The following is a 56,680-nucleotide window of genomic DNA, read 5'->3' as shown; positions in this document are numbered from 1 at the left end:
CGCCACAGGTAATGAGCAGCCATACCGGCCGGTCGGCGAGCAGCCCGGCCTTGCCAGCCGGCGTGCTACGAAACGTGCGGTTGATCCGCACCACATGATCGATCCACGCCTTGAGCGCGGATGGCACGGTGAAGTTGTGCATCGGCGTGGAGATCAACACGAACTCGGCGGCCTCCAGTTCCGCGATCAGCGTCTCCGAGTGCGCGAGCGCCGCAAGCTCGGCGGCGCCGCGGTCCTCCGCCGGCATCAGGCTGGCCTCGACGAGCGCCGCCGGCGGATGCGGCGGCGGTTCGCTGCCAAGGTCGCGCTCGCTTACCGTCAGCGCGGGATGGCACTGCCTGATTTGCGCCAGCACCCGCGAGGCGGCCTGCCGGCTCAGCGAGGACTCGCCGCGTGCGCTGGCGCTGATATGCAGGAGCTTGGTCATGGTTCTCCGGTCACCGGGATTGGCCGTGTCAGGCAAGCGCGATATTGAAGCGCAACGCGGAGGCCAGCAGGCCGTTGCGGTAATAGAAGCGGTGACCGAGCACATTGGTCAGCGGCGTATCCAGCACCAGCTTGGCGCAGCCCAGCGCGCGCGCCTCGTCCTTGAGCCGGTTCATCAGCAGGTGGCCGTACCCGCCGCTGCGCGCGGACTCGTCGGTGACGAGGTCGTCCACGTAGAAATGCACGCCGTGCACGAGGTTGTCCTGCAAGCGGAAGCCGGCCAAGGCCACCGGCCGCCCGCCCTGCCACAGCGCTAGCAGGCGATAGCCTGCCGCCACCTGGCGGCGCCAGCGTGCCACAAATTCTTCGGGCGACGCAAGGTGCGGGCGGAGTTGATGCATCAGCGGGAAACACGCCAGCACCCCGGCTTCATTGTCCACGTAGCGGATCGGCTCGCGATCGCCAGCCTGCGTGGCGTCTTGCGCGGGGGCGTTCATGCGGCGCTCCGGGGCTGCGCCGGTGCCGGCGGCGAGAAGCGCAAGCCCACCGCGATCCGGTTCCAGGCGTTGATGTTGGCGATGGCCGCGCTCAGGTGAGCGAGTTCGCCCGCGGGGAATTGCCCGGCCACCTGGACGTAGACAGCGTCGGAAGCACTTTCCGCGCTCAGCTTCGTCAACGCTTCCGTCCAGGCCAGCGCGGCCTGCTCGCGGGCGCTGAAGATCCCGGCATCGCGCCATGCCGCCACCAGGTCCAGCTTGCGCTGGTCAGCGCCCAGCCCCCGCGCCGCATTGAGGTGGAATTGCACGCAGAACGCACAGCCGTTGATCTGCGAGGCGCGCAGCTTGATGAGTTCGGTCAGGGACTTGTCCAGGCCGGCGTCGTCCACGGCCTTGGACAAGGCGCGCAGGGCGGCGGCTACGGCAGGGGCGGTGTTGGTGAAATCGGTGTACTCCATGCGGGCGTGGGTCGGCATGCGCATCTCTCCTTGGGACGTTGCGAGGATTCAATGTATATCAGAGCACGAACATAATATAAGAGCACTGATATCAAGCGCAAGTGGTCGGCACGGCGGGTGATGCGGAGGTTTTGCTGGGGAATGCGGAGGCGTTACCGGCTCAAGCGGATGGCAGGAGCGGAGGGAGAAGAAAGTCGCGGCCGATCTTCTGAATTAGCAATGCCGCTAATGAATTTAAAATTGATTGTACAGGGCAAAGTTATTCTTCTTGAGAATAATTTGCCTGCAAAGGGTTGCGGGGATGCGGCATGGCAAGCGCCTGCCCGCATCCCCGACCCCTCCCGCGGGCGGGAGGGGAAGCCAGCCATCAGCCAATCAGGTCCGACAGCGCCAGCGCCACCACCTTGGTGGCACGGTTCAGGTCGTTCAGCCGCAGGTTCTCATCCGAGTTGTGGCCGCGCGCTTCCATCAGCGTGCGCGGGCCGGCGCCGTACAGCACGGTGGGGATACCGTACTTGGTGTAGTGGCGCGCATCGGTGTAAAGCGGCACGCCCTGCACCGGGATCTCCACGCCGAACACTTCCTCGGCACGGCCCTTGAGGGCGCCGATCAGTTTCTCCACGCCCGGCAGTTCCGACAGCGGCTCGGCCAGGATGATGCGCTCGACCTTGACCTCGATGCCCGGACGGTCCCTGGCGGCCTTCTCGACCACGGCGCGGAGTTCGCCTTCGGCGTCAAAGCCGATTTCCTCGGGGATCATGCGGCGGTCGACGCGGAAGGTCACCAGGTCGGGCACCACGTTGGTGTTGATGCCGCCCTTGATCAGGCCGACGTTCAGCGTGGCGGTGTCGATACCCAGCGTCTTCGACTTGCGCGTGGCGAGTTCGGCGCGCAGGCCATAGATGGCTTGCAGGATGTGGGTGGCAGCCTCGATGGCGTCCACGCCGGTGTGCGGCATTGCAGCGTGGCCCTGCTTGCCCTTCACCGTGACTTCCACGTGCAGGCAGCCGTTGTGGGCCGAGGTGATGCCGTAGGAGAAGCCCGCCGAGATGGCGTAGTCGGGCTTGCTCAGGCCCTGGTCGAGCAGGAACTTGGGACCGATGTCGCCGCCGGTTTCCTCGTCGTAGGTGAACTGCAGTTCCAGCGTGCCGTTGAGCTTGGCGCCTTGCTTCTCGGCTTCCATCAGCGCCAGCACGGCGTAGGTGTAAGTGGCGAAGTCCGACTTGGACACGGCCACGCCACGGCCGTACATGACCGGGCCGTGCTCGCTGTCGGCGATCTCGCCGCCGTACGGGTCTTTGGTCCAGCCCAGGCCGGGGGGCACCACGTCGCCGTGCGCGTTCATGGCGATGGTGGGACCGCCCTTGCCGAAGGTCTTGCGCACCAGCAGGTTGGTGGCGCTGATCATGCCGGCGGCCTTGACCAGTTCGTCAGGCACCTTGTGCGCTTCCACCTTGAAGCCCAGGCCTTCGAGCAGCACCTTGGCGCGCTTGCCGTGCGCATCGCAGTCGCCCGGCGGGTTGTCGGACGGCACCTTGACCAGTTCGGCCAGGAAGGCTTCCTGCGCGGGGCGCTGGGCGTCGATGAAGTTGGTGAGCGTGGTCTGCAGCGGGTTCACGTTGTCTCGTGCGGTCATGTTTTATCTCTGAATCAAAATCTGAAGGTTTCTCAGGATCGGGGACGCTGGCGCCTGGCCGCGCCGCTTATTGCTGCCGTGCGGAAGACTTGTCGAAATGCTCGACAAAATCGCTGAACACGGCGGCAGCACTGGCGGCGTCTTCAGCAGTCATGATCTCGGTGGGGTGGTGGCTGATGCCGCCGTTGCCGCAGCGCACAAACAGCATCGCCACGTCGGCGATGGCGGCGATGGCCATGGCGTCATGCCCGGCGCCCGAGGGCAGGTGCCGCACCGGCAGTCCCTGGCGGGCAATGGCATCCGCCCATTGCGTCTGCAGCCAGGGCGCGCACGGCACGCTCACGGCTTCATGGGTCTTGCGGACCGTCACACGCACATTGCGGCGGGCGCACACGCGTTCGATCTCCGCCAGCACGTCGTTGACGGCAGCCTGGCGCACGGCGTCTTCGCCGGCGCGGATGTCGATGGAGATCACCGCGCGGCCTGGCACCACATTGGCGGCGCCGTTGGGCACGTTGAACTGGCCGATGGTGCCCACCAGGCCCGGCAGGCCACCGCAGCGGCGCTCGATATACAGGCCGATCTCCGCGCCGGCCATGGCCGCATCGCGGCGCATGTCCATCGGCACGGTGCCGGCGTGGCCGGCCAGCCCTTCGAATTCGACGATGAAACGGGTGGCGCCGGAGATCGCGGTCACCACGCCCAGCGGCAACCCTTCATTAAGCAGTACCGGGCCTTGCTCGATATGGACTTCCACGAAGGCCAGCACCTGCTCGCGCCGATGCGCGGCGGCAGGCAGGCCGGCAGGGTCGAAACCGGCCGCGCGCATCACTTCGCGCATGGTCTTGCCGGAGTCGTCCACATTGTCGAGCACGTTGGTGTCGAAGGTGCCGGCGATGGCGCGGCTGCCCAGCAGCGTGGCCTTGAAGCGCACGCCCTCCTCCTCGGCAAAGCCAACCACTTCGATGGCGAACGGAAAACGCTTGCCCTGGCGGTTCCACTCGGCCACGCAGGCGACCGGCAGGATCACGCCGAGGTTGCCGTCGTAGCGGCCGCCGTCGCGCACGGTGTCGAAGTGCGAACCGGTAAGCAGCGCCGGTGCGCCGGGCGCCGTGCCTTCATAGCGGCCGATCACGTTGCCGGCGGCATCGCGGCGCACCGTCATGCCGGCTTCGCGCATCCACTCGGCCAGCTGCGCGGCGGCGCCGTGGTGGGCCTCGGTGAGATAAGTGCGGGTGAGCATGCCGGGCTGCTCGGTATGGACGGCCAGGGTATCTGCCCAGGCCATGATGCGCGCCGCGGTTTCGGTAGCGGGCGTGAGGGTTGCTGCCATGCGTGTCTCCTGCTGGAAGTGCGCGAATGCGATGGCGCCGGATCATGCAAGCGCCGCGCCAGCGGTGCCTTGGTTGCCGGGCCGGCGTCGCCGGACCGTCCCGGTGCGCCTTGACTCTCGTCCGAGAGCTCTATTCTGTGCGATTCATGGTAGCACAGTGAATTCAAAAATTGCATACAAAAATGATATGCACTATATTGGCTTCCACGTTCCGACAATTCGCTGCGGACAATCCGATCCGGACAGCGAGTTGCGTGGATTCCGCTCCAACAGGAGGGCCAATCCACGAAGCGCCGCAGCCCTCACCCGGCCACGCGCCCGGCACGTCAGACCGGCCGTCCCGCCACGCGGGCAACCGGCAATTCCTGCAGCAATGACAGGACGCGCCAGCCAAAGTCTAGGACGCGTCCGCATGGAGACAACGATGCACCCAGCAGTCCAGCCGCGGTCCGCTTCCGCCCGCCCGCAGTCCGCTATTACCCGTTTCACCCGCTCCCTGTTTGGCCAGGTGCTGATCGCCCTGGTGCTGGGCACTGCACTCGGCCTGTTCTTCCCCGAGTTCGCCGCCAAGCTCAAGCCGCTTGGCGACGCCTTTATCAAGCTGATCAAGATGCTGATCGGGCCAATCGTCTTCTGCGTGGTGGTGGCCGGCATCTGCGGCGCCGGCGAACTGAAGAAGGTGGGCCGGGTCGGCATCAAGGCGGTGCTGTATTTCGAGGTGGTCACCACCATCGCGCTGGCGCTGGGCATCGCGCTGGCTTATATCTTCCATCCCGGCACCGGTATGAACGTGAACCCGGCCTCGCTCGACGCATCGGCGATGTCGGCCTACGTGGACTCCGCCGAAAAGGTCAAGAGCGCCGGCATGGTGGACTTCCTGCTCAAGCTGATTCCGAGCACGGTGATGGGCGCGTTCGCCAGCGGCGACGTGCTGCAGGTGCTGCTGGTGTCGATCCTGTTCGGCTGCGCGCTGTCGCTGGTGGGCGAGCGCGGCCGGCCGCTGGTGTCGATGATCGACACCTTCTCGCACACCTTGTTCAAGATGATGGGCTTCATCATCAAGCTGGCGCCGCTGGGCGTGCTGGGCGCGGTGGCCTTTACCGTGGGCAAGTATGGCATCGGCTCGCTCAAGCAACTCGGCTACCTGGTAGTGGTGTTCTACGGCGCGGTGATGTTGTTCGTGCTGGTGGTGCTGGGCACGGTGATGCGCCTGTGCGGCTTCTCGGTGATCAAGCTGATCCGCTACCTGCGCGCCGAACTGCTGGTGGTGCTGGGCACCGCGTCGTCGGACAGCGTGCTGCCGCAGATCATGAAGAAGCTCGAATTCATGGGCATCAAGAAATCGGTGGTGGGGCTGGTGATCCCCACCGGATACTCCTTTAACCTCGACGCCTTCTCCATCTACCTGACGCTGGCCGCGGTCTTCATCGCCCAGGCCACCAATACGCCGCTGGCGCTGGGCGACCTGCTGGGCATTCTGGCGGTGGCGCTGGTCACGTCCAAGGGCGCGCACGGCATTCCCGGCTCGGCCATCGTGATCCTGGCGGCCACGCTGTCGGCGCACCCGGCGATTCCCGCCATCGGCCTGGTGCTGGTGTTGTCGGTGGACTGGTTCATCGGCATCGCCCGCGCCGTGGGCAACCTGATCGGCAACTGCGTGGCGACCGTGGTGGTAGCCGCCTGGGAGAAGGACATCGACCGGGCTCGCGCCCACGACGTGCTCAACGGCAAGATCGACGCCACCGACCTCGACGCGGGCCTTGCGCCGGCGCCGCACGAAGGCGCCCTGGCCACCCCCGGGGCATCCCCGCTGCCCGGCGCGGCCGCGGGGCGCTAGAATCTCGGCATTCCTCACTGAGACGCAGCGCAAGTGCGCAACCATGCCCGAGCATATCGATCCTGCCATGACCGCCGAAGCGATCGCCGAAGACATTGTCGCGGCCATCGTTTCGCACCGCCTGCCGCCCGGCACCAAGCTGCGCGAGGAGGCCCTGGCGAGCGTCTACCGCGTCAGCCGCACCAAGGTGCGCGCCGCGCTGCTGATGCTGTCCAAGGACAAGCTCATCCAGATCGTGCCGGACAAAGGCGCCTTCGTGGCCAAGCCCAGCGCCGAGGAGGCGCGCGAAGTGTTCGCGGTGCGCCGCATCCTGGAGGCCGCGCTGGCGCGTGAATTCGTGGCGCGCGCCAGCGCGGCCGACTATAAGCGCATCGACCGGCACCTCGCCGCCGAGAAAAAGGCGCTGGGCGGCGTCGATGCCCAGTTGCGCACCCGCCTGCTGAGCGATTTCCACATCATGCTGGCGGAAGTGGTTGGCAATGGCGTACTGACCGGCATGCTGCAGGAACTGTCGATGCGCAGTGCCGTGATCACCATGCTCTACCAGTCCCGCCGCGATGCCGCCTGCTCTTCCGATGAACATCGCGAGTTTATCGAGGCGGCTCGCGCCGGCGACACCGAACGCGCCGTGACGCTGATGGTGGAGCACCTGGGCCACGTCGAGGCAGCACTGCATTTCGACCAGGTGCCGGCCGCCCACGGCAAGGACCTGGTGACGGCGCTGCTGGCCTGAGGCCATCCCGAGGCCATCGTTTGCCGCGCCCGTGGCAAGCGCTTGACCTGGGTCAAGGCGGGCACCGCGCCTTTGCACCATCATGGACCCCGTCATGAAGATGCGGGGGCGCGCTTCATGACATATGGCCCGTCCCTTGCGACGGCAGCCCGCACGCCGGCCTGGGTGCGGGCTTTTTCTTTTGCGCGGCGCTTTTCCGCGCGCCTGCCCGCCTGCCGCCCCCGCCCTGCTCCCACCCACCTTGTTGCGTGCCACGCGCGCCTTCATTGCCACATCCGTACGTGATCGAATCGCGGCATCGGAGTAGGATGTCGGAGGCCCAAGTCAGAGGCCGCTTAAAAGACAGGAAGACAGGAGACAGACATGACCCGTTCCATGCCGCTTTCCGCAGTCCCGGCCCGGCCGCTCCACGCCGCCGGGCGCACTTCGCCCTCGTCCGGCCCGCGCGGCCGCGACTGACCTTCCAGCCCGACTCGCTTGCCGGGCCATCCGCTTTCATCATCCAACCCAACCCAGGGAGGGAAACCCATGTCCAACGCGTTCCGAGACGACGTCCTGGCCGGCAAGGTCGTGTTTATCGCCGGCGCCTCGTCCGGCATCAACCTGGGCATCGCCCAGCACTTCGCGAAAGCCGGCGCGCGGCTGGCGCTGGTCAGCCGCGACCCCGAGCGCATCGCGGCGGCGGCGGCCACCATCAACGATGCCGGCGGCAGCGCGCTCGGCATGGCGGCCGATGTGCGCGACTACGCCGCGGTGGAAGCGGCGCTGGCACGCGCGCGCGATGAACTCGGGCCGATCGATATCGTGATTTCGGGCGCGGCCGGCAACTTTGTCGCGCCGGCGCTGGGCATGTCGGCCAACGGCTTCAAGACCGTGGTGGATATCGACCTGATCGGCACCTTCAATGTCTTCCGCGCCTGCTTTGCCTTCCTCAACGCCCCCGGCGCTTCGCTGATCGCCATCACCGCGCCGCAGGCGGTCAACGCCATGATGTTCCAGGCCCATGTGTGCGCCGCCAAGGCCGGCATCAATATGCTGGTGAAATGCCTGGCGATGGAATGGGGCCCGGCGGGCGTGCGCGTCAACGGCATCTCGCCCGGCCCCATCGCCGGGACCGAAGGCATGGCGCGGCTCGCGCCCACGCCGGAGATGGAGGCGCGCTTCAAGGCGCGCCTGGCGCTGCGCGACTACGGCGACAAGAGCGATATCGCCAACACCGCGCTGTTCCTGTCCACCGACAACGCGCGCTATATCACGGGCACCATCGTGGACTGCGACGGCGGCAGCAAGCTGGGCGACGCTTCGGCCGATGCGCTGCAACCGCCCAAGGCGCCCGGCAAGGCTGCCTGAACCCGCGCGCCGGTCCGCAGCGGCACCGGCGCATTAGCGCATTAGCGCATCAAGACACCTGCATCAAGACACATCAATCAAGGAGACAACCAATGACATCGCCCGTGCTCTATCACGCCGCCGAAGGCGTGGCCACCATCACCCTGAACCGCCCCGACGTGCTCAACGCGCTCAATGCGGAGCTGATGGCAGAGCTGCGCGCCGCGGTCGAGCGTGCCGCGCAGGACGAAGCTGTACGCGCGGTCGTGCTCACCGCCAATGGCCGTGGCTTTTGCGCAGGCGCGGATCTCGCCGGGCGCCAGGCCGAACTCAAGGACTCCGGCACGCTGCTGCGCGAGCGCTATCACCCGATCATCCTGGCGCTGCGCAATATGCCCAAGCCTGTCATCACCTCGGTCAACGGCGTGGCGGCCGGCGCCGGCATGAGCCTGGCGCTGGCCGGCGACGTGGTACTGGCCGGCCGCTCCGCGTCGTTCCTGCAGGCGTTCTCGAAGATCGGCCTGGTGCCCGATGCGGGAAGCACCTACTTCCTGCCGCGCTACGCGGGCGAGATGCGCGCGCGCGCGCTGGCCATCCTGGCCGAGAAGATCGACGCCGAGGAAGCCCACCGCATCGGCCTGGTGTGGAAGGTGCATGAAGACGAAGCCCTGCCCGCCGAGACCGCGAAGCTGGCGGCCCACCTCGCGCAGATGCCTACCTTTGCCTATGGCCTGATCAAGGAAGCACTTAACGCCAGCCTGGAGAGCGACCTGCCCACGCAGCTCGAACGCGAAGCCACGATGCAATCGCGCGCGTCGAAGAGCGAGGACTTCAAGGAGGGCGTGGCGGCGTTCCTGGAGAAGCGCAAGCCGGCATTCAAGGGGCGCTGAAACTCTCGCACGCCGGACGGTGATGCCACCGCCGTTATGTTGACTACGCATCGCACCACAATGCCGAAACCAGGAGACGCGCATCATGCTAGGCCTCATGCAAGACCGTCCGTTGCTGATTTCTTCCCTGATCGAGTACGCCGCGCTGTACCACCCGCTGCAGGAGATCGTGTCGCGCACGATCGAGGGCGGCACGGTGCGCACCGACTATGCCGAGGTACACAACCGCGCCAGGCGCATCGCCAGCTCGCTCGCCGGACTCGGCGTCGCACAGGGCGATCGCGTCGGCACGTTGGCGTGGAATACGCACCGTCACCTGGAGCTGTACTTTGGGGTATCCGGCGCGGGCGTGGTGCTGCATACCGTCAACCCGCGCCTGTTCCCCGAGCAGATCGACTACATCATCAACCACGCTGAAGACCGCGTGCTCTTCTTCGATCCGTGCTTCGCGCCGCTGGTGATGCAGCTTGCGCCGCGCCTGACGTCGGTCACGCACTACGTGGCGATGACCGACCGCGCCGGCACCGACGCGCTCGGCCTTGCCGGCAGACTGCCGAGCCTGCTGTGCTATGAAGACCTGATCGACGCCGGCAACGAGAATTACGCATGGCCGCAGTTCGACGAGCGCACCGCGTCGTCCCTTTGCTATACCTCGGGCACCACCGGCAACCCCAAGGGCGTGCTGTATTCGCACCGCTCCACCGTGCTGCACAGCCTCAAGGCCTGTGCTTCCGACACCTTCGGCGTAGGCGTGGACAGCGCCATCCTGCTGGTTGTGCCGCTGTTCCATGCCAACGCCTGGGGCATGCCCTACGCCTGTGCCATGACCGGGGCCAAGATGGTGCTGCCTGCCCAGCATCTGGACGGCGAAAGCGTCTACCGCATGCTGCGCGACGAGCGCGTGACCTTCTCCACCGCGGTGCCCACCGTGTGGCTGATGCTGTTCCAGTATCTCGACGCGCACCCGGAGATCGACCCGCGCTCGCTCGGGCTGAAGCTCGCCGGCGTGGGCGGCTCGGCCGCGCCCGCAGCGATGATCGAGCGCTTCGAGCAGCAGTTCGGCGCGCGCTTCATCCAGGGCTGGGGCATGACGGAAACCAGCCCGATCGGCGTGATCAGCACCCTGCTGCCCAAGCACCGGGAACTCGGCGCGCAGGAGCAGTTGAAGGTCAAGCTCAAGCAGGGCCGCGCGCTGTGGGGCGTGGACCTGCGCATCGAGGACGACCAGGGCAACGCACTGCCGCACGACGGCCACGCTTTCGGCCGGCTGAAGGTGCGCGGGCCGTGGATCGCCTCGGCCTACTTCAAGGCCGAAAATGACGCGCTCGATGCCGATGGCTGGTTCGACACCGGCGACGTTGCCAATATCGATGCCGACGGCTATGTGCAACTGGTGGACCGCGCCAAGGACGTGATCAAGTCCGGCGGCGAATGGATTTCTTCCATCGATCTGGAGAACGCCACCATGGGTCATCCCGCCGTGGCCGAGGCGGCGGTGGTTGGCGTGCCGCATCCCAAGTGGCAGGAGCGGCCGCTGCTGGTGGTGGTGCGCCGCCCCGGCACCGAAGTCAGTGCCGCCGAACTGCTCGATTTCCTCGCCGCCAGGGTAGCGAAGTGGTGGGTGCCCGACGATGTCGCCTTTGTCGATTCCCTGCCCCACACGGCCACCGGCAAGCTGCTCAAGGTGAAGCTGCGGGAGCAATTCAAAGACTATGTCCTGCCCACGGCGCAGGAACCCATTCAAGCAAGGAGTAACGCAACATGAGCACCAGCAGCGAACGCATCATCCTGACCATCGAAGACGGCGTGGCCGAGGTCAGGCTCAACCGCCCCGACAAGATGAACGCGCTCGATCCCGCCATGTTCGACGCGCTGATCGAAACCGGCCAGCGGCTCGCGCGCGAGCCCGGCCTGCGCGCGGTGGTGCTGTCCGGCGAAGGCCGTGCCTTTTGCGCGGGTCTCGATATGCAAAGCATGGCCGGACTGGGTGGCGGCAGCGACGCCGTCGCCGCCGGCCGTCTTGCGGCGCGCACCCATGGCATCTCCAACCGGCCGCAGTTCGCGTGCATGGTGTGGCGCGAATTGCCGGTACCCGTGATTGCCGCGGTCCACGGCGTCGCGTTCGGCGGCGGCCTGCAGGTGGCGCTCGGCGCTGACTTGCGTTACGTCGGCGCGGACACGCGCATGTCGGTGATGGAAATCAAGTGGGGCCTGGTGCCCGACATGGCCGGCATGCTGCTGATGCGCGGACTGGTACGCCCGGACCGCCTGCGCGAACTGATCTATAGCGGACGCATCGTCAACGCAGAAGAAGCCTGCGCGCTGGGCCTTGCCACGGCCGTGGTGGACGATCCGCGCGCGACGGCGCTGGCCACGGCGCGCGACATCGCCAACCGCAGCCCGGACGCGATCCGCGCCGCCAAGCGCCTGATGCAGGTGAGCGAAGACGGCGATGGCGCCGCCATCCTGCTGGCCGAATCGGTGGAACAGGACCGCCTCATCGGCGGCGCCAACCAGCGGGAGGCGGTGAGCGCCAATATGGAGAAGCGGGCGCCGGTGTTCAAGACCGCGCCGTAGTCGCCGCGCGGGCTCACGCGCGAGCGTTGGCGCGCCGGCGCCGCACGCGGCGGTAGAGCGCGAAGTAGACAGCCATGTTCAGCGCAAGCACCAGGGCGCCGAGCACGATCTGGATTTCGCGCGTGAGACCGTCGGGGTAGATCAGTTGCAGAACGTAGTGCTGGATGAAGTCGCCCCCGTAGGCTTGCAGGCCGGCGCGCTGGCGCAGCGCGTTTTCCAGCGGCGTGAGCGGGCAGATCCACCCGCTCCACTCCACCACCACGCCCCATGCCGCCGCCGGCAAGTGCAGCCATGCCAGGCGCGGCCAGCGCAGCACCAGCACGCCGCCCAGCATCGCGAAGACGATAAAGGCAAGGTGCAGCAGGACGACCGCGTCCGCCAGCCACGCCGCCATCATCGCCCCTGCCGCCCCGTCCAGTAGCCCGGCACCGCGAACGCCGCCTTCAGGTGCTCGATAAAGAAACGGATCTTGGCCGGCACCGGACGCTGCTGCGGGTACACCGCAAGGATGTCGTAGTCGGGCAGCGCGTACTCGTCCAACACGGTGATCAGTTCGCCGCTCTCCAGTTGCGAGAGGATTTCCCACGTGGAACGCCAGCCCAGTCCCAGTCCCTCTCCGGTCCAGCGGTGCAGCAGTTCGCCGTCGTTGCAATCGAGGTTCCCGTTCACGCGCACCGTCACGGTCTTGCCGTCCTGCTGGAAATACCAGCCGCGCTGCTGGCCGCCCTGCAGGTTGAACGCCAGGCAGTTGTGCTGGGCCAGGTCGTCCAGCGTCTGCGGCACGCCGTAGCGCGCGAAGTAGGCGGGCGTGCCGCACACCACGCGCTTGTTGGTGGCCAGCTTGATGGCGACGAAATTCGGATCGATGGCGCCGCCGATGCGGATGCCCACGTCGTAACCCTCGCGCACCAGGTCCACCACGCGATCGGTCAGGTTGAAGGAGATCTGCACCTCCGGATTCGCCGCCAGGAACGCCGGCGCGTGCGGCGCCACGTGCTTGCGACCGAACGCCGCCGGGGCCGACACGATCAGGTGCCCGGTTGCCTTGTGCTTGCCTTCCGCGATCAGCATCTCGGCACGGTCGAGATCGGCCAGCGCCTTTTTGCACTGCTCCATGAAGGCCGCGCCCTGCTCCGTCACCACGATGCGCCGCGTCGAGCGGTGCAGCAGCTTCACGCCGATGCGCGCCTCCAGCGCATTGATGCGGCGCCCGATCATCACCGGCGTCACGCCCTGCGTCAGGGCGGCGGCGGCCATGCTGCCGTGCTCGACGACCGCGATAAAGGCTTCGATTTGCTTTAGCTTGTCCATGCTGTGTGTCTCCTGAGCGTCATTGTGGCGCATGGGAGGCCGCCACGCATGCGCGCGGTGCTATGGGCGCAATTCGCCGGGGCGCATGGGACCTGCGGCAACCGCGCTCAGGGGCGCCCGCGCACCGCCGGCCGCCCCCGCGGCATCCCTTGCGCCCGATGCCGTACCTCCTTGCTGAACTCCGCGCACGCATGCGTCATCAGGTCTTCGGACCGGTACACCAGGAACACCCGGAACTCCGGCAGTTCGTCGCTGATCGGCAGGCGCACCAGCGACGCGGGATCCAGCCGCAGCGGCCCGGTGCCGTCGAACACGAAGTCCGACCACATGCTGATCAGGTCGGTGCGCGTGGCGAGTTGCAGGCCGAGCAGGTTGGAAGCGCTCTGCACGATGCGCTTGGGCATGTCCAGCCGATGCAGGCGCATCAGGCTGGCCAGCGGGCTGCCGGGGTCGTCGAGCGGGTCGAGGACGAGCCAGTCGGCGTCGAGCAGCGGCCGCAGCCGGCGTACCCGCCGCAGCGGATGGCCGGCACGCACCGCCAGCGACATGCCGGTGGAGAACAGCGGCTCCCACTGGAAGGCGCCGGTGCCGGGGCCGCTGTTGGTGGAGATCAGGCCAAGGTCGAGCCGGCCTTCGCGCAGGCCTTCGAGGATCTGCTGCGGGCGCAGCTCGAAGCCGCGCAGCGCGACATTGGGAAAGCGTTTGCGGAAGGCGGCCATGGCATCGGGCAGCGGCCCGCTGGAGGCCACGGCGGTCAGGCCGATATTGAGCTGCGCGTCGGCGTGGCCGCGGATCGCTTCGATGTCTTCCAGCGCGTGGCGCAGCTCCTGCTCGACCAGGCTGGCGCGCTTGACCAGCGCCACGCCGTAGGCGGTCAGGCTGACGCCGCGCACGGAACGCGACATCAGCGTGACGCCGAGTTCGCGTTCCAGTTCGGCGATGGCCTTGGACAGCGCCGGCTGCGACACATGCAGGCTGCGCGAGGCTTCGTGGATGCTGCCGTGCTGGGCTACCGCCAGCAGGATGCGCAGTTGCTGCAGCTTCATCTTTCCCTTTCCCTGTTTTCCTGTTTTTTTTCGGTGCCCCGCGCCGGTGCGCCACGCCCCGCGGCCGTGCGCGTGGGGCGCTCCAGGCACGCGCGCGCGTACCCGGCGCTGCGCCGCGATGCCGCGTGGCACAAGGCTTCTCCGTACTTCTACCGATAGCGGCGCAACCCTGGTTATGACGGCGATGCCATTTGGTTATCAGGATGAAAATATATGATTTTTGGCTTGCCGTGTTTGCCTGAATACTTCATCGCCAGGGATTCCACATTCCCTACGCTGGACGCAGGCAACCGCCGGCCTCCACGGCCCGATCCCCCAACCCAGTTCGTGGAGACACCGACATGAACGATGCCACCCTGCCTGGCGCGCCTTCTCTGGCGCCTGCCCAGGCAATATCCGCCAGCCCGGCCCGCCAGAGCCAGTTCCGCCTGATCGCCGCCTGCTCGATCGGCAATGCGCTGGAAATGTACGACTTCACCGTCTACAGCTTCTTCGCCCTGCTGATCGGCAAGCTGTTCTTTCCGTCCGGCAGCGCCTACGGCTCGCTGCTGCTGGCGGTGGCGACGTTCGGCATCGGCTTCGTGATGCGGCCGCTGGGCGGCTTCGTGATCGGCAACTACGCGGACCGCCACGGACGCAAGGCCGCCATGACGCTGACCATCGGCCTGATGGTACTCGGCACGCTGTGCCTTGCCTTCGCCCCGACCTACGCTTTCGCCGGGCTGTTCGGCCCGCTGATGATCGTGGCCGGCCGCCTGCTGCAGGGCTTTTCGCTGGGCGGCGAGATCGGCGCTTCCACCGCCATGCTGATGGAATCCGGCGGCGTCAAGGGCCGCGGCTTTCGCGTCAGCTGGCAACTTGGCAGCCAGGGCATCGCGGCGACGCTGGGCGCGCTCACGGCCGCCATTCTTTATGGCGTGCTGCCGCAGGCGTCGCTGGAGAGCTGGGGCTGGCGCGTGCCCTTCGTGCTGGGCCTGCTGATCGCGCCGGTGGGGCTGTATATCCGTGCGCACCTGGACGAGACGCACACGGCCCAGCCGCACGCCCCAAGCCCGCTCGGCACGCTGTTCCGCGAGCATGGCGGCACCGTGGTCAAGGGCATCCTGACCATCATCGGCGGCACGGTCGCCACCTATCTGGTGGTGTATTTCATGCCCACCTACATGATCCGGGAACTGCATCTGCCGCCGTCGCTGTCGCTGCTCTCGGGCTGCGTGACGGGTGTGGTGTGCCTGGTGATGTCGCTGCTGGCCGGCACCCTGGCCGACCGCCTGCCGCGCCGCAAGCCGCTGGTGCTGGGCTCGATGGTCTTTACGCTGGTGTGCCTCTATCCGGCGTTCTGGCTGATGACCCATTACCCGAGCGTGCCGCTGGTGCTGTCGCTGTCCGCGCTGCTGACCGCCAGCGTCTACCTGGGCTCCACGCCGATGCTGCTGATGATGATGGAACTCCTGCCGGCCAAGGTGCGCGCCAGCGGCCTGTCGGTGATCTATGCGGTGGGCGTGACGGTGTTTGGCGGCTCCTGCCAGTTCATCGTCACCTGGATGCTGGCCAAGACTGGCAACCCGATGGCGCCGGCCTTCTACATGATGGCCTGCGGCGCGGTGACCATCCTCGCGGTGCTGACGATCCGCGAAACCCGAGAAGACTAAAGCCTTTCCTCCCCTGCCGCTTCGTAGCCAAGGAATACAGAATGACCCGCGAACCCACCCTGACTCCCTTCCAGTTGCTGCCGCACCTGCTGCCGCAGATCCAGATCGACGCCGACACCTTTATCGGCATCCGCCGCCAGATCCACGCCCGGCCCGAACTCGGCTTCGAGGTGGGCGCCACCAGCAAGCTCGTTGCCACCTTGCTGGAAAGCTGGGGCTACGAGGTGCATACCGGCATCGGCAAGAGCGGCGTTGTCGGGCAGCTCAAGGTGGGCAACGGCAAGCGCCGCCTGGGCATCCGCGCCGACATGGACGCGCTGCCGATCGTCGAGGCCACGGGCCTGCCTTATGCCAGCAAGAACCAGGGCAAGATGCACGCCTGCGGCCACGACGGCCACACCGCCATCCTGCTGGCCGCCGCCAAGGCGCTGGCCGACAGCCGCGACTTCGATGGCACGCTCAACCTGATCTTCCAGCCCGACGAGGAAAACCTGTGCGGCGCGCGCGCCATGATCGAGGACGGCTTGTTCGAGCGCTTCCCGTGCGATGCGGTCTTCGCCCTGCACAATATGCCCGGCGTGCCGGCCGGCAGCTTCCGGGTGCTGCCGGGCCCGGTGAGCCTGTCGTCCGACGTGGCGGACGTGACCATCAAGGGCGTGGGCGGGCACGGCGCCATGCCCCACCGCGCGCGGGATCCGATCGCCGCGTCGGCGGCCATTGTCACCGCGCTGCAGACCGTGGTGGCGCGCAACGTGGCGCCGGACGATACCGCGGTGCTGTCGGTGGGCTTTATCCGCGGCGGCGCGACCCATAACGTGATTCCGGAATCGGTCACGCTGGGCCTGAACGTGCGCGCCGCGCGCCCGGAAACGCGCGCGCTGGTGGAGCAGCGCATCCGCGAGATCGTCAGCCTCACCGCGCAGGCGCATGGCGTGGAAGCGCTCATCGACTACCGCCAGCTGACGCCGCCGATGGTCAACACGGAGAGCGAAACCAAGCTGGCGCAGCAGGTTTGCAGCGACCTTGTCGGCGCCGACAAGGTCGTGACGCAAGCGCCCAAGGGCCTGAATGGCAGCGAGGACTTCGCGTGGATGCTGAACGAGGTGCCGGGCTGCTACCTGATCCTCGGCAACGGCGAAGGCGAGTTCGGCGGTTGCATGGTGCATAACCCCGGCTACGACTTCAACGACCAGGTGCTGCCGCTGGGCGCGGCCTGCTGGGTCCGCCTGGCGCAGACTTACCTGACCGCGTGAGATAGCGTGGGCGGACCCGCTGCTGCGCTGTCCGCCTCCGCCTCCACCGCCTCCACCGCCTCGATCGCCTCCCGCTGTTCCGCGGACGAAGCCGAGCCTGGATCCCCTGGTGTCCACGCGTCGCGGACCTCCGGTGGAACAGGCGCCGGCGACGGTACCGCGGGGGCTGGCGCTGTAACGGGTACGGTTGCCGCCGTGGCAGCCGCCGGCGCACCGGCGCCCTGCACGGGCGCCCGCCCCAGCTGCGAACTGATCTCGGCCGCTTCGGCCAGCACGTAGGCAAGCCGCCGCAGCGGCCGGCTGACCTGCAGTTGCAGGAAAAGCGTCAGCGCCGCGCCGGGCACGAAGGCTATGCCGTACAGCGACAGCAGCGGCAACAGGCTGCCGCCCTTGTGCGGCAGTTCGACCAGCCCGGTGACCAGCGCCAGCGCGAACGGGCTCACCGCCAGCAGCAGCCCGATCGTCTTCGTTATCCCTTCCCACATCCGCAATTGCGCATGCACGCGCCGGGCCCGCGCGCGCAGCCCCTGGGCCGGTATCCGCGCCAGTGCGCGCAGCAGCGCGCTCTCCGCCTCATCGTGCCGGTCGACCTGGTCGGCCAGCTGGCCCAGCGGATCGCGCAACCTGCGCGCGAGCGCGGGCAGGTGCGTCAGCAGCAGCGCCGCCAGTCCCGCCACGCTGCCCCCCAGCAGGCAATAGACCAGCCGCGCCTGCCACGGCGCCGGCGTCTGCCTGATCTGATACCTGGTGTACAGCACCGCGCCGGTCGCCAGCAGCGCGGCCAGCGAACAAGCCCAGAACAGCCCCAGCAGGCCGCGCTGCAGCCGCTCCAGGTTCATGGCGGCCGCGGGCGAACCGGCGGTATCGGATACGGCGGGCGGCTTCCGCTTGAGCGCGTCGAGCAGCTCTCGGGTGGGAGGGAGCCTGGTCAGCATGGCGATTCGGTTGGCAATGGAGGGTTCCACGCGGTGCGAGAGCACTGGCGCGATACCCGCACATTGTCGCCATTTGGCGTGCCAAACGGGGGGGCGCCGGGGGCGTGGGCAGGCCTTTTACCGCAAATTCCCACGTATCGTTGCCGTCACACAACGTATGGCAATGGCGCGGGCCCGGCACCGTCCGGCAATGGTGGTTTCAGTGCCCCGCGGCCGCATTCGATATCACAGGTATCGAATCAACTGATCTCCCTTCCCTTTATCCCAACCCGCTTGCGGGAATAGCATGGGCTCCAACAGTGATTCGCAGCAATTCACAGCTTTTCACAAAACATCGCATCAACGATTGGAGACAGACATGCCGAAGATGAGAGCAGTCGACGCGGCCATTGCCGTGCTGGAAAAAGAAGGTATCACCACCGCGTTCGGCGTGCCCGGCGCCGCCATCAACCCGTTCTACTCGGCCATGCGCCGTGCCGGCACCATCGACCATTTCCTGGCCCGCCACGTGGAAGGCGCCTCGCATATGGCCGAGGGCTACACCCGCGCGGAGGCCGGCAATATCGGCGTGTGTATCGGCACCTCGGGTCCCGCCGGCACCGACATGATCACCGGCCTGTACTCGGCCTGGGCTGACTCCATTCCCATTCTCTGCATCACCGGCCAGGCGCCGCGCGCCCGCTTGTACAAGGAGGACTTCCAGGCCGTCGATATCGAATCGATCGCCAAGCCGGTGACCAAGTGGGCCGTGACCGTGCGCGAGCCGGCGCTGGTGCCGCAAGTGTTCCAGCAAGCCTTCCACCTGATGCGCTCGGGCCGTCCGGGTCCGGTGCTGATCGACCTGCCCTTCGACGTGCAGGTCGCCGAAATCGAGTTCGATCCGGAAACCTACCAGCCGCTCGCCCCGTACAAGCCGGTTGCCTCGCGCCCGCAGATCGAGAAGGCCATCGCCATGCTCAACGCGGCCGAGCGCCCGCTGATCGTGTGCGGCGGCGGCGTGATCAACGCCGATGCGGCCGAGCTGCTGGTGGAATTCGCCGAGCTGGTCAACGTGCCGGTGGTCCCGACGCTGATGGGCTGGGGCGTGCTGGCCGACGACCACCCGCTGCAAGCCGGCATGGTCGGGCTGCAGACTTCGCACCGCTACGGCAACGCCACGATGCTGGCCTCGGACTTCGTGCTCGGCATCGGCAACCGCTGGGCCAACCGCCACACGGGCAGCGTCGAGGTCTACACCAAGGGCCGCAAGTTCGTGCACGTGGATATCGAGCCCACCCAGATCGGCCGCGTGTTCGGCCCGGACCTGGGCATCGTCTCCGACGCCAAGGCCGCGCTGGAACAGTTCGTGGAAGTGGCGCGTGAAATGAAGATGGCCGGCCGCCTGCCGTGCCGCAAGAGCTGGGTGGCGGATGTGCAGAAGCGCCGCCGCACCATGCAGCGCAAGAGCGACTTCGACAACGTGCCGGTCAAGCCGCAGCGCGTGTACCGCGAGATGAACCAGTACTTCCCGCGCGATGTGCGTTACGTGTCCACCATCGGCCTGTCGCAGATCGCCGCCGCGCAGTTCCTCTCCGTCAACGAGCCGCGCCACTGGATCAACTGCGGCCAGGCCGGCCCGCTGGGCTGGACCATTCCCGCCGCGATCGGCGTGAAGGTGGCCTCGCCGCAATCGGATGTGGTGGCCATCTCGGGCGACTACGACTTCCAGTTCATGATCGAAGAGCTGGCTGTGGCCGCGCAGTTCAAGGTGCCGTACATCCACCTGGTGGTGAACAATTCCTACCTCGGGCTGATCCGCCAGGCGCAGCGCAATTTCGAGATGGACTACTGCGTGCAGCTCGCCTTCGACAACGTCAACTCGCCCGAACTCAACGGCTACGGCGTGGACCACGTGAAGGTTGTGGAAGGCCTGGGTTGCAAGGCGATCCGCGTGTTCAAGCCGGAGGACATCGCACCGGCCTTTGCCGAAGCCCGCGACCTGATGGCCGAGTTCTCGGTGCCGGTGGTGGTAGAGGTGATCCTGGAACGCGTGACCAATATCGCGATGGGCACCGAGATCGACAACATCAACGAGTTCGAGCCGATCGAAGACATCGAGGAAGCCATCCTCCGCGAAGAAGTGGAAACGGCGTAAGCATCGCAGGCTGACAAGCGCGGGCCATGAGCCCGCGCGCTTTCTGCAAATCAGTACCGCTGCATCAGCGCGCCCCCAATCACCGCATCCGCGCGAGCGGAACCACAAGACAAGTCACCCGGAGACATCTATGCCAAAACTTGCCGCCAACCTGACCATGCTGTTCAACGAAGTGGCCTTCCTCGACCGCTTCGAAGCCGCCGCGCGCGCGGGCTTCCGCGGCGTGGAGTTCCTCTTTCCGTACGCCTTCCACGCTGACCAGATCGCGGACCGGCTCAACCGCTTCCAGCTCGACCTGGTGCTGCACAACCTGCCGGCCGGCAAGTGGGAAGCGGGCGAACGCGGCATCGCCTGCCACCCGGACCGCGTGGGCGAGTTCCAGGACGGCGTGGGCGAAGCGATCAAGTACGCCAAGGTGCTGGGTGTGCGCCAGCTGAACTGCCTGGTCGGCATCCAGCCGCAGAACATCAAGCGCGAGCAGGCGCAGGAAACGCTGGTGGAAAACCTGCGCTTCGCGTCGCAGGCGCTCGCCGCCGAGCAGATCGATCTGCTGGTCGAGCCGATCAACACCTTCGATATTCCCGGCTTCTTCCTGTCGCGCACGCAGCAGGCGCTGGACCTGATCGAACAGGTCAACGCGCCCAACCTCTACGTGCAGTACGACATCTATCACATGCAGCGCATGGAGGGCGAAATCGCCGCCACGCTGAAAGCGCATCTTCCGAAGATCAAGCACGTGCAGCTGGCCGACAACCCGGGCCGCAACGAGCCGGGCACCGGCGAGCTGAATTATCACTTCCTGTTCAAGTGGCTTGACGAGATCGGCTATGGCGGCTGGGTCGGCTGCGAGTACAAGCCGCGCACGACCACCACCGAAGGCCTGGGCTGGCGCGCGGAACACGGCGTGCAGTAAGCAGAACCAGTAAACCCACAAACATTCAACGATCGCATCAAGGAGACATCACATGGCAAACCAACGCAACGTCGGATTCATCGGCCTGGGCATCATGGGCGCGCCGATGGCGGGCCACCTGCGCGCTGCCGGGCACACGCTGTTCGTGCACGACGTCAACCCGGCGCCGCAGGCACTGGTCGATGCCGGCGTCACCGTCTGCACCAGCGCCGAGGAAGTCGCCAAGCGGGCGGACATCATCGTGATCATGGTGCCGGACACCCCGCACGTGGAAGCCGTGCTGTTTGCCGAAAAGGGCGTGGCCGCCGCGCTCAAGGCTGCCGGCAAGGAAGCTGCGCACGGGAAGATCGTGGTCGACATGAGCTCGATCTCGCCGATCGCCACCAAGGACTTCGCCGCGCGCATCAACAAGCTGGGCGCCGCCTACCTGGACGCGCCGGTTTCAGGCGGCGAAGTGGGCGCCAAGGCGGCATCGCTGACCATCATGGTGGGCGGTCCGCAAGAGTCGTTCGACGAGGTCAAGCCGCTGTTCGACCTGCTGGGCAAGAACGTGACGCTGGTCGGCGGCAACGGCGACGGCCAGACCACCAAGGTGGCCAACCAGATCATCGTGGCGCTGAACATCCAGGCCGTATCCGAAGCGCTGCTGTTCGCCTCCAAGGCAGGCGCCGATCCGGCGCGCGTGCGCCAGGCGCTGATGGGCGGCTTCGCGGCTTCGCGCATCCTGGAAGTGCACGGCGAGCGCATGGTCAAGCGTACCTTCGATCCGGGCTTCCGCATCGAGCTGCACCAGAAGGACCTGAACCTTGCCCTGCAAGGCGCCAAGGCGCTGGGCGTGGCGCTGCCGAACACCGCCACCGCGCAAGAGCTGTTCAACACCTGCGCCGCCAACGGTTGGGCCAAGCAGGACCACTCGGCGCTGTGCCGCGCCATCGAGATCATGTCCAACCATGAGATCGCCAAGGGCGGCGCCAAGTAAGCCAGCAGCACCATCATGGCCTGCCCTGGCAGGCCAGCATCATTCCCCGGCCACGCACGGCCGGGGAAGCAGCACTTCCGGATTCCGTCATGCTAGCCACCGATTCCCACTCCGCCCTGCGGGTGCCCCAGCGCCCGGCCGGTCTTTCCGATCCACGCGCGTTGCTGCGTGACCTGTTCGATACCGCGGTCGCCGCCGTCAGCGCCAGCCATTGCCTGCCGCCGCAACTGCCGCCGCCGCCCAAGGGCCGCACGGTCGTAATCGGTGCGGGCAAGGCGGCCGCCGCGATGGCGCAGGCGGTCGAGACGCACTGGCAAGGTGAACTGTCGGGGCTGGTGGTGACGCGCTATGGACACGGCGCGGCGTGCCGCCGCATCGAGGTCGTGGAAGCCGCGCACCCGGTGCCCGATGAAGCCGGCCAGCGCGCCGCGCAGCGCATGGTGGAACTGGTCAGGGGCCTCACCGCCGACGACCTGGTGCTGTGCCTGATCTCCGGCGGCGGCTCCGCGCTGCTGGCCGCGCCCGCGCCCGGCATCACGCTCGCCGACAAGCAGGCCGTAAGCCGCGCGCTGCTCAAGAGCGGCGCCAACATCGGCGAGATGAATTGCGTGCGCAAGCACCTGTCGGCGCTCAAGGGCGGCCGGCTGGCGTTGCACTGTGCGCCGGCACGCGTCGAGACCCTTTTGATTTCCGATATTCCCGGTGACGATCCCACGCTGATCGCCAGCGGCCCGACGCTGCCCGACGCCACCACCTGCGCCGACGCGCTGGCGGTGATCGCCAAGTACGGCATCGAGGTACCGGCCAATGTGCGCGCGCATCTGGAGAGCGGCGCGGGCGAAACGCCCAAGCCTGGCGACGCGCGTTTCGACGGCCATCGCAGCGCCACGCTTGCCACCGCGCAGCAATCGCTGGCAGCGGCGGCGGCGCGTGCGCGCGAACTTGGCTTCGAGGCGCACATCCTGTCCGACAGCATGGAAGGCGAATCGCGCGACGTGGCGCTGGTGCATGCCGCCATCGCGCGGCAGGTCGCGCAGCACGGCCAGCCGTTCAGGAAGCCCTGCGTGATCCTGTCCGGCGGCGAAACCACGGTGACCGTGCGCGGCAGCGGCCGCGGCGGGCGCAATGCCGAATTCCTGCTGGCGCTCGCCGTCGCGCTGGACGGCCTGCCGGGTGTGCATGCCATTGCCTGCGACACCGACGGCATCGATGGCTCCGAAGACAACGCCGGTGCGTTGCTCGCGCCCGATACGCTGAACCGTGCCGCGGCACGCGGACTGTCTGCGCGCGCGCACCTGGGCAACAACGATGGCTACGGTTTCTTCGCCGGCCTGGACGACCTCATCGTCACCGGCCCGACCCGTACCAACGTGAACGATTTCCGCGCCATCCTGATTGTGTAAGCCACGTGATTGAACAAGGGCGCGCCCTGGGCGCGCCACCCGAGATTGGAAGAGGAGACAAAATGAGACGCCAGCGCAAAGCCAAGATCGTTGCCACGCTCGGACCGGCCAGCACCGATATCGAGGTGATCCGGCAGCTGTTCGAGGCAGGGGCCGATGTGTTCCGCCTCAACTTCAGCCACGGCTCCCACGACGACCACAAGCGCCGCTACGATGCCGTGCGCCAGGTCGAAGCCGAGACCGGCCGCCCCATCGCCGTGCTGGCCGACCTGCAGGGGCCCAAGCTGCGCATCGGCACCTTTGCCGCGGGCAAGGTCGCGGTCAAGGCCGGCGACGTGTTCGTGCTCGACAGCGATCCCGGCCCGGGCGATGCTACCCGCGTGCACCTGCCGCATCCCGAGCTGTTCCGCGTTGCGGCGCCGGGACAGTCGCTGCTGATCGACGACGGCAAGGTGCAGCTGAAGATCGAGTCGGTGGCCAGCGGCAGCATCGTCACGCGCGTGGTGAACCACGGGACGCTTTCCGATCGCAAGGGCGTCAACGTGCCCGACGCGGTGATCCCGATCCCCGCGCTGACCGAGAAGGATCGCAAGGACCTCGACTTCGCGCTGGAACTCGGCGCCGACTGGATCGCGCTGTCCTTCGTGCAGCGTCCGGCCGACATCGTGGAAGCGCGCGAGATCATCGGCACCCGCGCCGGTGTGCTGTCCAAGATCGAGAAGCCCGCCGCGCTGCAACAGCTGGAAGAAATCGTGCGCGTCTCCGATGCGGTGATGGTGGCGCGCGGCGACCTCGGCGTGGAGCTGCCGCCGGAGCGCGTGCCGGGCGTGCAGAAGCGCATCCTGCGCATCTGCCGTCAGCACGGCAAACCCATCGTCATCGCCACGCAGATGCTGGAATCGATGATCGATTCGCCGGTGCCCACGCGCGCCGAAGCCTCCGATGTGGCCAGCGCCATCTATGACGGCGCCGATGCGGTGATGCTGTCGGCGGAATCGGCCAACGGCCGCCACCCGGTACCGGCGGTGGCGATCATGGACCGCATCATCGCCGAGGTGGAGCGCGATCCGCTCTATCGCAACCTGCTGGACGCGCAGCACGAAGCACCGCTGTCCACCCGGCAGGACGCGATCTGCGCCGCGTTGCGCGAAGTCACGCAGATCATCGGCGCGGCCGCCACCGTGACCTACACCTCGTCGGGCTCCACTGCGCTGCGCGCGGCGCGCGAGCGGCCGCACGCGCCCATCGTCAGCATCACGCCGAACCTGGAGATCGCGCGGCGGCTGGCGCTTGCCTGGGGCGTGCATTCCACCGTCAGCCCCGATGTGCAAAGCGTCGACGAGATGGTGAACGCGGCCACCCGCGCCGCGCTGGCCGAAGGCTATGCCGCGCCGGGCGACCAGATCACCATCGCGGCTGGCATGCCGTTCGGCCAGGGCGGCACCACGAACCTGCTGCGGGTGGCCGAGATCGGCGGCACGGAGCCGGGCAAGGCGCTTGCGCTTGGCGCCGGCAGCACGGTGCCGGCGGTTACGGCCTGATACACCACACGCATGCGCCGGCGCCAACGCCGTTGCTATACTGATCGACACACTGTGGCCACTGTCCGGCCGCAGCGATCAACCAGCAATGCGGAGCCACCATGCGTCTCGATGACGAAGCCGAAAGCCAGAATGTAGAAGACCGCCGGGGAGAGGGTTCCGGCGGTTTCGGCGGCTTCGGCGTGGGGCCCAAGACGCTCGGCATCGGCACCATCCTGGTGGCGCTGGCGGCGTCGTATTTCTTCGGCATCGATCCTTCCGTGATCATGCAGGGCGCCTCGGTGCTGCAGGGTTCGCAGCAACAGGCGCCGCAGCAGCAGCATGTGCCCAGCCATCCGCCCGCCAACGACCAGATGACGGTGTTCGTGCGCAAGGTGCTGGGCAACACCGAGCGCACCTGGTCGCATATTTTCGAGACTGACCTCAACCGCCGCTACGCGCCGCCCACGCTGGTGCTGTTCTCCGGCGCCACGCCCACCGCCTGCGGCACCGGCGAGTCGGCCATGGGGCCCTTCTACTGCCCGGGCGACCAGAAGGTCTATATCGACCTGGCCTTCTACGATGAACTGCGCCGCCGCTTCGGCGCCGGCGGCGACTTTGCCCAGGCGTATGTGATCGCCCACGAAATCGGCCACCACGTGCAGAACCTGCTCGGCGTGTCCGGCAAGGTCGACGCCGCGCGCCGCCGCATGGGCGAGGCGCAGGCCAATCAGTTGTCGGTGCGCGTGGAGTTGCAGGCCGATTGCCTGGCCGGCGTGTGGGCCGCCACCGCGGAACGCATGAACCAGCAACTGCTGGAACCCGGCGATATCGAAGAAGGCCTCAAGGCCGCCGCCGCCATCGGCGACGACCGGCTGCAGAAGCAGGCCCAGGGCTATGTCGTCCCCGAAGCGTTCACCCACGGCACCAGCGAGCAGCGCACGCGCTGGCTGCGCCAGGGACTGACTACCGGCGACATCCGCAAGTGCGATACCTTCGCGGCCCGGCAACTCTGAGCCCCGCGCGTCCGCATTGACCGGCCGGAAGCCCGCCCCCCCACCAGGGCGGGGAAAGGAAAAGTGCCTGATCCGTTGTGTAAACATTGTTCACAAAGTGACTGATTGTTTATAATCGCGGCCATGCCCTCCGCCCGCCCGCCGCAACCCAGCCTGCAAGCCCAGCCCGCCGCCGTGCCGTCCGGCAGCACGCCAGCCGTGCCGCTTGCCGCGCGCGCCGGCGTGCCTGTGCGGCCGCCCGCGGCACGTGCGGCTGGTGCCGCGCAGCGCCGCGAGAGCGTGCGCGAGGCCTTCTTCAACGCCGCCCGCGCGCTGTTCGCGGAGGCTGGCTTCGCCGGGGTCACGCTGCGCCGCATCGGCGAGCGCTGCGGTTATAGCGCCGCCGCCATCTACCGGCATTTCGAAGACAAGACCGCACTCCTGTTCGAGGTGTGCGCGCAGGACTGGGTACGGCTGGCGGCCGCGCTGGCCGAGGCCCGGGCCGCCGCCCGCACGGCCGCCGAGGTCCTGCCGGCGGTGCTGGACGCTTACGTGGCGTGGGCCCTGGCCCATCGCCACAGCTATCACCTGATGATGATGATGGGCCTGCCGGCCGACGCCGAACGCGCGATCGACCAGCGCTGGCGCGAGCGTTTCCCCGAGGACCCGGTGGCCGCCGTGCTGCTGGCTTGCGTGCGCGACCAGCAGGCCGCCGCGCTGATCGATGCCGGGCATGACGCCGGCGACGTCACCGACGCGCTGTGGACCGCCGTTCACGGGCTGGCCGCGCTCGACATCACTTTCGAGCACCTGCCGCGCGAGAACCGGCGGCCGCTGGCGCATCGCCAGCGGGTGTTGCTGGCAGCACTGTTGCGTGGTTTCGCGCTGCCTGCCCATTAGGGTCGCCGGACCCCACGGCAACCCTCCCCCCTCCTGCTGTTTCGCCTCACGGCGCTATCCGTACAGTTAGCGCGCCGTCCCACGTTCCATCGCACCGGATCCGCGGCCCGCTGTCGCGCCGGTGCCAGATAACCGAATCTGTCATGGCGTCCTTCTTCCTTCGCCGGCCCGCCTTCGCGTGGGTCATTGCCATCCTCACCATGGTGGCGGGCCTGATTGCCCTCACGCGCATTCCCATCGCCCAGTATCCGGCGGTGGCGCCGCCCACCGTGATCGTCTATGCCGACTATGCCGGCGCTTCGGCACGCACCGTGGAGGACGCCGTGACCGCCGTGCTGGAGCAGCAGATGCATGGCATCCCCGGCCTGCTCTACCTCGATGCCAGCAGCGAGGGCGGCGCCGCCACCATCACGCTGGGTTTCCGCCAGGGCACCGACGCGCAGCTGGCGCAGGTCAATGTGCGCAACCGCGTCATGCAGGCCGAACCGCTGTTGCCGGAAGCGGTGCGCCGCGGCGGCATCTTTGTGGACCAGGCCAGCAGCAGCCCCTTCATGTATGTCTCGCTCGTCTCCGATGGCGGCCAGCTCGACGAAACCGCGCTGGGCGATTTCGCCGCCGGCTCGCTGCTGCCGATGCTGCGCCGCCTGCCCGGCATCGGCAAGGCCGAGCCTTATGGATCCGAGTACGCCTTGCGCATCTGGTTCGATCCGGACAAGCTCAACGCCTACGGCCTCACCGCCGCGGACGTGGAGCAGGGCATCAGGGCGCGCAACGGCGATGTCACGCCCGGCCAGCTTGGCAGCGCGCCGGCGGTGCCGGGCCAGCCCTTCCAGGCGCTGGTGCGCCCGCCCCGGCCGCTGAGCGATCCGGAAGCGTTCGAGCGCATCGTGGTGCGCGGCGGCAGCGACGCCTCGCTGGTGCGGCTGCGCGACGTGGCACGGGTGGAACTGGGCGCCAGCGACTACCGCTACGGCTCGCGCCACGATGGCCAGGTCGCGGCTTCGATCGGCCTCAAGCTGGCCGATGGCGCCAATGTGCTGGCCACTTCGCGCACCGTGCGCGCGGCGCTCGATGAAGCCGCGCGCAGTTTTCCGGCGGGCGTGCGCTATGAGATCTCGTCCGACAGCGCGCAGTTCGTCGAGCGTTCCATCTGGCGCGTGCTGACCACGCTGGGCGAAGCTACGGTGCTGGTCTTCCTGATCCTCTACCTGTTCCTGGGCAACCTGCGCGCCACGCTGATCCCGGTGATCGTGGTGCCGGTGTCGCTGCTTGGCACCGTCGCCTGCCTGTACGCGTTCGGCCTCTCGCTGAACGTGATCACGCTGTTCGGCGTGGTGCTGGCGATCGGCATCCTGGTGGACGACGCCATCGTGGTGGTGGAAAACGTCGAGCGGATCATGCGCGAGGAAGGCGTGGGTGCGATGGAAGCGGCGGCCCGCTCGATGCGCGAGGTGTCGGGCGCGCTGCTGGCGGTCACGCTGGTGCTGTGCGCGGTCTTCGTGCCGATGGCGTTCATGGGCAGCGCGGTCGGCGTGATCTACCGGCATTTCGCCATCACGCTGGCGATCTCCATTGCCTTCTCGCTGTTCTTCGCGCTCTCGCTGGCGCCAGCCATGTGCGCCAGCCTGTTGCGCCATGCGCCGCATCCGGTGCGCGGGCCGCTGGCGTGGTTCGAGCGCGGTTTCACGGCATTTACCGCGCGCTATGCCGGATGGGTGCAGGCGCTGCAGCGCCGCCGCCTGCGCTGGCTGGGCATCTACCTGGCGCTGGCGGTCGCTGGCGGCGTGCTGATATGGCAGATCCCCGCCGGCTTCCTGCCGGACGAGGACACGGGCGAGATTGTGATCGATGTGGAACTGCCGGCAGGCTCCACCCAGGAGGAGACGCGCACAACCGTGGCGGCGCTGGAGAAGTGGCTGCAGGACGGCAAGTATCCGGTGCGCTCCACCTTTGCCGTGCTGGGCTGGAGCAATTCCGGCAGCGGCGAACAGCGCGCCAGCCTGTACCTGGCACTGCAAGACTGGGAGCGGCGCGGTGCCGGGGAGCGCGCTGACGTGCTACTGGCGAGGATGACGGCTGCGCTTGAGGACTGGCCAGGCCGGGGACGCGCGCAGCTCTACGCTTATGGCGGCGCTACCTTGCCCGAACTGGGCAGCACCGGCGGCCTCGACATGCGGCTGGTCGCGCAGCCCGGCACCGGACGCGAGGCGCTCTTCGCCGCCCGCGACAAGCTGCTTGCCGCGGCCAGGGACGAACCCGCGCTCGGCGAGGTCCGTGCCACCACGGCGCAGCCCGCGCCGGCGCTGGACCTGCGCATCGACTACGAGCGCGCGCGCAGCTTCGGCGTGGAGCCCGAGGCCATCCACCATGCGCTTTCCGCCACGCTGGGCTCGCGCTACGTCGACGAAGTGGCGCGCGAAGGCCGTATCCGCCGGGTGATCCTGCAGGCCGACGCGCCTTACCGGATGAACCCCGCCCACTTGTCGCGCGTGCACGTACGCAACGAGCGCGGCGGCATGGTCTCGCTCGGCGCCTTCGCCGAACTGGTGTGGGGCAAGGGTGAAGCCACGCTGGAGCGGTTCAGCGGACTCCCCTCGGTGCGCATCAACGCCGACGTGGTGCCGGGCCACAGCACCGGCACGGCGATGGAGCGGCTCACGGCCATGGTCCGCGAACTGGGCGGCACCTATGACGTGCGCTGGACCGGGCGCGCCTTCGAGCAGCAGCAAAGCGGCGCGCAGGCGCCCTGGCTGTTCGCCTTGTCGTTGCTGTTCATCTTCCTGTGCCTGGTGGCGCTCTATGAAAACTGGACCCTGCCGCTGGCGGTGCTGTTGATCGTGCCCGCCGGCCTGCTTGGCGCGCTGGCGGCGATCTGGCTGCGCGGGATGCCGAACGACGTCTACTTCAAGGTGGGCGGGATCGTGATCATGGGGCTGGCGGCCAAGAACGCCATCCTGGTGGTGGAGTACGCCGAGCAGTTGCGCCGCGGCGGCATGGGGCTGGTCGAAGCTGCCAGCCAGGCCGCCCGGCAGCGGCTGCGTCCGGTGGTGATGACATCGCTGGCCTTTATCCTGGGCGTGGTGCCGCTGGCGATCAGCACGGGAGCGGGTGCGGCGGCGCAGGGCGCGGTCGGCACCGGGGTGCTGGGCGGCATGCTTGGCGCGACCGTGATCGGCGCGCTGGCGGTCCCCTTGCTCTATGTCCTGATCGGGCGCCGGCGTCCCCGGCGCGAGCGGGAATGACGGGCGCGCGCCAGCCTTTGAGGCGTTATGGAATAAGGTGGGATGAACTGCGGGACGGCCGGAGGGATTGAATGTACAGCGGGAGGTACAGCGGGAGCGGCGGGTAAAAATCACCCACCCGGCGGGAGAGAGAAGGAGGAGGAGGTCAGCCGGGCAGGTGGGAGATAAAGCGGGAAAACAGGTGCATAACCGAGGCGGCCACCTAAGTGGCCGCCTGGTAACACGAGGTCTGGATCAGACCTTATAGCCGTACAGCGATCCGTCGCCGGAGCGCGAATTATCCAGCGAGCTGGCAGAGATTTCGCCACTGAAGGCGCGCGCGCCATCGGTGAACGTGTCGAACTTGCCTTGCTTGGCGCCGTCGGTGTACGGGTCGTACTTGCCGGCGCGGGCGCCGTCGGAGAACGTATCGAACTTGCCTTGCTTGGCGCCGTCAACGAACGGATCGAACTTGCCGGTGCGCAACGCATCGGCATAGACGTCGAACTTGCCGACCTTGCTGGTGGCGGGGGCCGCCAGTGCCGCGGCCGATCCGGCCACCAAAAGCACTGCTAACGCGCTGCCCAGGATGCGTTTGGCATTCATTTGGGACTCCTTCAACTGATTGTTTTGTCGCTTTTGTTTTAAGCCGCAGTTACTTGCTGCTCTTTGGCAATCTATGTTGCTATGCGAGCACGGACTGAAGATTAGTGGCTGGGCGCGCAAGGAGAAATACCACTGCGACGAATGGTGCGTTGCGAGTCGTGAAACGCTGGAAGTGCGGACGAACGGCGCGGATTGGCCGCCGGATGGCGCAGCCGGGACGTGGAAACGGCGTGGCGCAAGCGCCTGGCGCGCGGTGCGATAGCCTGCCAGCCCAGGCTGGAGGCCGTCTAGCGCCGGGCAACGGTGCGCGCGGGCGCTCGTGGGACCGGTGTGCGCAACGCTGCCTGCGGCGCGCGAGGACGCCGCGATCGGCGTCCTGAAAGCGCACGTGAGATGCCCTGAATGTGCCTGCTGCGGCCTTAAACGGTGTACTGGCCGTTGGCCTCGGGCTGGAACGACAATTCGACCACCGTGACGCTTTGCTCGCGTCCGTCCGGCAGGCGGTAGCTCACGGTCTGGCCGGCGCGCGCCCCCAGCAGGACGCGGCCGATCGGCGACAGCACCGACAGCCGGCCCTCGTCGAAATCCGCGGTGTCCGGATACACCAGGGTCCAGCGGCGCGGCGTGGCCTCGCCTTCCAGCACGCACAGCATGCTGGAGTTCATGGTGACGACATCCTTCGGAATGGCATCGGCCGGCACGATGGCGGCGCGCTCCAGGATGCTGTCGAGCATCTCGGCCAGCGGGGCGGCGCCGGCACGCCCGGCAATGCGCTCGAGGCGGGTTACGTCGAGCTCGGTAAGGTAAAGGGTCGGTTGTTGCTTGGACGAAGCCGTCATGATGAATCCTCGCTAAGTGGCGATGCGGCGACCCAGGGCGGCTGGAGCGATCCGTCATGGATCGGCTCCGGGCACTGCTAGGTCATGGAATAAGGGGCCGTCAGGAACGGCGGGAAAACCGCGAACAGGGAGTGACTCGGCCCGGTTCGGCGCTTGCCTGCGTTGGGGGGAACGTCAGGCTGGGAACCGGGCAGGATCAAGCGGTGCGCTGATCCGGCGGCAGGCAATAGCCTGTGTGGCTTGCGCGCGCGGCGCCTGCGCTACGCGCGCGGACGCGCCGGCCTGCCCGATACGGGCAAGCTCGACAGCGGTCAGCGACAGGCAGCTAAGCGTCATTTACGTGCGGCAACTATTGGATGGAAATTCGGGAAAGCGCGCCACGCGGTGGGATCGATGAGAGCAATGGCTCACTCAAATGTCTCGTCGCGGGACCGTGCCGCCGCGCTTTTCACCAGCTTGGTGCGCGGCAAGTTGAGGAATCGTAGCATAGCCGGCACCGTTCAGCACCGGGGCGCAACCCTAGCCTTGATCCACGGCATGCGGATGGCATTCGCAGGCGGCGCCGGCCGCGGCCTGCTGCAGGTTCTGCAGGATGCCGCACTCGCTGGCCGGATGGGGCTGGTCGCAGGTGTGGCGCAGCGCCCGCAATTGGCCCTCCAGGGCCTCGAGCGCAACGCGCTGCGCATGGATCTGCTCGATCTGGCGATCCAGCAGGGCGTTGATGTCGTCGCAGGCGAGTGTCGGATCCCGCTCGAAGTCGCGCAGGCGCCGGACGTCGGACAGGCTCATGCCCAGCGAGCGGCAGTGGCGCACGAAATTGAGCTGCAGCAGATGGCTGTCGCCATAGCGGCGATAGCCGTTGTCCTCGCGCTGGGGTGCGTCAAGCAGCCCTTCGCGCTCGTAGTAGCGGATGGTTTCCACGTCGCAACTGCTGTGTTTTGCCAATTCACCGATACGCATGCCGACTCCAGATCACTCCTGCACCCAAGCAAAATCCCCGTAGTAATTACAGGGTCGTATGCAGTGTAGACCACGGGGGCGGGTCTTGCCAGCTCTCTGGAAGCTGGACGCAGCGGCTCAGGCCGGGGCCGGTCCTCGTGCCTGGTCGCGCAAGGTGAGCGCACGCGGCGCGAAGGCCGCGCGCACCACTTCCACCGCCAGTTCGGGCCGGGCGGCGCCGCACATGAAGACATCCACGGCGGCAAAGCCGTATTCCGGCCAGGTATGGATGCTGATATGCGATTCTTTGAGCAGCAACACCCCGGTCACGCCAAGGCCCGGCCCGAAATGCCGGAAGCGCGCATCGACCACGGTGGCGCCGGCGGCCTGCGCCGCCTGGTAAAGCACGCGCTCGACCAGGGCGGCATCGGCCAGCAGTTCGCTGGCCACGCCTTGCAGGTCGGCCAGCAGGTGGTGGCCGAGCACGGCCGGACAGGGTAACGCCGGCGCATTCATGCCTGCGCGCTCACTTGTGTCCGCCGCCGGAGGACCAGCCGCTGGAGCCGGAAGAGCCGCCACTCCAGCCGCGCGCACTGCTATAGCCCGAGGAAGAGCCCGAGCGGCCGGTATCGCCGATGTTGAAGAAGGTCGTGCCGAACAGCACGATGATGCCGTAGACGAGGTAAAGCAGACGCACGCTGTCTTAGTCCTTTCCGGCCCAGCGCTGGACCAGCCAGATCGGCGCCCACAGCAGCAGGAAGCCGACGACGATGGTGAACCATCCGCGGTCGGTGACAAGGGCCACCGGCACGTTGAGGATCGCGAGGAGGATGGCGTAGACCTTGGCGCTCTTGCGGCAAAAAGCGAGGTCATCGGTGCTGCCCGCGCGCGTGCCGGGCGAGGCCCGGGCCGCCTCGGCCAGCCCGGGGCTGGACTTGAACCACAGCGCGACCTGGGAGCGCGGCACGGTGGTGGACAAGGTCCAGACGATCTCTGTATCGGAAGTCTCGCGCGTGAGCCGGCGCGCGGGCTTGCCGAACTCGGTCAGGCGCGTAGTGTCGCCCACCTTGACGTGCCAGTTGAAGGTGCCGGCCGCGTACAGCACCTCGCTCTGGTAGTCGTAGCCCTGCTGGAAGGTCTGGCCCTGGTAGCTCGCGGCGGTACCGGACACCATGCGCGGCCAGGTGTCGAGCACCTCGACCCGGTCCCAGCCGCTGTCCTGTTCGACCAGCCACATCAGGCCGCGCTGCTCGTTGAACAGCAGGTACTCGACCCAGGTGGAGGCTTCGTCCTCGTCGTTGTCGGTGCATTGCATCAGCCCCAGCACCGTGTAGGGCTTGCCGTCGATGCTGCCGGTATCGCCCGGCGCCAGGCTGGTCCGCAGCGCATCCAGCTCGCGCTGCTTCTCCAGCACCAGCGCGGTCGAGGTGGTGCAATCGATCTCGCTGTGGCAACTCGGGCAGACCACGAAGCTGGCCACGCCCGCGCGGTAGGCGATGGCGCCGCCACAGCCCGGGCAGGCCAGCGGCACGGCCTTGCCCCGATAGCGGTCGGCGGTGCCGGCGATCTGGTCGGTCTCGCGCAGCAGCTGGCACTTGAGCTGGTCGAGCTTGACCGCCTGGCCGGTATAGATGGCCGGCGGATCGCCGTCGGCGTAGTCGAGCGTCAGGAAACGGCCCTCGTCGCGGAAGTCCGCCACCTGCGCGGTCCAGCCCGCGCCGACCGTGAACGGCAGTTCGCCCTGGCCACCGGTGCAGCGCGCGCTGCGCACATCGCTGGCCAGGTAGCGATGCTTGTCGAAGTACAGGGGCGTGCCCGGCGTGAGCTGGTCATGGCGCGGCAGCGTCACGCCGTTGAGCTGGGCGGCGGATTGCTCGGCCGTGACGCGCCGGGTCAGCATGTACTGGCCGGAGGCATCGGCCAGCCAGCCGTCGCTGCCGTCGTCGAACAGCACATACCACTCGTTCCACAGCCCGGCGTCGTAGCGCAGCTGGATGCGGCCGACCAGCGTGAAGCCCTGGCCATCCCACTGGCCCGAGGTATGGAGCTGCAGCGGCGTGTAGTCCTCCAGCACGGCGGACATCTTGCCGATGTCCCTGACCGTGTCGGCGTCCTTGAGCAGCGTGCTGTGGCAGTACTCGCACACCACCATCACGGCGGCCGACGAGCGAAAGGCCGCCGGCGCGCCGCAACTTGGGCAATTGATTTCTTGCATGCGTCCGCTACGCTCAGCCGACCAGCTTCTTCAGGATCTCGGCCTTGGCGGTATCGAAGTCGGCCTGGGAGATCAGGCTCTTGTCGAGCAGGTCCTTGAGCTTCTGCAGCCGCGCGGCGGGATCGTCCGCGGGTGCCGCAGCCGGAACCGCAGCCGCCGCAGCGGGCGCGGCGGGCTGTACGCCAGCGGCGGCGCCAAGCCCGCCCGCCATTGCCTGGCCCATCACCGCGCCGGCCGCCAGGCTGGCGCCCAGCCCGGCCACGCCGCCTTCGTTCTGCGCGGCCAGCGGGATCGAGGTGGCGACCTGGTACTGCGTGTACTTCGCCATATCGCCCATCATGCCCATCGAGATGCGGGTGTCGATGGCCTTCTGCAGTTCCTCCGGCAGCGACACATTGGTCACCGCGAAATTATCCAGCGCCACGCCATAGCGCTCGAACTCCGGCGCCAGCTTGTCGCGGATGGTCTGCGACATCAGCGCCTGGTTGGCGGCCATGTCGAGGAACGGCACCGAGGCGCCGCCCAGCGTGGACGTCATGGTGGCGATCAGCAGGTTGCGCAGCTGCTCTTCCACCTCGTCGCGGGTGTACTCCGCGCGCGTGCCGCTGATCTCCGTGTAGAACCTGGCAGCATCGGCGATCTTGTACGAGTACAGGCCGAAGGCACGCAGCCGCACCATGCCGAAATCGGCGTCGCGGATGGTGATGGGCTGGGCGGTGCCCCACTTGCGGCCGATCTGCAGGCGGGTGCTGAAGAAGTAGACGTCCGACTTGAAGGGCGACTCGAACAGCTTGTCCCAGTTCTTCAGGTAGGTCAGCACCGGCAGCGTCTGCGTGGTGAGCTTGTGCATGCCGGGCCCGAACACGTCGGCGATCTTGCCTTCGTTGACGAACACCGCCATCTGCGACTCGCGCACGGTCAGGCTGCCGCCGTACTGGATTTCCATATCCTCCATCGGGTAGCGCCAGGCGAGTACGCCGTCGCTGTCCTCGGTCCATTGGAGGATGTCGATAAACTGCTTCTTGATGAACGATCCGATGCTCATGGCGATCCCCAAAGTTCTCAGCAAATTCCCAGCAAATCCGGCCAGTCAGGACAGGCACGCGGCGTTGATCGCCCCGACCGTCACCGAGATGGCGCCCATCAGCCCGCCCATGCCGATATTGTTCGACTCGATCGCGGTGTCCATGTCGGGCAGCGCGCGCGTCAGCCCGGCGTAGGCCAGCGCCTGGACCAGCATCGCGCCCACCGACCACACCAGGAACATCAGGAAGGTGTCGTTGTGCTGGATGCTGGACGACAGCGTAAAGCAAAAACCGATCATCGCTCCCGACAGCGACAGCGCCGCCGCGAGGTTGCCCTGGCGGATCAGCGCGAACTCGCGAAAGGGCGTGATCCTGGTGTAGACTCCGACGAACACTGCCAGCAGGGCAAGGCCAGCCAGCAAGTGCAGCACGTAGGCGTAGATGGCTTGCATCGTTGTTATTCTCCGGCGGGTTCCACGACTGTGTTCCGGTTCAACTTTTGGCAGTATCTTGCCGGCTACGCTGCCGCGCCGGCGCTCAAGTATATCGTTGTCCATTTCCAGCAATGACAACAATTTACAGCGTGCCAGGCCGATCCTGTATCGCGGCTCGCCTGCTCCCCTCCCTCCCCTGCCCATCCGATCCCGACCGCCGACCCGACTGATTACCTGATGCGCGACCGTACCCTTGTTCTTTCGGTGTTGATCGTGGCGTCCTGCGGGCTCGGCTACGAGCTGATCGCCGGCGCCCTGTCCAGCTACCTGCTGGGCGATTCCATCCTCCAGTTCTCTTCCATCATCGGCTGCTACCTGTTCGCCATGGGCGTAGGCTCCTGGCTGTCGCGCTATGTGAAGGACGAAGACGTGCTGGCGCGCTTCATCGATATCGAGATCCTGATCGGACTGCTCGGCGGCATCTCCGCCGCGCTGCTGTTCGTGGTGTTCGCGTGGCTGTCGGCACCCTTTCGCACCGCGCTCTACGCCATGGTGTTCGTGCTCGGCGTGCTGGTGGGCATGGAGATCCCGCTGGTCATGCGCGTGCTCAACACACGCCGCACCGCTTTCAGCGAACTGGTCAGCCGCGTGCTTACCTTCGACTACCTCGGGGCGCTGGCGGTCTCGCTGGTGTTCCCGCTGGTGCTGGCGCCGCGCCTGGGCCTGTCGCGCACCGGCTTCCTGTTCGGCATGCTCAATGCCGGCGTGGCGCTGGCCACCATCCACATCTTCCGCGACGAACTCAAGCCGGTCATGTCGCGCATGCTGCGTGCCTCGCTGGTGCTGGTGCTGCTGGCCGGCGGCTTCCTGGCTTCCGGGCGGCTCACGCACTGGGCGGAGCGCGGCATGTTCGGCGACGAGATCATCCACAGCGAAAGCACGCCGTACCAGCGCCTGGTGATCACGCGCTGGAAGGATGACCTGCGCCTCTATATCAACGGCAACCTGCAATTCTCCTCGCGCGACGAGCATCGCTACCACGAGGCTTTGGTGCATCCGGTGCTGCAAGCGCTGCCCTGGGCGCGCCGCGTGCTGGTGATCGGCGGCGGCGACGGGCTGGCGGTACGCGAGATCCTCAAGCACAGGAATATCGAGCACGTCACGCTGGTCGACCTCGACCCGGCCATGACCACGCTGTTCTCGCGCAGCGAACCGCTGGTGGCGCTGAACCAGGGCTCGCTCAAGGATGCGCGCGTGCAGGTGGTCAATGCCGATGCCGCGCAATGGATGGAACAGCACAACGAGATGTTCGACGCCATCATCGTCGACCTGCCCGACCCGTCCAACTTCGGGCTCGGCAAGCTGTACTCGGTGCCGATGTACAAGCTGATGTCGCACCATCTCGCCGAGAAGGGCTATGCGGTGGTGCAGTCCACGTCGCCCTACTTCGCGCCGCGCTCGTTCTGGGATATCGACGCCACGCTGCGCGAAGCGGGCCTGCATACCTGGCCTTACCACGCCTACGTGCCGTCCTTCGGCGAGTGGGGCTTCATCCTGGCGGCCAAGCGCGCCGACTACACGCCGCCGACGCGCTACAGCGTGCCGCTCAGGTTCCTCGACGCCGACAGCACCGCGCTGATGTTCCGCTTCCCCGCCGACATGGCGCCGCGCGAGGCGCGCGCGAACCGGCTCAACGAGCAGACGCTGGTGCATGATTTCGAGCAGGACTGGCGCAATGTCATTCGCTGATTGCCGTTGCCTGCACGGGGAGCCCGAATGGACCGCCGCCGCTTCCTGATCGCCGGCGCCGGCACGGCCGGCCTGGGCTTGCTCTCCGGCTGCGACCGGCTGGGCGACGATGCCAGCCGCTTCCTGGCGGGCGTCGGCCTGCGCGAGCCCGCGCCCGTCGTGTTGCGCCCCGGCATGGCCGAAGGCCATGCGCTGCGCGATGCCGCCAGCTGGCCGTCGGCCGTACCCGCGCAGGACGAGATCGTGACCGACGTTGCCATCCTCGGCGGCGGCGTGGCCGGGCTCAGCGCGGCGTGGCAGCTGGCGCGCGGCGGGCTGAAGGATTTCGTGCTGGTGGACGGGCCGGAGTTCGGCGGCAATGCGGCGGGCGGCAATTTCGGCGCCGACCTGGCCTTCCCGCGCGGCGCGCACTACCTGCCGCTGCCCTCGCCCGAATCGACGCATATCCGCGAGATGCTGGCGGATACCGGCGTGATCCGGCGCGACCCCTTCGCCGCGCGGCCGGAGTTCGACGAGCGCGCGCTGGTGCATGCGCCCGACGAGCGCCTGCTCTTCGACGGCAAATGGCACGACGGCCTGCTGCCCAGCGATGCCGTGCCGGACGAGGAGGCCGCGCAGCACGCACGCTTCCTGGCCCGCGTCGAGCAGCTCAAGGCCGCGCGCGGCAGCGATGGACGCAAGGCCTTCGCCATTCCGCTGGCGCTGGCCTCGCAGGATCCGGCCTGGACCGCGCTGGACCGGCAAAGCATGCGGCAATGGATGCTGGCCGAAGGCTATACGTCGCCCACCCTGCATACGTATGTGGACTACTGCTGCCGCGACGACTACGGCGCGGGCCACGAACTGATCTCCGCCTGGGCCGGCCTGTATTACTTCGCCAGCCGCGCGGGCCATGCGAGCGATGCCGCCGACGGCGCCGTGCTGACCTGGCCCGACGGGCTGCATGCGCTGGTGACGCGGCTCTCGGCGCGGATCGATGCGCACCGCGGCGCGGGGCAACAGGCCAGCGCGCAGCCCTGGCGCCGCCCCGGCATGGCCTTGCAGGTACGGGAGCAAGGCCGGGAGGTCTCGGTACTGTGCGCCTGGTGGCCGGACGGCGTGGGCGCCCGGCCGCCGCGCCTCTACCGCATCCGTGCGCGCCGCGTGATCTGCGCCATGCCGCTGCATGTGGCCGCCCGTGTGGCGCCGCTGCGTGAATTCGGATTCGACCCGGCGCGCCACCTGCCGCCCAGCGCGTCGTGGATGGTGTCGAGCTTCCGCCTGCGCGGCTTCCCGCCGGAGGCAGCCGGCGTACCGCTGGCCTGGGACAACGTGGTGCACGGCGGGCGCGGGCTGGGCTATGTGGTGAGCACCCATCAGCTGATCCGGCAAGCGATGCCGGCGGCCACGGTGTTCACCGCCTACTGCCCGCTCGACGCTGCCGCCGACCCGGGCGCGGCACCGCGCCCGCTCGCCGACACCCGCCGCTGGCTGGCGGAGGCCAGCCCCGCCGAACTGATGGACTATGCCACCACCGACCTGCGCACGGCTTACGGGCGCGCCTTCTGGCGCCACGCCGACGCGGTGGAGATCACCGTGCGCGGGCATGCCATGGCCTCGCCGCGCACCGGCTTTCTCGGCAACGCAGGCGCAGCGGCGCTGCGCGCTGCCGATGGGCGCGTCCTGTTCGCCCACGCCGACCTGTCCGGCGTTTCAGTGTTCGAGGAAGCGGCCTGGTGGGGAACCCGCGCCGCGCAAAAAATCCTCGGCTAAGTGTCCGGATGTGATGCTTGCGGTACTACATGTGGCAATGCCGCATCCTGTAGAATTCTCGCCACGGATTCGTGTCGAATCCCCATATCGAGCGATCCCAAACCAATCTATTTGTGCGCGCCATCCGCTTCCTGCTGCTGCTTCTGATGCTTGCCGTCATGCCCTTCCAGAGCTGGGCAGGCGCGGGCGTGTGCGCGGTCGGCAACGCGGCGTCGCATGGCTGGGCGCAGCCGGATTCGTGCGGCGCGGCGGCGCAGGCGGCACAAGATGCCGCATACGCCGCTGTAGATAACCGGGATCGCGCCGACGCGGCCGCTGCCAGCATCGCGGCGGATCCCGACGAAGCCCCGGGCTCCGCTGATCTTGGCGATCCTTCGCAGCCCGGCGCCGACCTGGCCGAATCCCTGTTGCCGGCCTCGCCCCTGCGCTTTGTCGCCGGGCTCGCCGGTAGCGGCGCGCCCACACACCGCGCCGGCGCATTGCCCGACCCCGACCTTCCTCTCCAGCAGCGCCCACCCAGCGCCTGATGCTCTCCCCGCGCGCAAGCTGGTCTTGCGCGCACTCGTTGTTCGCCCTTGCGATTTTTCCGTTGGCCGTGAGCACCCGGCGTGCCCGCGATGACCGCAATGCGCGCGCCTGGTTTCCCCACTGTATCGATCACTTCCTCACATCAAAACATGAAACGCGTCCTCCTATTCCTGGCGACCAACCTCGCCGTCATGCTTGTCCTCAGCTTCACCGCCAGCCTGCTGGGCGTGAACCGCTTCCTGACCAGCAACGGGCTCAACCTCGGCATGCTGCTGGTCTTTGCCGCGCTGATGGGCTTCGGTGGCTCCTTTATTTCGCTGCTGATGTCCAAGACCATCGCCAAGTGGTCCACCGGCGCGCAGGTCATCACCCACCCCGGCAACAGCACCGAACTATGGCTGGTGCAGACCGTGCAGAAACTGGCCGACCGCGCCGGCCTGCCGATGCCGGAAGTCGCCATCTATGAAGGCGAGGCCAACGCCTTCGCCACCGGCGCCACCAAGAAGAACTCGCTGGTGGCGGTCTCCACCGGCCTGCTGCAGACCATGTCGCATGACGAAGTGGAAGCCGTGCTGGCGCATGAGGTGGCCCACATCGCCAACGGCGACATGGTCACGCTCACGCTGATCCAGGGCGTGGTCAACACCTTCGTGATCTTCCTGGCGCGCGTGGTGGGCTACTTCGTGGATTCGATGCTGCGCAAGAACGATGAGGAATCGAGCGGCCCCGGCATCGGCTACATGATCACGGTGGTGGTGTGCGAGATCGTGTTCGGCATCCTGGCCAGCATCATCGTGGCTACCTTCTCGCGCCACCGCGAATACCGTGCCGATGCCGGCGCGGCCAGGCTGATGGGCAGCCCGACGCCGATGGTGGCGGCGCTGCGCCGCCTGGGCGGACTGGAGCCGGACGGCCTGCCGCAGAACATGCAGGCCATGGGGATCGCCGGCGGCAAGTCATGGCTGTCGCTGTTCTCCAGCCACCCGCCGATCGAGGAGCGGATTGCTGCGTTGCAGGCCAAGGGCTAAGCGCCTTTCGTCCGCCCCCTCTGCCACTTGGTGGGAGAGGGGGGAAGCCACCGCTACGCAACCTCCCCCCGCTCCGCCGGCCTGGTCCTGAACGCCGCCCGGTACCGCTCCGGCGTGGTCTGCACATGCCGCTGGAACGCCTGCCGCATGACGTCGGCATTGGCAAAGCCGGTGGCATGGGCGATGCCTTCCAGCCGCCGCCCGTCCTCTTCCAGCATGCGCCGCACCGCCTCCACCCGCAGCCGCTCGACGTAGCGCGCCGGTGTCTCGCCGACCTGCCGCGCGAACACGCGCGCGAAGTTGCGCGGGCTCATCGCCACGCGCTCCGCCAGCACGGGCACCGACAGGTCGCGCGCCAGGTGCTCCGCCATCCAGCCCTGCAATTCACGTAATTCCGGACTCTGCGCGCTCTGCGCCTGCAGCAAGGTGGAGAACTGCGCCTGGCTGCCGGGCCGGCGCAGGAACAGCACCAGCTCGCGCGCGACAGCCAGCGATGCGGCGTGGCCTAGATCGTCCTCCACCAGCGCCAGCGCCAGGTCCATGCCCGCGGTGACGCCGGCCGATGTGTACAACTGGCCGGCGCGAATCCAGATCGGGTCCGGGTCCACCTGCACCAGCGGATGGCGCTGCGCCAGGCGCGCGGCGTGGCGCCAGTGGGTGGTGGCGCGATGGCTGTCGAGCAGGCCGGTGCGCGCCAGCACGAAAGCGCCGGTGCAGACCGCGCCCAGGCGGCGCACGCGCGGCGCCTGCTCGCGGATCCAGCCGATCAGCCGCTCGTCCTCGGCCGCCGCCGCATGGCCCGAGCCGCCGGCGATCAGCAAGGTATCGATCGGGCCTGACAGCATCTCGCCGATGCGGTGATACGGCGCATCCGCCAGCAGCCGGATGCCGCTCTCGGTGCACACCAGGCCGTCGTCGCGCACGCTGGCGATGCGGATCTCGTAGGCGGGCGAGCGCCGTCCGTCGAGCCGGTTGGCATGGCCGAACACGGCGCTGGGGCCGGTGACGTCAAGCTCCTGCGCGGGGTCCGGCGCGACCAGCACCACGATGCGCGGCGGGTCGGATGGCAAGGGAGGGCTGGATGGCATGGATGATGGTCTCGACGAGAGTGTGTATGCGTGCCAGCCGCCGATCATACTGGCGCCGGCCGTCACCCCGCCAGCGCCGCCGCGCGTGGCGCTTGCCGTTGCCAGCCCAGCGTGACCAGCAGCGCCACCCCCAACGCGGGCAGCACCGCCAGGTTGACCGCCTGCCAGCCATGGCGGTATAGCACCTGGCCGGCGGCAAGCGTGGCCAGCGCGGTCAGCGCGGCGGCCGAGAATTCGGCCAGCGCCTGGGTACGCGCGCGCTCCGCGGGCCGGTAGCTCTCCGCCAGCAAGGTGGTGCCGCCGACAAACATGAAATTCCAGCCAACGCCCAGGCACAGCAATGCGACGTAGAAGGCCGGCAGTGCTGTCGACGCCAGGGCCACCAGCGAACCCATCGCAGCGAGCGCGATGCCGCACATCAGCATCGGCCCGCGGCCAAAGCGCTGCAGCAGCCAGCCGGAGAAGAAGGATGGCGCGTACATCCCGACGAGGTGCCACTCGATGATCTGCGCGCCCTGCTTGATGGTGTGGCTGCACGCCACCGCGGCGATCGGCGTGGCGGTCATCACGAACATCATCACCGCATTGCCGATGCCGTTGTTGGCGAAGGCCGCGAGGAAGACCGGCTGGCGCGCGATCTCGGCCAGCGGGCGCGCGGGGAGTGCCGTGTCGCCGTGCCCGGCGGCTACCGCGGCGGCGGCTTGGGCGGGCGGCTCCCGGTAGCCGAAAACCAGCAGCAGAACCGTGGCGAGACCGAACACCGACACCACCGCGTAGGAGCCCGCGAAGGGCTGCGCCACCATCAGGTTGCTGCTCCACGCCGCGATGGCGGGGCCGCACACGGCCGCCACCACGCCGCCGGTCAGCACCGTGGAGATCGCGCGCGGCTTGTCGGCAGGCGCGGCGGCATCGGCGGCGGCCAGCCGGTAGAAGCGCGCGAAGGCCTGGAACACGCCGACCAGCGCGGTACCCACGCAGAAGGCGGCGAAGTCATGGTGCGCGATCGCCCACACGGACACCAGCCCGCCGGCGCAGCACGCCAGCCCGCCGAGGCTGAATGCCGCGCGGCGGCCCAGCCGCTCGATCAGGAAGGCGGCGGCGATGGCGGTGAGGGCCGATGCGACGGTGATCAGCGCAAACGGCAGCGTGGCAAGCGCCTTGTCAGGCGCGAGCGTGTAGCCGACCAGCCCGGTCAGCGTCAGATCGACGGACAGGGCCGAGGTAAACAGGGCCTGGCAGATTGCCAGGACCCGGGCCTGGGACATCGCGGGACGTGCCATCGGGCGCTCCGGTGTAAGGGCGGTGGGGATGACACCGAGCGTAAGGAATATGGCGCCGTGGCGGCTGACAATGATCCGCAGATTTCTGCCAACCAGCGCGAAGGCGAGACGGCACCTGGCCGGCTAGTTGAACACGTCCTGCCGGTACTGCCCCTGCGCCACCATCGCCGCAAGCCGGTCGGACGCCGCGGCCTTGCTCATGCCGCCCTGCTGCGCGGCGATCTCGATCAGCGTGCGGCGCACCGCCGGCGCCATCAGCCGGCCATCGCCGCACACGTAGATCGTGGCGCCGTCCTGCAGCATCGCCCACACGGTTTCGCGATCGCGCCATAGCAGATGCTGCACATAGCGCTGGTCCGGCGCGCCGGCGGTGGAATAGGCGGCATGCGCCTGCACCACGCCCCCGGCCTGCCAGCGCGCCACATCGTCGCGGTAGAGCCAGTCGTGCTCCGGATGGCGGCAGCCGTAGTAGAGACGGCTGGCTGCCACCGCCTGGCCAGCTGCCATTTGCGCCGCGCGCTCTTCCAGGAATCCGCGGAACGGCGCGATGCCGGTGCCTGGCCCGACCAGGATCATCGGCCGCGCCGGATCGGGATCGGGCGCGAAGGCCGGATTGGGCGTACGGATCGCCGCCGCCACCACGGCGCCCGGCGCGAGTCCCTGCAGCCAGGTGGATGCCACGCCGCGGAACAGGCCGCGGCCCGACAATGCCGCCGACAACACCATGCCGACGGTGATCGTCGCCACGTCGGGCGATACCGCCGGCGACGAGGCGATAGAGTAGAAGCGCGGGCGCATCGGCACCGTGCAGGCCAGCAAGCCCGGCAGCGTCAGCGCGATCGCGGGATGGCTCACCAGCACGTCCACCAGCCCCAGCCGCTGCGCGGCGACGCGCGCGGCGTAGCCGTCTTCCGCATGGTCCGACCCGAGCCGTTCCAGCGCCGCGCGCGTGAACGGGCAGCGCGTGTATTGCACCAGCGTGCGCAGCGTCTGGCGCGACACCACGTCCTGCAGTTCGATGAAATGTGTCAGCAGCGCGCGCAAGGGCAGCGCCTCCTCCAGCGGCAGGCCGCGCGCGGCGGATGCATGCGCGGCGGACAGCGTCACCATGGCCTCCGGATCGAGATCGAGCCGCTCGCACAGGTCGCGTACGGTGGCCGGATGGTTCTGCGGATAGACCGCGAGATGATCGCCGGTGGCATAGCTCGCGCCTTCGGGCAGGCGCAGCCGGATATCGCGCGTGGAAGTGCGCGGCGCTTCCTGCGCAAAGTCCCACAGGCCGGCAGGATCGTTCACCAGTTCGGTGTTGGCCAGCACCGTGAAGGCCTGCGTCGACGGCGGCAGCGTGCCGGCGCGGATCGTGGCGATATCGCGCAGGCGCACTTCGATGTGGCTCGCGCCCGCCGCATCGGGCGCCGCGCCCTGCTCCACACGCAGCGCCTGCAGCGATTGCCACAGCCCGGCGAGCCACGACTCCGCCGCCTGGTCGAAATCGCCGTTGCCGTCGGCTTCACCGCGCGCGAGCAATGGCGTGGCGCCGGCAGCGCCGAAGAAGTCGTGCAGGCGTTTGGGGAATGCCTGATAGGTGGCCCACTGCGAATTGCCGCAGCCGAGCACGGCAAAGCGCAGGTCTCCGGCGCGATAGTTATCCACAGCCGCGCCGTCGAGCATGGCCTCGAAGCGCCGCGCCGAATCGGGCGCGCGGCCATTGTAGGTGGCCGCCACGATCACCGCCAGGCCTTCGGCGGGCAGCGCGCCAATCGCGTCATCCAGGTCGCGCAGCGTGGCATGGAAGCCGGCCGCCAGCGCACCGGCGTGGATCTGCTCGGCCAGTTCGCGCGCGGTGCCCAGGCTCGACCCGCACAGTACGGCAAGGGCCTGGCCATTGCCCCGCACCGCCGGGCGTTGCGACTGGACGCTGGCCGCGCCGGCCGCCGCGGCGGCGGCGATGCGCTCATGCGGTCGGCGCCTGCGCGCCCTCAACGTGAACGCATCCGGCTTCAGGGTCAGCGTTTCCTTGATGCGGAACTGGTAGTCGTGCGGATCGCTGAACTGGAAGTTGCGCAGCATCAGCGCCAGCGCCAGCTTGGCCTCGGTGAGCGCGAACTGGCGCCCGATGCAGGCGCGCTCGCCATTGCCGAACGGCTTGTAGGCGTGCGGATGGAGCCTGGCTTCGTGCTCCGGCAGGAAGCGGTCGATGTCGAAGCGTTCGGGATCGGCCCACACCTTGGGGTCGCGGTGCAGCGCGGTGAGCACCACCGAAACGCGGCGGTTCTTGTGGATCAGGTAGCGCCCCCCGATCACGGTGTCCTCGAACGGCGCCACCGCAAAAGCGGGCGCGGTGGGCCACAGGCGCAGTGTTTCCTTGAGCACGCGGTCGATCACCTGGAGCCTGGCAAGGTCGGCATAGACCGGCGGTGCATCTCCCGGCAGCACGGCATCCACTTCGGCATAGGCCTGCGCCAGCACGCCGGGATTACGCAGCAGTTCGTACAGCGCGAAGGTCAGCAAGCCGCTGGTGGTCTCGTGCCCTGCGATCAGGAAGGTGATGACCTGATTGCGGATATTCACATCGTCCAGGCGCTGGTCGGTGTCGGGATCGCGCGCGTCCAGCATCAGGTTGAGCAGGTCGTGCGCCGGCGGCTGGCCGGCATCCTTCCCGGCCGCGGCGCGGCGTTGCCTCACCACCTCGTCCACCAGCTCGCGCATGTAGCGGATGTCCTCGGCGAACTTGCGGTGCGCCGCGTGCATGAACTTGTCCTGCAGCGCGAAGCGGGTCAGCTTGCCCATGGCCTCTTCCAGCGCGCCGACCATCGCATCGATAAAGGGGTGGAGCTGCTCGCGCGAGAATGAATCGAAGTCATAGCCGAAACCCGACAGCGCGATGGTGTCCAGCGTGAGCCGGGTCATGTCGTCGGCGATCGCGATGTCGGTGTCGGCGCCCTGGCGGTCCCATTTGTCGACCAGGCGGTTGGCCACGCGCAGCATCACGTCGAAGTAGCCTTTCATCGCGCGCTGGCTGAACGCCGGCATCAGGATGCGGTGGGCGCGTCCCCAGTTCTCTTCCTCCCCGTGCGCGGTGAACAGGCCGTCGCCTGCCAGGTCGCGCAGGTAGGACAGCGGCGGCCCGACGATCTTGCGAAAGCGCTGCCCGTCCGACAGCTCGCCCGCCAGCGCGGCATCGCTGACGAACGCCACGCGGCGCCCGGCGAAATCAAGTTCGAAGATGCCACCGAAATGGCGGCTGCGTGCCAGCAGATGCTGCGCGACCTTGCCGGGCGTGACTTGCAGCAGGTTGCCGACCAGCGGCCAGCCGGCGTCGCACGGAATCGGCGCGAGGGCGGACACGGCCGGCGCGGCGGACAGGGTTGCGGCGGGCACGGCGGGAGCGGAGTCGCGCTGCATGGTCGGTTCACCTGGTGGTAGTCGGCGAGCGGATCGCCAGGATTGGGCCAAGGGGCACGCGGCCGCCTTGTGTCTCTTGTTCGTTATTTTCTTGCGGGGTGCATCGCTGCCCCCGCAAGTCGGCGTAGACATTCGTCTACTTTTGCAGCAAAGTAGACGAATGTAGACCGAGTGTCAATTCCAAACCGAAGCATGACCACGCCGGGGTATCCCGGCATTAACTTTTTGGCTGTGACCATGGAAGACGTTGCCGGCGGCAAACGCAAACTGATCGACGCGGCGCTGCGCCTGGCCGCGGCCAGGCGCAGCTTCGCCGGCCTGGGCCTGCGCGAACTGGCGCGCGAGGCGGGGCTCAACCCCAACACGTTCTATCGCCACTTCCGCGATATGGAAGACCTGGCGCTGACCGCGGTGGCCGAGGTCAGCAACGAGTTGCGGCCCATGCTGCGCGCGGTGCGCTGGGCCGTGGCGCGCGACAATCCCGGCGAAGTCGCCACGCGTGCCTGCGACGCATTCTTCGCCTACGCCGACGCCCACCCCGACGCCTTCTTTGTCGGTGTGTGCGGCAGCACCGGCCCCCAACCCGCGCTGCGCGACGCGGTGCGCCAGTTGCTGGCGGACATCGCCGCCGAAATGGCGGAAGACATCGAGCGGCTGGCGTTGTGCCCCGGGCTGTCCCGCCCGGTCATCGACGACCTGTGCGGCTACGTGGTGTCCTACCTGTTCCACTTGTCGACGGATTATCTCGAAGACAGCGCCAAGGGCCGGCGCCAGCGCATCCAGCAATCCAGGCAGTTGATCGGCTGGCTGCTGCGCGGCGCCGCCGAACAGCAGCGGGCGCAAGAGCGCGAGCAAAGCCAGGCACAACCGGCACCCGCCCCGGCGCGCAAACGCAAGCCGCCGGAGCGCCGGCCGCACTGAACGCCGCAAGCCTCCACACCGAGTCCTGACCACCGAGCGAGGAGCCCGATGAGCCTGCAGAACCTGTTGCTGTCTTACGGATTGAGAAAGCGCCTGAAGCGCGGCGCGCCGCCGGCGCAGATCGACGTGGCCGGCACCCGCCGCGCGATGGCGCAGTTCGGGCAGAACGCGCGCGTGCCGGCGGGCTGGCGCATCGAACGCTCCGAGGCGGCCGCGTTGCCGGGCGAATGGACGCGCCGCGATGGCGCCGCCGCGCACGCCGATGTCCCCACGCTGTTCTACCTGCACGGCGGCGGCTACTACTTCTGCACGCCGCAGACGCACCGTCCGCTGACGCTGGCACTGGCGCGCGGGACCGGCATGCCGGTGTTCTCGCTGGACTACCGGCTGGCGCCCGAGCATCCCTTCCCCGCCGCGCTGGACGATGCCGTCGATGCCTACTCGGCGCTGCTCGCACTCGGTATTGCGCCACGCAACATCGTGATTGCCGGCGATTCCGCCGGCGGCGGGCTGGCGCTGGCGACGTTGCTCGCGCTACAGGCGCGCGGCACGGCGCTGCCCGCGGGGGCGCTGCTCTTCTCGCCGTGGACGGACCTGGCGGCTACCGGCGAAACCTTGCGCAGCAACGAGCGCCACGACGTCATGTTCCACGGTGAGTCGATCGCCCGCGCTGCGCGCCTGTACCTGGGCGACACCGCCGCCACCGACCCGCTGGTCTCGCCCCTCTACGCCGACCCGGCCGCGCTGGCGGCGCTGCCGCCGCTCTATGTGCAGGCCAGCGACAAGGAAGTGCTGCTCGACGATTCGCGCCGGCTGGTGGAACGCGCCAGGGCGGCCGGCGGCGCGGCCGAGCTGCACGTCTGGCACGGCGTGCCGCATGTCTGGCAGCTCTACCATCCCTTCCTGCCGGAAGCGCGGCGCGCACTGGCGGACGCGGCCGCGTTCGCGAACCGCGTCACGAAGCGCCACCAATAAGGGGGCGGCGGGATACGCGGGCGCGGGGACGGGTACGCGCGGCGAATGCGCGATGTGACGTGGCGTTGGCGCTCAGTCCACGACTTTGCCGCGCTGTGCCTTGACCTGGCTGCGCTGGCTCTTGCCTTCCAGGCGCCGCATCTTGGACCCGTAGGTTGGCCGCGTGGGACGGCGCGCGCGCGGCGGCGTGGCCACGCTGCGCACCAGGTCGTGCAAACGCTGCACGGCTTCCTCGCGGTTCATCTCCAGGCTGCGGTGCTGTTGCGCCTTGATCACCACCACGCCGTCGCGCGTGATGCGGTGATCGTGAAGCTGCAGCAGCCGCGCCTTGTGCCCCTCTTCCAGAGACGATGCGCGAACATCGAAACGCAGGTGAACCGCGTTGGAGACCTTGTTGATGTTCTGCCCGCCGGCGCCTTGCGCGCGGATCGCGGTGATTTCGTATTCGGTGTGGGGGATGAGGATATCGGGCAGCATGCGACGGATGATATCAAGGACCCGGCCCCGTGCGTTGGCTCGCCGGATGTACCAGCAGCAGGCTTGTCATCGCCTTGAGCACGCAGCCGATGCCGGCCGGTTTTTCCAGGCGCGGTTGAGCGGGAATAACAGACCATCGCACGCTACCGCTCCCAGGAGGGTGGCAATGCCGGACGGGGAACGGTCGCCTAGAACAACAGGCCGAACATCATCTTGAGCAGCGCTTCCAACGGCATCATGGTCAGCGCCAGCGGCAGGACCGGCAAAAGGGTGGCCACGGCGACCTGCATGACGGATTCTCGCGTAATCGGGGCAATGCGCATCGTCCGCACAACGTCGAAGCTGTTGCCCAGATCCGCGAGGGACTGGATATCGCCGCTACCCACAAGCGATTCATCGGGAGCGGCTCCTCCGCGTAGCCACTTGGCATCGAACTCGCGTACGTAGCGCTCCGCCAGCGTGCCGTATTCACGCAGGCCCGTGCGCTTCGCCTCCGCCAGCTGAGGCGAAAACACCAGCAACGGGCCAAGTACAAGGCACAGCAGGAAAATGACCATGACCGCGATCTGTACCTTGTACTCAGGCAGCGTGGCCCCGAGATAGAAGATGCGGTTGGCGAGTTGCCCAGCCAGCAGCACGCCGTGCGCCATGGCAAGCAGCGCGAAGGCATGGACCGCCTGGGCGAGAAATCCCAGGCCGCCGACGCGGTCCGGATGCATGGGAATCAGGATCAACTTGATGCGTGACACCTGCCAGAGAAAACGGATCCAGACAAGGAGCCTGAAGTACCAGCGACACAACAGGAACTGGAAGACAGGCAGGCTCACGTAGCCATACCACATGCCGGCAAGCGAGAGTCTCGAGCCTTCGGCGGACGATGTCACGTACCATGTGGCGGCGTCGAGCGCCGTGTAGTGCCGCCAGATGACGAGGATGCCGACGCCATACACGATGCCGATCAGGAGCAACTCGGTGAGCACGGAATTCCGCAGCCGGAACGCCGACGCGATAGCCGCCTCGAATCGCATCGAGGCGTTTTCGGGAATCAGCTTGCGCTCTATGAACAGCCTCGCCACCGGCCGCATGCGAAGGTGCACCACCAGCTCTGAAGCGATCAACAGCGGCATCACCAGCAGGAAGCGCGCATGCGCTTCGATGTCCAGCAGAAAAGGCAAGGTCACTCGGCCGCCCAGCAGCTGTCCCTCAGCCGCTGACAGCACCAGGAGCGGTAGCCAGGCGAACAAGGACATGACGATGATGCGCTGGTGCACCAGCTGCAACGCGTCATCGGCCAGGTGTGCCTTACGCAGAAGCTGGAAGAGTGGCCCGCCCAGGACGAGCGAGAAGTCTTGCGTAGTCAGGGGCGAATCCCGGGCGGCGCCGGGCTCCGAGACGCGAGCGTTCATTGTTGGCCTCTCCACGCCGAGAGCAGTTCCCCGGAAATCCCCGGCAGCGTTCCTGCCTAGTCTTCGACCATCACCGTGATCCGGCCCTCTCTGATTGCACTGAGGAACGCCCGATAGTCGCTTCGGTTCTGGGAGGCATACTCGGTCGCAAATTCGCCCACAGCGTCGTCGAAGGATTGCCCGGAACCCATGTATCCGGCGATCACCGCGGCATCGCCGGAGCGGGCATGCGCGCGAGCCAGGGCATGCGCGCACATCCGCGCGTATTGCCGCAACAACCCTGTATCCCAGTCCTCGATAACCGCGGACAACTTCATGTCGCGAAGCTGGCGGACATAGAATTCGCGGCCGTTCACGCCTCGGGTCCATCCAAGGAACACATCGCTGGCCGACTGCATGAGGCGCTGTCCCACGATGACGCGCTGGCCATGATTGGCGTGCAGGCTCTTGCCCGCATAGGGCTCGAGCACGGAGGCCTTCGCCTCCTTCACTTGCAGGAACAGCGGGTCATTGTCCGCCGCCATGAACAGTCCCACTGCGCACATCGTGCCAACGCTTCCCACGCCGACGACCTTGAGGGCCAGGTCGACGTAGTGGAAGCGGTCGAACAATGTCCGGACATGCTCGGGCAAGCTCTCCCGATACGAGGCAATGGCTTCCGTGTACCCTGCCCCGAGACCGGGAGCCTGTTCTTCCGTCGGATGGAAAATCAGGGGGGGTTCATCCTTGATCCTGGGCTTGACCCCTTCCTCCGAGACGAGCTTCGGATACAGATGGTCAGGCACCGTCTTGCGCCGCTCCGATTCGAGCCGCTCCTCCAAGCGCTTGCGAGTCGCCGCCACGACAGCCGGATTGCCCGTCCGGTCTTCATACTTTTGCAGGTCGATCCTGTTGTACCAGACGTCGAGCGCCCGCATCCCGGCGAAATTGTCCATCCGCTCGCGGTATTCGCGCACGAGATCCGTGGCCACGCGTCCCGCGTCGCTGCGGGGCAGCTCCAGATGTTGCGCCGCCACGACCACGCTGGCTGCAAGCCGCTTCAGGTCCCACTCGAAAGGGGCCGGCAGTGTCTCGTCGAGATCGTTGACGTCGAAAATCACGTTGCGCTCGGGCGTCGCGAAGCCGCCGAAGTTCATCAGGTGCGCATCGCCGCACGCCTGCACCCGGATCCCGCTCGTCGGGGTGCTGGCAAGGTCGGCTGCCATCAGTACGGCCGCGCCGCGATAGAACGCGAATGGCGAAGCCGCCATGCGCCCGAAGCGGATCGGGGTCAGGCTCAGGATGCGGCCCTCATTGGATTCGATCAGGAGTTCAATCGGGTCGCGGCGATCCTTGGGCGCCGTCCATCCAGCATGCGATGCGCGCGGCACCGTGTCGCGCAGTGCCCGCCCTTCGGTGGCGCGATCATCGGCCGACAAGTAACGCGTCCCGGTTTGAGGTGCGGCACTCTCGCTCTTTCCCTTCCTATTCTTGGACATGTGGCACTCCCCATTTTCAGGTTTGCGCCAGCCGCTCCGTGCTCAAGCCAGGGCCGGAGGATGAGGCAAGTCTCCATGCCCGGTCTTGCAGCGAAGCGGCGGACGCGCCTTACTGCTGCTTGCCTCCCTTGATGTTGCCCGCGACACCGCCAGCGACAGCGCCTACCGCGGCACCGGTCCAGGCGCTCCCGCCCGCGATGGCGGCGATGCCTGCGCCGGCCAACGCGCCCACGCCCGCGCCCGACATCGTCCCTTGTTGTTGCGGCGTCATGTTCGTGCACCCGACAATGCCGACTAGGGCAAGCGTTGCACCGATCAGTCCGAGTGATTTCATGCGTTTCACCTACTTGTTGCGCTGAAGTCCGGGAACGACCATTTCGAACCAGATCGTTTCGATAACCGGCCGCTGAAGCCGATCGGAATGCGTGGCGTACCACCGATCCAGTCCTTCCCGCACCGTTTCGAGTGTCTGGCCCTGCAGCCCCTTCGCCAGGCGAGGAATGACGCTTTGCGTGTCTGGTGGTGAATTGCCCACCTGAGCGCGATACGCGATATCAACCTGGATGACATTGGCGATGCCAATGAGGTAAGCCTTCTTCGCCTGCTCCGATGACTCGATCCAATGCTTGCCGGTGATCAGCGGGATTTCGTCGCCACGGGCAGGGCCCGATGCGATCACCAGCGTCGTGCACACCGCTGCCATCACAGTGCGGAAATTCAGATGCATGATCATCCTGTTCTCCTCAGGAATCCGCAAATCAAAGGTACCGTGGTGGTGGCATTCAATACCCGCTAAACACGCACAAGCCATCGCTTCGCGCGGCCCTGGCTGTACGCCGACAAGGCCAATGGCACTCCGCAATCCCGCGAAGGCATTTCAGACTGCCTTGATCGGGAATCCACCGGATTTCGATATCTCTGTGAAAGATTAGGAGACAGACGGGGGGGCGGGTTGATCCAGGTCAACGGGATGGCAGCGCCGGCCGCCCGCCGGACGGCATGCAGGCGCCTCAGGACATCTGCCGCGCCAGTTTTGTGATCTGGCACATGATCTCTGGCTTGCACATCATCGGTGCGAGCGCCTATCGTTACTTACGTGCAGACCACCGCATTTCGAGTAGCTGGAACCGAATTTCGGACCATTTCCCGCCGCTGAAGAGTTGCATCAAGCACGTGGTCAGTGCCGAGTCAGCCAGGTCAAAATGCGGGGCGAGCGGCCAGCGCCTGCCATGCACAAGATCGCTCTGCAACCGCCAGGGGCCGGCCATGGGAAAACATCTCCATATCACCACCTACATCGTCATCGCGATGGTACTTGGCGGCGTGGTCGGCTACGCCTGCAATATTGCCTTCCCGGATCCCAAGGCCGCGAAGGACGTTGCCGGCTATTTCTCGATCATCACCGATGTCTTCCTGCGACTAATCAAGATGATCATCGCCCCGCTGGTCTTCTCCACGCTGGTGATGGGCATCGCCCATATGGGGGATGCCAGCACTGTGGGGCGCGTCGGCGTCAAGGCGATGGGTTGGTTCATCACCGCATCGCTCGTCTCGCTGACCCTCGGCCTGATCATGGCAACGATGCTGCAACCGGGCCACAACCTCGGACTGCCGTTGCCCGAGGTTGGCACCGCCACCAGCCTCAAAACCAATGCCTTCACACTGAAGGACTTCGTCATCCACCTGGTTCCCCGCTCGGCGGCGGAGGCCATGGCAAACAACGAAATCCTGCAGATCCTGGTCTTCTCGATCTTCTTCGGGACCGCGCTGTCGACGCTTGGCGAAAAGGGCAAGCGCATGGCCGGCGTCATCGAGGATCTGGTCCAGGTGATGCTGAAGATCACGAGTGCGGTGATGTGGCTGGCGCCGGCGGCCGTGTTTGCCGCCATCGCGTCGACGATCACCACGCAAGGCCTGGCGATCCTCGTGACGTTTGCCAAGTTCATGGGCGGCTTCTACTTGTCATTGCTGGTGCTGTGGTCACTGCTCGTCCTGGCGGGGATCGCGTTCCTGGGCAAGCGGGCCCTGGTGCTGGTCCGCCTGATTCGCGAGCCGTTCCTGCTGGCATTCTCGACCGCAAGCTCGGAAGCCGCCTATCCCAAGCTGCTGGAAGCCCTCGACAAATTCGGTGTCGACCGCAAGATCTCGAGTTTTGTGCTGCCAATGGGCTACTCCTTCAACCTGGACGGTTCGATGATGTACTGCACGTTCGCCGTACTGTTCATCTCGCAGGCCTATGACATCCACCTGCCCTTGGGCACCCAGATCACCATGCTTTTGCTGCTGATGCTGACCTCGAAAGGCATGGCCGGCGTGCCGCGCGCATCGCTGGTGGTCATCGCGGCCACGCTGAACCAGTTCAGTCTGCCAGAGGCCGGCCTGCTGCTGATCATGGGGGTGGACCAATTCCTGGACATGGGCCGCTCGGCCACCAACGCGGTGGGAAATTCGATTGCGGCAGCCGTGGTGGCCAAATGGGAAGGTCAGTTGTCGAGCGGACCCACGCTGGACGAGGGAGGCGAAAGCGATACCGCCGACGGGGCGGTGCCCTTGCACAAGCCAGACGCCGCGCAAGCATAGGCGGCGCGGCGCGCGACACCCAGGACCGACGCATGCACTCCCAACAAGCACGCCGGCGAGCCCGGCCCGTCCATATGGTGCTGCGGATCTCGATGGCCATGTGCCTGGCGGCAGCCGCCGCCTCCATCGGGGCGCAGGAGCCTTTCGCGCTGTCCGGAACTTTGAAGAAGGCAAGGGAAACGGGTGCTCTCATCATCGGCTACCGGGAATCCTCATTGCCGTTTTCCTACCTGAACCAGATCGGCAGGCCGATCGGGTATTCAATCGACATCTGCGCGTCGATCGTCGAGGCCGCGGGGGAAGAGGTCGGCCGCGACCTGACGATCAAGTGGGTGCCGGTGACGTCCGAGAGCCGCTTCGATGCGATTGTTTCCGGCAAGATCGATCTCGAGTGCGGCTCCACGACACGCAACGCCGAGCGGCAGCAGCGCGTCGCGTTCTCGCCCGTGATCTTCCTGGCGGGGACCAAACTGATGGTGCCGCACGGTTCGCCGATCAAGTCGTTCCGCGACCTGAAGGGCAAGACGGTGGTTGCTACGGCTGGCACGACCAACGTGGACGCCATCGAGCAATTGTCCACGCGCTTCAATCTCGGCCTGAAGATCATCCGCGCTCGCGACCATGCCGACGCTTTCGAGGTCCTGCGGCATCGCGGCGCCGACGCCTATGCGGGCGACGATATTCTGCTGTATGGCTTCCTGGCCAAGTACGGCACGCGCAGCCAGTACGACGTTACCCGCGAGTTTCTCTCCTACGACCCCTACGGCATCATGCTGCGCAAGGGCGACCCGGAATTCGCCGCCGTCGTCGACAAGGCCGTGCGCAAGCTGAGCACGTCTGGCGAACTCGACCGCCTGTACAAGCAGTGGTTCCTGAACCGGTTGCCGACCGGTGAGCGGCTGGGCATTCCAATGAGCGAACAACTGGAGGAGATCATCAAGGCGGCGCCAGAGCCGACGGAATAGCAATGCGGTGAGGGCCAGGATTCCCGGCCGGATCGATCGATTGCACTCGTGCCCAAGCGAGGCGCGCGGAAACAGCCGATCGCACAGGGCCTTGGCGGTTCGTTTGGCGCGCTAGCACAGAACTGGAGACGATGATCGATGAGGTTCAGCGTGCGACTACCACAATCATTCCTATGCATGCTGAACCGACAACGTAGGCCCGCTGCGCGGGGTTAACGGTGCGTAGCTGTCCATATTCGCCGGTTGCCGGACCGCAATCTGACCCCTGCCAGCAACTTCATCACCACGTAGAACTACGGACCGTGAGACGATGGGCAGCGCCCCCCGTGCCAATATGACGTGCGGACCCGGAACAGCCCGATGATGCTATGAAATGGACGGGTCGTGACGCATGGCCCCGTCTTTGTCGAAGTGCTTCTGTGACTCTCTTCTCCGCCAGCAGCAGAATATAGTTCGGAACTTTTGCATCGATCAAAAGTGCGCCCCAGGCAATCCCGGAATTCCCGTTGAATAACTTCCTTCGGCATATTGTGGCCCTTGGCGATTCGTTCAATTGCCTCGGCCACGGACGAAGGGCGCGCGAGGCAACCGTCTCCAGGACCAAGGACGCCTGTTGGCGGATATCCCAGTGCAACTCCGTTTGACTGAGGCATGATTAGCTTTCAACGGCATCAGTGCCATCTGCCTCACGACAGGATCATGATGACCACCATGCCCGAGATCGTCAGCAGTGTATTGCCGACGGCATAGGGCACCGTGTACCCCAACCCAGGGACCTGGCTCTTGGCGCCATCGCAGATCATGCCCAGCGCTGCCGTGGTGGCACGCGCGCCTGCGCAGGCGCCGAGCAGGATCGCCGGGTGGAAGCGGAACACGAACTTGGCGAGGAGCATGCTAACGGCCAGCGGGATCGAGGTCGCAAGGATGCCCCACAGGAGAAGGCTGATGCCAAGCTTCTGCAAGCCGGCGATGAAACCCGGGCCCGCGGAGATGCCCACCACAGCGATGAAGA

The 56,680-nt window shown here is 67.2% G+C and carries 50 protein-coding genes (2 of these 50 cut by a window edge); 24 read left to right on the top strand and 26 right to left on the bottom strand.

Annotation, left to right across the window (positions count from 1 at the left end; translation table 11 throughout):
• From AC1DS6_RS09515 to AC1DS6_RS09495, 5 genes are all read right to left on the bottom strand, one after another.
• Positions 1-427, bottom strand: partial view of an FMN-dependent NADH-azoreductase gene (locus tag AC1DS6_RS09515; RefSeq protein ID WP_441637252.1) — the 5' portion only. 254 nt of this gene lie to the left of the window's left edge; the window shows 427 of its 681 coding nt (coding positions 1-427); it begins with the start codon at positions 425-427; its stop codon lies beyond the left edge, outside the window.
• 28 nt (positions 428-455) lie between these two features.
• Entirely contained in the window at positions 456-923 is a 468-nt protein-coding gene (locus AC1DS6_RS09510; RefSeq protein ID WP_441637254.1) for a GNAT family N-acetyltransferase, read from the bottom strand.
• The gene (locus AC1DS6_RS09505) at positions 920-1,399 is read right to left on the bottom strand and encodes a carboxymuconolactone decarboxylase family protein (RefSeq protein ID WP_441637256.1); all 480 of its coding nucleotides are present in this window, start codon (positions 1,397-1,399) and stop codon (positions 920-922) included. The genes AC1DS6_RS09510 and AC1DS6_RS09505 overlap by 4 nt, the downstream gene beginning before the upstream one ends.
• Before the next feature lie 349 nt (positions 1,400-1,748).
• Complete coding sequence (locus AC1DS6_RS09500; protein ID WP_441637258.1) at positions 1,749-3,017, bottom strand: M20/M25/M40 family metallo-hydrolase; 1,269 nt, start codon at positions 3,015-3,017, stop codon at positions 1,749-1,751.
• A gap of 67 nt (positions 3,018-3,084) precedes the next feature.
• Entirely contained in the window at positions 3,085-4,350 is a 1,266-nt protein-coding gene (locus AC1DS6_RS09495) for an allantoate amidohydrolase (RefSeq protein WP_441637260.1), read from the bottom strand.
• A gap of 475 nt (positions 4,351-4,825) precedes the next feature.
• Here AC1DS6_RS09495 and AC1DS6_RS09490 point away from each other — a divergent pair, with 475 nt between their 5' ends.
• From AC1DS6_RS09490 to AC1DS6_RS09465, 6 genes are all read left to right on the top strand, one after another.
• Complete coding sequence (locus tag AC1DS6_RS09490) at positions 4,826-6,187, top strand: C4-dicarboxylate transporter DctA (protein WP_441637264.1); 1,362 nt, start codon at positions 4,826-4,828, stop codon at positions 6,185-6,187.
• Positions 6,188-6,230: 43 nt separating this feature from the next.
• Positions 6,231-6,920, top strand: a complete 690-nt coding sequence (locus AC1DS6_RS09485; RefSeq protein ID WP_477102469.1) for a GntR family transcriptional regulator — start codon at positions 6,231-6,233, stop codon at positions 6,918-6,920.
• 528 nt (positions 6,921-7,448) lie between these two features.
• Positions 7,449-8,270: an SDR family oxidoreductase gene (locus tag AC1DS6_RS09480; protein ID WP_441637284.1), complete on the top strand. Its 822-nt coding sequence runs from the start codon at positions 7,449-7,451 to the stop codon at positions 8,268-8,270.
• 92 nt (positions 8,271-8,362) lie between these two features.
• Positions 8,363-9,139, top strand: a complete 777-nt coding sequence (locus AC1DS6_RS09475; RefSeq protein WP_045239312.1) for an enoyl-CoA hydratase-related protein — start codon at positions 8,363-8,365, stop codon at positions 9,137-9,139.
• A gap of 85 nt (positions 9,140-9,224) precedes the next feature.
• Entirely contained in the window at positions 9,225-10,904 is a 1,680-nt protein-coding gene (locus AC1DS6_RS09470) for a long-chain-fatty-acid--CoA ligase (protein ID WP_441637282.1), read from the top strand.
• Positions 10,901-11,716, top strand: coding sequence for a crotonase/enoyl-CoA hydratase family protein (locus AC1DS6_RS09465; protein ID WP_441637280.1), 816 nt, complete (start codon positions 10,901-10,903; stop codon positions 11,714-11,716). The genes AC1DS6_RS09470 and AC1DS6_RS09465 overlap by 4 nt, the downstream gene beginning before the upstream one ends.
• 13 nt (positions 11,717-11,729) lie before the next feature.
• Here AC1DS6_RS09465 and AC1DS6_RS09460 read toward each other — a convergent pair whose 3' ends face one another.
• From AC1DS6_RS09460 to AC1DS6_RS09450, 3 genes are all read right to left on the bottom strand, one after another.
• Entirely contained in the window at positions 11,730-12,113 is a 384-nt protein-coding gene (locus tag AC1DS6_RS09460; protein WP_441637278.1) for a DUF2784 domain-containing protein, read from the bottom strand.
• Positions 12,110-13,027 (bottom strand): LysR family transcriptional regulator, encoded by a 918-nt coding sequence (locus tag AC1DS6_RS09455; protein ID WP_035873173.1) that lies wholly within the window; start codon positions 13,025-13,027, stop codon positions 12,110-12,112. The genes AC1DS6_RS09460 and AC1DS6_RS09455 overlap by 4 nt, the downstream gene beginning before the upstream one ends.
• A gap of 107 nt (positions 13,028-13,134) precedes the next feature.
• A complete protein-coding gene (locus AC1DS6_RS09450) occupies positions 13,135-14,073 on the bottom strand; it encodes a LysR family transcriptional regulator (protein WP_441637276.1) in 939 nt (312 codons plus the stop codon).
• A 341-nt stretch (positions 14,074-14,414) separates the two neighbouring features.
• On the opposite strand from AC1DS6_RS09450, the gene AC1DS6_RS09445 reads away from it, so the two are divergent.
• Together AC1DS6_RS09445 and AC1DS6_RS09440 are read left to right on the top strand one after the other, a co-directional pair.
• Complete coding sequence (locus AC1DS6_RS09445; protein WP_441636838.1) at positions 14,415-15,725, top strand: MFS transporter; 1,311 nt, start codon at positions 14,415-14,417, stop codon at positions 15,723-15,725.
• 41 nt (positions 15,726-15,766) lie between these two features.
• A complete protein-coding gene (locus tag AC1DS6_RS09440; RefSeq protein ID WP_441636840.1) occupies positions 15,767-16,978 on the top strand; it encodes a M20 aminoacylase family protein in 1,212 nt (403 codons plus the stop codon).
• On the opposite strand, the gene AC1DS6_RS09435 is transcribed toward AC1DS6_RS09440, so the two are convergent.
• A complete protein-coding gene (locus tag AC1DS6_RS09435; RefSeq protein WP_441636842.1) occupies positions 16,963-17,913 on the bottom strand; it encodes a hypothetical protein in 951 nt (316 codons plus the stop codon). The genes AC1DS6_RS09440 and AC1DS6_RS09435 overlap by 16 nt on opposite strands.
• A 358-nt stretch (positions 17,914-18,271) precedes the next feature.
• On the opposite strand from AC1DS6_RS09435, the gene gcl reads away from it, so the two are divergent.
• The 8 genes from gcl to AC1DS6_RS09395 all read left to right on the top strand — a co-directional run bounded on the left by gcl (position 18,272) and on the right by AC1DS6_RS09395 (position 29,999).
• Entirely contained in the window at positions 18,272-20,047 is a 1,776-nt protein-coding gene (gene gcl, locus AC1DS6_RS09430; RefSeq protein ID WP_441636844.1) for a glyoxylate carboligase, read from the top strand.
• Positions 20,048-20,177: 130 nt separating this feature from the next.
• A complete protein-coding gene (gene hyi, locus AC1DS6_RS09425) occupies positions 20,178-20,960 on the top strand; it encodes a hydroxypyruvate isomerase (RefSeq protein ID WP_441636846.1) in 783 nt (260 codons plus the stop codon).
• A gap of 52 nt (positions 20,961-21,012) precedes the next feature.
• Positions 21,013-21,939 (top strand): 2-hydroxy-3-oxopropionate reductase, encoded by a 927-nt coding sequence (gene glxR / locus AC1DS6_RS09420; RefSeq protein WP_441636848.1) that lies wholly within the window; start codon positions 21,013-21,015, stop codon positions 21,937-21,939.
• An 89-nt stretch (positions 21,940-22,028) separates the two neighbouring features.
• Positions 22,029-23,342, top strand: a complete 1,314-nt coding sequence (locus AC1DS6_RS09415) for a glycerate kinase type-2 family protein (protein WP_441636850.1) — start codon at positions 22,029-22,031, stop codon at positions 23,340-23,342.
• 62 nt (positions 23,343-23,404) lie between these two features.
• Positions 23,405-24,883, top strand: a complete 1,479-nt coding sequence (gene pyk, locus AC1DS6_RS09410) for a pyruvate kinase (protein WP_035873150.1) — start codon at positions 23,405-23,407, stop codon at positions 24,881-24,883.
• 101 nt (positions 24,884-24,984) lie between these two features.
• Positions 24,985-25,878, top strand: coding sequence for a KPN_02809 family neutral zinc metallopeptidase (gene ypfJ / locus AC1DS6_RS09405; protein WP_441636852.1), 894 nt, complete (start codon positions 24,985-24,987; stop codon positions 25,876-25,878).
• A gap of 123 nt (positions 25,879-26,001) precedes the next feature.
• Positions 26,002-26,757, top strand: a complete 756-nt coding sequence (locus AC1DS6_RS09400) for a TetR/AcrR family transcriptional regulator (protein WP_477102468.1) — start codon at positions 26,002-26,004, stop codon at positions 26,755-26,757.
• 143 nt (positions 26,758-26,900) lie between these two features.
• A complete protein-coding gene (locus tag AC1DS6_RS09395) occupies positions 26,901-29,999 on the top strand; it encodes an efflux RND transporter permease subunit (protein WP_441637174.1) in 3,099 nt (1,032 codons plus the stop codon).
• A 234-nt stretch (positions 30,000-30,233) separates the two neighbouring features.
• Here AC1DS6_RS09395 and AC1DS6_RS09390 read toward each other — a convergent pair whose 3' ends face one another.
• From AC1DS6_RS09390 to AC1DS6_RS09355, 8 genes are all read right to left on the bottom strand, one after another.
• Positions 30,234-30,584, bottom strand: coding sequence for a hypothetical protein (locus AC1DS6_RS09390; RefSeq protein WP_441637176.1), 351 nt, complete (start codon positions 30,582-30,584; stop codon positions 30,234-30,236).
• Positions 30,585-31,003: 419 nt separating this feature from the next.
• The gene (gene rnk, locus AC1DS6_RS09385) at positions 31,004-31,423 is read right to left on the bottom strand and encodes a nucleoside diphosphate kinase regulator (RefSeq protein ID WP_441637178.1); all 420 of its coding nucleotides are present in this window, start codon (positions 31,421-31,423) and stop codon (positions 31,004-31,006) included.
• Between the two features lie 519 nt (positions 31,424-31,942).
• Positions 31,943-32,383 carry a Cd(II)/Pb(II)-responsive transcriptional regulator gene (locus AC1DS6_RS09380; protein WP_045242294.1) on the bottom strand — a complete coding sequence of 147 codons (441 nt, stop codon included), beginning with the start codon at positions 32,381-32,383 and terminating at the stop codon, positions 31,943-31,945.
• Positions 32,384-32,500: 117 nt separating this feature from the next.
• Positions 32,501-32,878 carry an adenosylmethionine decarboxylase gene (gene speD, locus AC1DS6_RS09375; RefSeq protein ID WP_441637180.1) on the bottom strand — a complete coding sequence of 126 codons (378 nt, stop codon included), beginning with the start codon at positions 32,876-32,878 and terminating at the stop codon, positions 32,501-32,503.
• A 10-nt stretch (positions 32,879-32,888) separates the two neighbouring features.
• The gene (locus AC1DS6_RS09370; protein WP_441637182.1) at positions 32,889-33,059 is read right to left on the bottom strand and encodes a hypothetical protein; all 171 of its coding nucleotides are present in this window, start codon (positions 33,057-33,059) and stop codon (positions 32,889-32,891) included.
• A gap of 6 nt (positions 33,060-33,065) precedes the next feature.
• Complete coding sequence (locus AC1DS6_RS09365) at positions 33,066-34,577, bottom strand: DUF4178 domain-containing protein (protein ID WP_477102467.1); 1,512 nt, start codon at positions 34,575-34,577, stop codon at positions 33,066-33,068.
• 13 nt (positions 34,578-34,590) lie between these two features.
• Positions 34,591-35,622, bottom strand: coding sequence for an SPFH domain-containing protein (locus AC1DS6_RS09360; RefSeq protein ID WP_276290777.1), 1,032 nt, complete (start codon positions 35,620-35,622; stop codon positions 34,591-34,593).
• Between the two features lie 45 nt (positions 35,623-35,667).
• Positions 35,668-36,054, bottom strand: coding sequence for a DUF350 domain-containing protein (locus tag AC1DS6_RS09355; protein WP_441634485.1), 387 nt, complete (start codon positions 36,052-36,054; stop codon positions 35,668-35,670).
• A 219-nt stretch (positions 36,055-36,273) separates the two neighbouring features.
• On the opposite strand from AC1DS6_RS09355, the gene AC1DS6_RS09350 reads away from it, so the two are divergent.
• From AC1DS6_RS09350 to htpX, 4 genes are all read left to right on the top strand, one after another.
• Positions 36,274-37,785: a polyamine aminopropyltransferase gene (locus tag AC1DS6_RS09350; protein ID WP_441634487.1), complete on the top strand. Its 1,512-nt coding sequence runs from the start codon at positions 36,274-36,276 to the stop codon at positions 37,783-37,785.
• Positions 37,786-37,812: 27 nt separating this feature from the next.
• Positions 37,813-39,537 (top strand): NAD(P)-binding protein, encoded by a 1,725-nt coding sequence (locus tag AC1DS6_RS09345; protein ID WP_441634489.1) that lies wholly within the window; start codon positions 37,813-37,815, stop codon positions 39,535-39,537.
• A gap of 71 nt (positions 39,538-39,608) precedes the next feature.
• Positions 39,609-40,064, top strand: a complete 456-nt coding sequence (locus AC1DS6_RS09340; protein WP_477102466.1) for a hypothetical protein — start codon at positions 39,609-39,611, stop codon at positions 40,062-40,064.
• A 150-nt stretch (positions 40,065-40,214) separates the two neighbouring features.
• The gene (gene htpX / locus AC1DS6_RS09335) at positions 40,215-41,093 is read left to right on the top strand and encodes a protease HtpX (protein ID WP_045242287.1); all 879 of its coding nucleotides are present in this window, start codon (positions 40,215-40,217) and stop codon (positions 41,091-41,093) included.
• A gap of 53 nt (positions 41,094-41,146) precedes the next feature.
• Here the strand turns inward: htpX and AC1DS6_RS09330 are convergent, their stop codons facing one another.
• The 3 genes from AC1DS6_RS09330 to AC1DS6_RS09320 all read right to left on the bottom strand — a co-directional run bounded on the left by AC1DS6_RS09330 (position 41,147) and on the right by AC1DS6_RS09320 (position 46,866).
• Entirely contained in the window at positions 41,147-42,181 is a 1,035-nt protein-coding gene (locus AC1DS6_RS09330) for a GlxA family transcriptional regulator (protein ID WP_441634494.1), read from the bottom strand.
• 62 nt (positions 42,182-42,243) lie between these two features.
• The gene (locus AC1DS6_RS09325) at positions 42,244-43,461 is read right to left on the bottom strand and encodes an MFS transporter (protein ID WP_441634496.1); all 1,218 of its coding nucleotides are present in this window, start codon (positions 43,459-43,461) and stop codon (positions 42,244-42,246) included.
• 123 nt (positions 43,462-43,584) lie between these two features.
• Complete coding sequence (locus AC1DS6_RS09320) at positions 43,585-46,866, bottom strand: bifunctional cytochrome P450/NADPH--P450 reductase (RefSeq protein WP_477102465.1); 3,282 nt, start codon at positions 46,864-46,866, stop codon at positions 43,585-43,587.
• Between the two features lie 237 nt (positions 46,867-47,103).
• Between AC1DS6_RS09320 and AC1DS6_RS09315 the strand changes: the two genes are divergently transcribed.
• Both AC1DS6_RS09315 and AC1DS6_RS09310 read left to right on the top strand, forming a co-directional pair.
• Positions 47,104-47,787 carry a TetR family transcriptional regulator gene (locus AC1DS6_RS09315; RefSeq protein ID WP_441634500.1) on the top strand — a complete coding sequence of 228 codons (684 nt, stop codon included), beginning with the start codon at positions 47,104-47,106 and terminating at the stop codon, positions 47,785-47,787.
• A gap of 48 nt (positions 47,788-47,835) precedes the next feature.
• Complete coding sequence (locus AC1DS6_RS09310; protein ID WP_441634502.1) at positions 47,836-48,762, top strand: alpha/beta hydrolase fold domain-containing protein; 927 nt, start codon at positions 47,836-47,838, stop codon at positions 48,760-48,762.
• A 72-nt stretch (positions 48,763-48,834) separates the two neighbouring features.
• On the opposite strand, the gene arfB is transcribed toward AC1DS6_RS09310, so the two are convergent.
• From arfB to AC1DS6_RS09285, 5 genes are all read right to left on the bottom strand, one after another.
• The gene (gene arfB, locus AC1DS6_RS09305; protein ID WP_441634504.1) at positions 48,835-49,239 is read right to left on the bottom strand and encodes an alternative ribosome rescue aminoacyl-tRNA hydrolase ArfB; all 405 of its coding nucleotides are present in this window, start codon (positions 49,237-49,239) and stop codon (positions 48,835-48,837) included.
• A gap of 188 nt (positions 49,240-49,427) precedes the next feature.
• Positions 49,428-50,645 (bottom strand): hypothetical protein, encoded by a 1,218-nt coding sequence (locus AC1DS6_RS09300; RefSeq protein ID WP_441634506.1) that lies wholly within the window; start codon positions 50,643-50,645, stop codon positions 49,428-49,430.
• A 56-nt stretch (positions 50,646-50,701) separates the two neighbouring features.
• Complete coding sequence (locus tag AC1DS6_RS09295; RefSeq protein WP_441634508.1) at positions 50,702-52,123, bottom strand: DUF2252 domain-containing protein; 1,422 nt, start codon at positions 52,121-52,123, stop codon at positions 50,702-50,704.
• A 109-nt stretch (positions 52,124-52,232) separates the two neighbouring features.
• A complete protein-coding gene (locus AC1DS6_RS09290) occupies positions 52,233-52,457 on the bottom strand; it encodes a hypothetical protein (protein WP_045242279.1) in 225 nt (74 codons plus the stop codon).
• Positions 52,458-52,466: 9 nt separating this feature from the next.
• Positions 52,467-52,856 carry a hypothetical protein gene (locus AC1DS6_RS09285; protein ID WP_441634510.1) on the bottom strand — a complete coding sequence of 130 codons (390 nt, stop codon included), beginning with the start codon at positions 52,854-52,856 and terminating at the stop codon, positions 52,467-52,469.
• Positions 52,857-53,389: 533 nt separating this feature from the next.
• Here AC1DS6_RS09285 and AC1DS6_RS09280 point away from each other — a divergent pair.
• Positions 53,390-54,703, top strand: a complete 1,314-nt coding sequence (locus AC1DS6_RS09280) for a dicarboxylate/amino acid:cation symporter (protein WP_441634512.1) — start codon at positions 53,390-53,392, stop codon at positions 54,701-54,703.
• Positions 54,704-54,795: 92 nt separating this feature from the next.
• Entirely contained in the window at positions 54,796-55,668 is an 873-nt protein-coding gene (locus AC1DS6_RS09275; RefSeq protein ID WP_441634526.1) for an amino acid ABC transporter substrate-binding protein, read from the top strand.
• Positions 55,669-56,354: 686 nt separating this feature from the next.
• On the opposite strand, the gene aspT is transcribed toward AC1DS6_RS09275, so the two are convergent.
• Positions 56,355-56,680 carry the end of an aspartate-alanine antiporter gene (gene aspT, locus AC1DS6_RS09270; protein ID WP_441634514.1) on the bottom strand. It continues 1,363 nt past the right edge of the window, so 326 of the gene's 1,689 nt are visible here — the last part of the coding sequence; its start codon lies off the right edge, out of view; the stop codon is at positions 56,355-56,357.

The organism is Cupriavidus sp. 05L310 (assembly GCF_056398185.1).
This window is presented reverse-complemented; position numbering and strand designations above follow the sequence as displayed.

Bases quoted from the DNA above. Each gene is read 5' to 3' on its own strand.
- AC1DS6_RS09510 (WP_441637254.1), bottom strand. From the start codon at position 923: ATGAACGCCCCCGCGCAAGACGCCACGCAGGCTGGCGATCGCGAGCCG.
- AC1DS6_RS09505 (WP_441637256.1), bottom strand. From the start codon at position 1,399: ATGCCGACCCACGCCCGCATGGAGTACACCGATTTCACCAACACCGCC.
- AC1DS6_RS09500 (WP_441637258.1), bottom strand. From the start codon at position 3,017: ATGACCGCACGAGACAACGTGAACCCGCTGCAGACCACGCTCACCAAC.
- AC1DS6_RS09495 (WP_441637260.1), bottom strand. From the start codon at position 4,350: ATGGCAGCAACCCTCACGCCCGCTACCGAAACCGCGGCGCGCATCATG.
- AC1DS6_RS09485 (WP_477102469.1), top strand. From the start codon at position 6,231: ATGCCCGAGCATATCGATCCTGCCATGACCGCCGAAGCGATCGCCGAA.
- AC1DS6_RS09480 (WP_441637284.1), top strand. From the start codon at position 7,449: ATGTCCAACGCGTTCCGAGACGACGTCCTGGCCGGCAAGGTCGTGTTT.
- AC1DS6_RS09475 (WP_045239312.1), top strand. From the start codon at position 8,363: ATGACATCGCCCGTGCTCTATCACGCCGCCGAAGGCGTGGCCACCATC.
- AC1DS6_RS09470 (WP_441637282.1), top strand. From the start codon at position 9,225: ATGCTAGGCCTCATGCAAGACCGTCCGTTGCTGATTTCTTCCCTGATC.
- AC1DS6_RS09465 (WP_441637280.1), top strand. From the start codon at position 10,901: ATGAGCACCAGCAGCGAACGCATCATCCTGACCATCGAAGACGGCGTG.
- AC1DS6_RS09460 (WP_441637278.1), bottom strand. From the start codon at position 12,113: ATGATGGCGGCGTGGCTGGCGGACGCGGTCGTCCTGCTGCACCTTGCC.
- AC1DS6_RS09455 (WP_035873173.1), bottom strand. From the start codon at position 13,027: ATGGACAAGCTAAAGCAAATCGAAGCCTTTATCGCGGTCGTCGAGCAC.
- AC1DS6_RS09450 (WP_441637276.1), bottom strand. From the start codon at position 14,073: ATGAAGCTGCAGCAACTGCGCATCCTGCTGGCGGTAGCCCAGCACGGC.
- AC1DS6_RS09445 (WP_441636838.1), top strand. From the start codon at position 14,415: ATGAACGATGCCACCCTGCCTGGCGCGCCTTCTCTGGCGCCTGCCCAG.
- AC1DS6_RS09440 (WP_441636840.1), top strand. From the start codon at position 15,767: ATGACCCGCGAACCCACCCTGACTCCCTTCCAGTTGCTGCCGCACCTG.
- AC1DS6_RS09435 (WP_441636842.1), bottom strand. From the start codon at position 17,913: ATGCTGACCAGGCTCCCTCCCACCCGAGAGCTGCTCGACGCGCTCAAG.
- gcl (WP_441636844.1), top strand. From the start codon at position 18,272: ATGCCGAAGATGAGAGCAGTCGACGCGGCCATTGCCGTGCTGGAAAAA.
- hyi (WP_441636846.1), top strand. From the start codon at position 20,178: ATGCCAAAACTTGCCGCCAACCTGACCATGCTGTTCAACGAAGTGGCC.
- glxR (WP_441636848.1), top strand. From the start codon at position 21,013: ATGGCAAACCAACGCAACGTCGGATTCATCGGCCTGGGCATCATGGGC.
- AC1DS6_RS09415 (WP_441636850.1), top strand. From the start codon at position 22,029: ATGCTAGCCACCGATTCCCACTCCGCCCTGCGGGTGCCCCAGCGCCCG.
- pyk (WP_035873150.1), top strand. From the start codon at position 23,405: ATGAGACGCCAGCGCAAAGCCAAGATCGTTGCCACGCTCGGACCGGCC.
- ypfJ (WP_441636852.1), top strand. From the start codon at position 24,985: ATGCGTCTCGATGACGAAGCCGAAAGCCAGAATGTAGAAGACCGCCGG.
- AC1DS6_RS09400 (WP_477102468.1), top strand. From the start codon at position 26,002: ATGCCCTCCGCCCGCCCGCCGCAACCCAGCCTGCAAGCCCAGCCCGCC.
- AC1DS6_RS09395 (WP_441637174.1), top strand. From the start codon at position 26,901: ATGGCGTCCTTCTTCCTTCGCCGGCCCGCCTTCGCGTGGGTCATTGCC.
- AC1DS6_RS09390 (WP_441637176.1), bottom strand. From the start codon at position 30,584: ATGAATGCCAAACGCATCCTGGGCAGCGCGTTAGCAGTGCTTTTGGTG.
- rnk (WP_441637178.1), bottom strand. From the start codon at position 31,423: ATGACGGCTTCGTCCAAGCAACAACCGACCCTTTACCTTACCGAGCTC.
- AC1DS6_RS09380 (WP_045242294.1), bottom strand. From the start codon at position 32,383: ATGCGTATCGGTGAATTGGCAAAACACAGCAGTTGCGACGTGGAAACC.
- speD (WP_441637180.1), bottom strand. From the start codon at position 32,878: ATGAATGCGCCGGCGTTACCCTGTCCGGCCGTGCTCGGCCACCACCTG.
- AC1DS6_RS09365 (WP_477102467.1), bottom strand. From the start codon at position 34,577: ATGCAAGAAATCAATTGCCCAAGTTGCGGCGCGCCGGCGGCCTTTCGC.
- AC1DS6_RS09360 (WP_276290777.1), bottom strand. From the start codon at position 35,622: ATGAGCATCGGATCGTTCATCAAGAAGCAGTTTATCGACATCCTCCAA.
- AC1DS6_RS09355 (WP_441634485.1), bottom strand. From the start codon at position 36,054: ATGCAAGCCATCTACGCCTACGTGCTGCACTTGCTGGCTGGCCTTGCC.
- AC1DS6_RS09350 (WP_441634487.1), top strand. From the start codon at position 36,274: ATGCGCGACCGTACCCTTGTTCTTTCGGTGTTGATCGTGGCGTCCTGC.
- AC1DS6_RS09345 (WP_441634489.1), top strand. From the start codon at position 37,813: ATGGACCGCCGCCGCTTCCTGATCGCCGGCGCCGGCACGGCCGGCCTG.
- htpX (WP_045242287.1), top strand. From the start codon at position 40,215: ATGAAACGCGTCCTCCTATTCCTGGCGACCAACCTCGCCGTCATGCTT.
- AC1DS6_RS09330 (WP_441634494.1), bottom strand. From the start codon at position 42,181: ATGCCATCCAGCCCTCCCTTGCCATCCGACCCGCCGCGCATCGTGGTG.
- AC1DS6_RS09325 (WP_441634496.1), bottom strand. From the start codon at position 43,461: ATGGCACGTCCCGCGATGTCCCAGGCCCGGGTCCTGGCAATCTGCCAG.
- AC1DS6_RS09320 (WP_477102465.1), bottom strand. From the start codon at position 46,866: ATGCAGCGCGACTCCGCTCCCGCCGTGCCCGCCGCAACCCTGTCCGCC.
- AC1DS6_RS09315 (WP_441634500.1), top strand. From the start codon at position 47,104: ATGGAAGACGTTGCCGGCGGCAAACGCAAACTGATCGACGCGGCGCTG.
- AC1DS6_RS09310 (WP_441634502.1), top strand. From the start codon at position 47,836: ATGAGCCTGCAGAACCTGTTGCTGTCTTACGGATTGAGAAAGCGCCTG.
- arfB (WP_441634504.1), bottom strand. From the start codon at position 49,239: ATGCTGCCCGATATCCTCATCCCCCACACCGAATACGAAATCACCGCG.
- AC1DS6_RS09300 (WP_441634506.1), bottom strand. From the start codon at position 50,645: ATGAACGCTCGCGTCTCGGAGCCCGGCGCCGCCCGGGATTCGCCCCTG.
- AC1DS6_RS09295 (WP_441634508.1), bottom strand. From the start codon at position 52,123: ATGTCCAAGAATAGGAAGGGAAAGAGCGAGAGTGCCGCACCTCAAACC.
- AC1DS6_RS09290 (WP_045242279.1), bottom strand. From the start codon at position 52,457: ATGAAATCACTCGGACTGATCGGTGCAACGCTTGCCCTAGTCGGCATT.
- AC1DS6_RS09285 (WP_441634510.1), bottom strand. From the start codon at position 52,856: ATGATCATGCATCTGAATTTCCGCACTGTGATGGCAGCGGTGTGCACG.
- AC1DS6_RS09280 (WP_441634512.1), top strand. From the start codon at position 53,390: ATGGGAAAACATCTCCATATCACCACCTACATCGTCATCGCGATGGTA.
- AC1DS6_RS09275 (WP_441634526.1), top strand. From the start codon at position 54,796: ATGGCCATGTGCCTGGCGGCAGCCGCCGCCTCCATCGGGGCGCAGGAG.